This window comes from Pseudomonas sp. P5_B3, assembly GCF_056400405.1.
On sequence record NZ_JBFULI010000002.1, the window covers coordinates 229,257 to 286,927 of the forward strand.

A 57,671-nucleotide genomic window follows, 5' to 3' on the forward strand; every position below is an offset into this window, starting at 1 on the left:
GACATCTGCGTATTCACCAATCACACTCAGACCATTGAGGAGCAGGACTGCGCCGAGTAAGCCCGTGTTGGCCATCGCGCCACGGCTCATTCTTGCTTGAGGTCCGCTAAATACTATGTCCATGACTCCCCGTGAAATCGTCCACGAACTCAACCGCCACATCATCGGCCAGGACGATGCCAAGCGCGCCGTCGCCATTGCCCTGCGCAACCGCTGGCGCCGCATGCAGCTGCCTGAAGAGCTGCGTGTTGAAGTAACGCCAAAGAACATCCTGATGATCGGCCCGACCGGTGTCGGCAAAACCGAGATCGCCCGTCGCCTGGCAAAACTGGCCAATGCGCCGTTCATCAAGGTCGAAGCGACAAAATTCACCGAAGTCGGCTATGTCGGCCGTGACGTCGAATCGATCATTCGTGACCTGGCCGACGCCGCGATCAAGCTGCTGCGCGAACAGGAAATCGTCAAGGTTCGCCACCGCGCCGAAGACGCCGCAGAAGAGCGTATCCTCGACGCACTGCTGCCACCAGCACGCATGGGCTTCAGTAGTGACGACGCCCCGACTGCCGACTCCAACACCCGTCAGTTGTTCCGCAAGCGCCTGCGCGAAGGTCAGCTGGACGACAAGGAGATCGAAATCGAAGTCGCCGAAATGGCCGGCGTCGACATCTCCGCGCCACCGGGCATGGAAGAAATGACCAACCAGTTGCAGAGCCTGTTTGCCAACATGGGCAAGGCCAAGAAGAAAGCCCGCAAGCTCAAGGTCAAAGAAGCGCTCAAGCTGGTGCGCGACGAAGAAGCCAGCCGCCTGGTCAACGATGAAGAGTTGAAGGCCAAGGCCCTGGAAGCGGTCGAGCAGCACGGCATCGTGTTCATCGACGAAATCGACAAGGTCGCCAAGCGTGGCAATTCCGGTGGCGTCGATGTGTCCCGCGAAGGCGTGCAGCGTGACCTGCTGCCACTGATCGAAGGCTGCACCGTCAACACCAAGCTGGGCATGGTCAAGACCGACCACATCCTGTTCATTGCTTCCGGTGCGTTCCACCTGAGCAAGCCAAGCGACCTGGTGCCCGAGCTGCAAGGCCGCCTGCCGATTCGTGTCGAACTCAAGGCCCTGACCCCGGAAGACTTCGAACGCATCCTCAGCGAACCGCACGCCTCGCTCACCGAGCAATACTGCGCGCTGCTGAAAACCGAAGGCCTGGGCATCGAGTTCCTGCCGAGCGGCATCAAGCGCATCGCGGAGATCGCCTGGCAGGTCAACGAGAAAACCGAAAACATCGGTGCCCGTCGCCTGCACACCCTGCTCGAGCGCCTGCTCGAAGAGGTGTCGTTCAGCGCCGGCGACCTGGCCAGCGTCCATGACGACAAGGTGATCCAGATCGACGCCGACTACGTCAACAGCCACCTGGGCGAATTGGCGCAGAACGAAGACCTGTCCCGTTATATCCTGTAAGCCATACTTGTAGGAGCGAGCCTGCTCGCGATGGTSKGTCAGTTGCATTGATGTCGACTGACACACCATCGCGAGCAGGCTCGCTCCTACAGGGTTCCATCCACAACGGAACGGCGCTCATGACCCAACTCCCCACCGACATCAAGCTGCACAAAGCCTCGAAAACCCTGACGCTCAAATACGCGTCCGGCGAGGAATACACCCTGCCCGCGGAGTTCCTGCGCGTGCACTCTCCTTCCGCCGAGGTCCAGGGCCACGGCAAACCCATCCTGCAATTCGGCAAGATCAACGTCGGCCTGACCAAGGTAGAACCGGCCGGTCAGTACGCACTGAAACTGACCTTCGATGACGGTCACGACAGTGGTCTGTTCACCTGGGAATATCTGTACGAGCTGGGGCGACGTTATGACGCACTCTGGGAAGATTATCTGGCCGAGCTCAAAGCCGCCGGAAAAACCCGCGACCCGAACGAATCCATCGTCAAGCTGATGCTCTAATCCGAGCCTCTCGCTCATTAGAGGGCATTTTCTAATTTCATCTGTTTGAATGCTCCGCTTCAGGGCCGCGGAATGGCCTGCTTGCGAAAAAAATTAAACTCGGGTAACCAATGGAACTGGCAAGTTCCCTGCAGTGCTCTCTGCATTAAAAAAGCAGCGATGCAGTATTAACGGTCACCCCGAGCAGTAGTACCTGGCATTGGCTGTGTGACTACACAGCAGGACCCGGTACTCGTCTCAGGACAATGGAGCGTCGTAGATGAGTAAACAGAATAACGATGACTTGAAGTATCAGGCCTCGGAAAACACCCTGGGTCTGAATCCTGTCGTTGGGCTGCGTGGAAAGGATCTACTGGCATCTGCTCGCATGGTACTCAGGCAGGCCATCAGGCAACCCGTGCACAGCGCGAAGCATGTTGCGCATTTCGGCCTCGAACTCAAGAACGTACTGTTCGGCAAATCCGAGCTGCAACCGACCAGCGATGACCGTCGCTTCGCGGATCCGGCCTGGAGCCAGAACCCGCTCTACAAACGTTATCTGCAAACCTACCTGGCGTGGCGCAAGGAACTCCACGCCTGGATCGACGACAGTAACCTGCCAGCCAAGGATGTCAGTCGCGGGCACTTCGTGATCAACCTCATGACCGAAGCTTTCGCGCCGACCAACACGGCGGCCAACCCCGCGGCGGTCAAGCGCTTCTTCGAAACCGGCGGTAAGAGCCTCCTCGATGGTCTCTCACACCTGGCCAAGGACCTGGTGCACAACGGCGGCATGCCGAGCCAGGTCAACATGGGCGCCTTCGAGGTCGGCAAGACCCTTGGCGTGACCGAGGGCGCGGTGGTCTTTCGCAACGACGTGCTGGAGCTGATCCAGTACAAGCCGATCACAGAGCAGGTGCATGAGCGCCCACTGCTGGTGGTGCCGCCGCAAATCAACAAGTTCTACGTTTTCGACCTGAGTCCGGAAAAAAGCCTGGCGCGGTTCTGCCTGCGCAACAACGTGCAGACCTTCATCGTCAGCTGGCGCAACCCGACCAAGGAGCAGCGCGAGTGGGGCCTGTCGACCTACATCGAAGCGCTCAAGGAAGCGGTTGATGTGGTCACCTCGATCACCGGCAGCAAAGACGTGAACATGCTCGGTGCCTGCTCCGGTGGCATCACCTGCACCGCGCTGCTGGGCCACTACGCGGCAATCGGCGAGAACAAGGTCAACGCCCTCACCCTGCTGGTCAGTGTGCTCGACACCACTCTGGACAGCGACGTGGCCCTGTTCGTCGACGAGCAAACCCTCGAAGCCGCCAAGCGTCACTCCTACCAGGCCGGCGTCCTCGAAGGCCGCGACATGGCGAAAGTCTTCGCCTGGATGCGCCCCAACGACCTGATCTGGAACTACTGGGTCAACAACTACCTGTTGGGCAATGAACCGCCGGTGTTCGACATTCTGTTCTGGAACAACGACACCACCCGATTGCCCGCCGCGTTCCACGGCGACCTGATCGAGATGTTCAAAAGTAATCCGTTGACCCGTGCCGATGCACTGGAAGTGTGCGGCACGCCGATCGACCTGAAAAAAGTCACCGCCGACATCTTCTCGCTGGCTGGCACGAACGACCACATCACCCCGTGGCGTTCCTGCTACAAATCGGCGCAACTGTTCGGCGGCAACGTTGAATTCGTGCTGTCCAGCAGCGGGCACATCCAGAGCATTCTGAACCCGCCGGGCAATCCGAAATCGCGTTACATGACCAGCACCGAAATGCCCGCCAATGCCGATGACTGGCAGGAAGAGTCGACCAAACATGCCGACTCCTGGTGGCTGCACTGGCAGGCATGGCAGGCACAGCGTTCGGGCAACCTGAAAAAAGCTCCGCTGAAATTGGGCAACAAGGCCTATCCAGCGGGTGAAGCGGCGCCAGGCACCTATGTGCATGAGCGGTAACTGACACACCCGCCCCACCCCTGTGGGAGCGAGCTTGCTCGCGATGACGGTGGCAGGTTTGGCATTTGCGCTGACTGACACTCCGCTATCGCGAGCAAGCTCGCTCCCACAGGGGGCGGGGATGAATTTGAGAAAGCGACCCACAGGGCCTGAAGCATGCCGCAACCCTTCATATTCCGTACCGTCGATCTGGATGGCCAGACGCTCCGCACGGCGGTACGCCCCGGCAAGCCTCACTTGACGCCCCTGCTGATTTTCAACGGCATTGGCGCCAACCTGGAGCTGGTGTTCCCGTTCATCGCGGCTCTGGATCCGGACCTGGAAGTCATCGCCTTCGACGTACCCGGTGTCGGTGGTTCGTCGACACCGAACCGGCCGTACCGTTTTCCGAGCCTGGCGAAACTCACGGCGCGGATGCTCGACTATCTCGACTACGGGCAGGTCAACGTCATCGGCGTGTCCTGGGGTGGCGCCCTGGCCCAACAGTTCGCCTACGACTATCCGGAGCGCTGCAAGAAACTCGTGCTGGCCGCAACGGCGGCGGGTGCGGTGATGGTGCCGGGCAAACCGAAAGTGCTGTGGATGATGGCCAGCCCGCGACGTTACATCCAGCCATCCCACGTGATCCGCATTGCACCGATGATCTACGGTGGTGCGTTCCGTCGCGACCCGACGCTGGCCGCCAGCCATGCAGCCAAGGTTCGTTCAGCGGGCAAGCTCGGTTACTACTGGCAGCTGTTCGCCGGCCTCGGCTGGACCAGCATTCACTGGCTGCACAAGATCCGCCAGCCGACCCTGGTACTGGCCGGCGACGATGACCCACTGATCCCGCTAGTCAACATGCGCTTGCTGGCCTGGCGGATTCCCAACGCCCAGTTGCACATCATCGATGACGGGCATTTGTTCCTGATTACCCGGGCCGAAGCGGTGGCCCCGATCATCATGAAATTCCTGGAAGAGGAGCGCCAGCGCGCGGTGATGCATCCGCGTCCGGCGCCATTGGGCGGCTAAACCGCTGCATCAACGGTCGGCAGGACGCCGCGCCGCGCAACAACCCGTTACAGCGTCTATGGTGTTCTGGTTCGATGTATTTGTTTTTAGCCTGAAGACGAAGGAGTGTTGACTCATGCGCGAGAAACCAGCGAGGGATTCCTTACCGAATCCCGCCGCGTTCATCAATGCACAGAGTGCGATTACCGGCCTGCGCGGCCGGGATCTGTTGTCGACCCTGCGCAGCGTGGCCGCCCATGGCTTGCGCAATCCGGTACACAGTGCCCGACATGCCCTCAAACTTGGCGGTCAGCTTGGCCGTGTGCTGCTGGGTGAAACCCTGCACCCGACCAACCCGCAAGACGCTCGCTTCGCCGACCCGGCGTGGAGCCTCAACCCATTTTATCGCCGTAGCCTGCAGGCCTATTTGAGTTGGCAGAAGCAGGTCAAAAGCTGGATCGACGAGAGCAACATGAGCCCGGACGACCGCGCCCGCGCCCACTTCGCTTTCGCCTTGCTCAACGACGCCGTATCGCCCTCCAACACCCTGCTCAATCCACTGGCGGTCAAGGAACTTTTCAATTCAGGCGGTAACAGTCTGGTGCGTGGCATCAGCCATTTGGTGGACGACCTGCTGCATAACGATGGCCTGCCCCGACAAGTCACCAAGCAAGCGTTCGAGATCGGCAAGACGGTCGCCACCACCACTGGTGCCGTGGTGTTTCGCAACGAACTGCTGGAGTTGATCCAGTACAAGCCGATGAGCGAAAAGCAGTATTCCAAGCCCCTGCTGGTGGTGCCGCCGCAAATCAACAAGTACTACATCTTCGACCTCAGCCCCCACAACAGCTTCGTCCAGTACGCCCTCAAAAACGGCCTGCAAACCTTCATGATCAGCTGGCGCAACCCGGATGTGCGTCACCGCGAATGGGGGCTCTCGACTTACGTGGAAGCCGTGGAAGAGGCCATGAATGTCTGCCGGGCGATCACCGGCGCACGCGAGGTCAACCTGATGGGCGCCTGCGCCGGCGGGCTGACCATTGCCGCGCTGCAGGGTCACTTGCAGGCCAAGCGGCAGTTGCGCAGGGTGTCCAGCGCGACTTATCTGGTGAGCCTGCTCGACAGCCAACTGGACAGCCCCGTTTCGCTGTTCGTCGACGAACAGACTCTGGAGGCAGCCAAGCGCCGCTCCTATCAAAAAGGTGTGCTGGACGGCCGCGACATGGCCAAGGTCTTCGCCTGGATGCGCCCCAATGACTTGATCTGGGGCTACTTCGTCAACAACTACCTGTTGGGCAAGGAGCCACCGGCGTTCGACATCCTCTACTGGAACAACGACAACACACGTCTGCCTGCGGCCCTGCATGGCGACCTGCTGGACTTCTTCAAGCACAACCCGCTGACTCACCCGGGCGGGCTGGAAGTGTGTGGCACGCCGATCGATTTACAGAAGGTCACCATCGACAGCTTCAGCGTCGCCGGCATCAACGATCACATCACGCCGTGGGATGCGGTGTATCGCTCGACGCTGTTGCTCGGTGGCGAGCGGCGCTTCGTGCTGTCCAACAGCGGTCATGTGCAGAGCATCCTCAACCCGCCGAGCAATCCGAAAGCCAACTTCGTCGAGAACGGCAAACTGAGCAGCGACCCACGGGCCTGGTACTACGACGCCAAGCGTGTCGACGGCAGTTGGTGGACCCAATGGCTGGGCTGGATTCAGGAACGCTCCGGCGCGCAGAAGGAAACCCACATGGCGCTCGGCAACCAGAACTACCCACCGATGGAGGCAGCACCCGGTACTTACGTGCGCGTGCGCTGACGTTCAACGCGCCGCGGCCTCCGCCGGCCGTGGCAAGACCCGATCATTAAGAAGACTGGATGAAAACCCGCGACCGGATCCTCGAATGTGCCCTGCAATTGTTCAATCAAAAGGGCGAACCGAATGTCTCCACCATGGAAGTTGCCAATGAAATGGGCATCAGCCCGGGCAACCTCTACTACCACTTCCACGGCAAAGAACCGCTGATTCTCGGGCTGTTCGAGCGCTTTCAGGGCGAACTGGCGCCCTTGCTCGATCCACCGGCCGATGTCGAACTGGCACCCGAAGATTACTGGCTGTTCCTGCACCTGATCGTCGAGCGCCTGTCCCACTACCGGTTCCTGTTCCAGGATCTGTCGAACCTCGCCGGACGCCTGCCGAAACTGGCCAAGGGCATTCGCAATCTGCTCAATGCACTCAAGCGCACACTAGCGTCGCTGCTGGCACGATTACAGGCGCAAGGGCTGCTGGTCAGCGATACCCAGGCATTGGGGCAACTGGTGGAGCAGATCACCCTGACCCTGCTGTTCTCACTGGATTACCAGCGGATTCTCGATCGCGAAGGCGAGGTGCGGCTGGTGGTTTACCAGATCATGATGCTGGTGGCGCCACACTTGCTGCCGTCGATGAAGGCTGCGACCGAACAGATGGCGCTGGAGTATCTGAAAGACCACGAATAACTCTGGCCACAACGAACCCTGTGGGAGCGAGCTTGCTCGCGATGAGGCCATCACATCCAACATTGATGTTGGTTGATCCACCGCCATCGCGAGCAAGCTCGCTCCCACAGTGGGCTTGTGTCGCTCAGAGATTCGCGCACAAACAAAAACGCCCGACCTTTACAGGCCGGGCGTTTTCTTGAGCCCTGAGAATCAGGACTGACTGGTTGGCGTCGATGGAGTTGGCGCGACAGTCGGGGTGACAGCAGGGGTCGGCGCGGCAGCGGAGTTCGATGCGCTGACCGGAGCTGCCGGGGTCGCCGGTTTGGCAGCTGCCACTGCTGGTTTTGGCGCGGCGGCTTTTGGAGCTGCCGGCTTTTTCACTGCAGGTTTTTTCGCCGCAGCGGGTTTGGCCGCTGGCTTGGCAACAGCTGGTTTTGCTGCAGCCGTTTTAGCCGCAGGCTTGGCAGCCGGTTTAGCGGCTGGCTTGGCTGCTGGCTTCGCCGCTGCAGGTTTTGCAGCAGCGGTTTTAGCAGCAGGCTTGGCCGCCGCTTTTGCCAGTGGCTTGGCTGCGGTTTTTGCGGCCGGCTTGGCAGCAGGTTTGGCTGCAGCGGTTTTCGCCGCAACAGGCGCAACCTTGGCACCGGTCAGTTTTTCGATCTGCTTGGTCAGGGTCTCGACCTTGCTGTGCAGTGCCTTCACTTCATTGCGGCTCGGTACGCCCAGACGAGAAATGGCACTGTTCAGACGCTTGTCGAAAGCGCCTTCCAGCTCATCCCACTTGCCCAGTGCGCGATCTTTCACGCCGCTGATGCGCGACTTGGCCGAGGAAGCAGAGTCCTTGGCGGCGTCGACTGTCTTGCCAACAGCGCTCTTGGTGAGCTTCTCGGCTTTCTCGCCGTCCTTAACCAATGTATCGAAGAGTTTGCTGCCGTCAGTGTCGATCTTCGAGTACACGCCTAAACCAGCCAGCCAGATTTTTCGAGAGTATTCTTCAACCTTCCCGATCCACGAGCTGCCTTCTTTTTCGGTTTTCTTTTTAACAGCCATCCCGTTCTCCTTAAGATTTACGCGCGACACGTTCGAGCAATGCCGTCAGCTCATCGAGCTTAGCAGAGAGTGTCTCAACGTCATGTTTAGACGGAATGCCGATACGATTCAAGGCACTTGCGACACGCGTATCGAACGCCTTCTCGACCTTGTCGAGTTGAACTTCGACGCGGCCTTTGAAAGTGCTGACTTCACTCTTGGCTTCATCGATTTCGGCATTGGCCGCTTCCAGTTTCTCGGCGACTACCTTTTTGCCTTTCTTTTCAACAACCTGACCAGCCTTGATCAGCTCTTGAAAGTATTCGCTACCCTCTTGACCGACCTTGGCGTAGGCACCCAGGCCTGCCAGCCAGATCTTGCGGGCATAGGATTTGACGTCGCTCAGCGTGCCGGTCGATGCGTCGGTTTTTTTCTTCAAAATGGCTTTGGCCATGGTGCACCTCACGCGCAGAAGGTTTGAGGAACCGCCCGGATAAGTGTCGGGCACTGGCACAAAGTAGGGAGAAAAATTAGAAACGGCACCCTAACAAATGACATAAACCGTCGGGCACGCCACATAAAAAATGTAGGAGTGAGCCTGCTCGCGATGGCGGCTAACCAGTCAACATTGATGTTGGCTGACATTCCGTCATCGCGAGCAGGCTCACTCCTACAAGGGATGCGATTTCAATCGGGAATCAGACCAGGACCTTATCCAGCGCCTTTTCGATTTCCGCTTTGATCATGCCGCTCATGGCCGACATCATCAGGCCCAGTTCCACTTCGACGCGAATCGAATCCTCGGCGACATGCACCGCGCCCTTCACACCCGAGCGCTTGAGGTTCAGGGTGTCGCCGGACCACTGCGGCTCCAGGCCATACTGATCGGAAAGTTTCTGCGCCAGCTTGTCGGCCTTCTCGCGAGCCGCTTCCTTACCCAGGCCATGGGCACGTTCAACACTAATACGGGCCATCAAATGACTCCTGCTTTATGGATGCTTTCCCGAGGCATCTTGACCTCTGCTGCGTCAAAACGTCCCGATGGTTGCCCATCTTACCTTCAGCCTTGCCAAGACAAAGCATGGCTTGGGGATTAGAATGTCGCGCATTCTCTTTTGGTGACAGCGATATGACTGATCAGCGCAAAGGCAGCGATGCCGAACCCACCACTCACTTCGGCTTCAAAAACGTTCCGGAAAGCCAGAAAGCGGAAAAAGTCGCTGAGGTTTTCCATTCGGTAGCCGCCAAGTACGACCTGATGAACGACCTTCTGTCGGGCGGCATGCACCGTTTGTGGAAGCGTTTCGCGATCGAACTGTCGGGCGTGCGCACCGGCAACCGCGTGCTGGATATCGCCGGCGGTACCGGCGACCTGACCCGCAAGTTCTCGCATCTGGTAGGCCCGACCGGCCAGGTCGTGTTGGCCGACATCAACGAGTCCATGCTCAAGGTCGGTCGTGACCGCCTGCTGGACCTCGGCGTGGCCGGCAACGTTGAATTCGTCCAGGCCGATGCGGAAAAACTGCCGTTCCCGGACAACCATTTCGACTGCGTGACCATCGCCTTCGGCCTGCGCAACGTGACCCACAAGGAAGATGCCCTGCGCTCGATGCTGCGCGTGCTCAAGCCTGGCGGCCGTTTGTTGGTTCTGGAGTTCTCCAAGCCGACCAACGCGTTGATGTCCAAGGCCTACGACGCCTACTCGTTCGCCTTCATGCCGCTGATGGGCAAGCTGATCACCAACGACTCGGAAAGCTATCGCTACCTGGCCGAATCGATCCGCATGCACCCGAATCAGGAAACCCTGAAGTCGATGATGGTCGAGGCCGGTTTCGACCGTGTGACCTATCACAACATGACCGCAGGCATCGTCGCCCTGCACCGCGGCATCAAGCCCTGATGCTGCTCGCCGGCCTGCTCGCCAGCGTTGAACTCGGCCTGAACCGGGTGCTGCGTCTCGACAGCACGGCGCTGCCGCGGCTGGCGCATTTGACCGGCAAAGTGATTGCCGTCGATTGCCGCAGCCCGGCGCTGCAACTGTTCATCCTGCCCAGCGACGAAGGCCTGATGCTCGCCTCCCAGTGGGAAACCGGCGCCGACTGTACCCTGCGTGCACCGGCTTCGAGCCTGCTGAAACTGGCCACGAGCAAGGACAAGACCTCGACCCTGCACAGCCCTGAAGTCGAACTCGACGGGGACAGCGGCGTGCTGCTGGAACTGGCGGCGATCCTCCAGGACCTGGAGCTGGACTGGGAGTACGAACTCGCACGCGTGCTGGGCCCTGTGGCCACGCAACTGGTCGGCGGTCACCTGCGCAGCCGCGCCCGCTGGTATCAGCAAGGCTTTGCCAGCCTGGGCCAGAACCTGGGCGAATACCTGGCCGAAGAGTCGCGCACCCTGGTCGGTCAGCGCGAAGCCGAAGCCCGATTCAGTGAACTGGACCAGATCAAGCTCGATCTGGAACGTCTCGAGGCGCGTTTCGAGCGCCTTTCCCGATCCCTCGACCCAAGCGATAACGCATGAAGCTGCTTGCCGTCCGCCGTTTGTTGCGCATCCAGCGCGTCGTGATCCGCTACCGCCTCGATGACCTGCTGTTCGCCCTGCCACTGCCCTGGTTCCTGCGGGCGCTGCGTTATGCCCTGCCGTGGCGCTGGTTCCCGCGCAAGACCCTGGACCTGAGCCGTGGCGCGCGCTTGCGCCTGGCATTGCAGGACCTGGGGCCGATTTTCATCAAGTTCGGGCAGATCCTGTCCACCCGCCGCGACCTGTTGCCCGAAGATATCGCCGACGAACTGATGAAGCTGCAGGACCGCGTTCCGCCGTTCGACTCGCAAGTGTCGGTCAAGCTGATCGAAGAACAACTCGGCAAGAAAATCAGCGAAGTCTTCAGCCGTTTCGACGTCGAGCCGCTGGCCTCGGCCTCAGTGGCGCAGGTGCATGCCGCGCAACTGAAAACCGGTGAAGAAGTGGTGGTCAAGGTGATCCGCCCCGGCCTCAAACCGGTGATCGCCCAGGACCTGGCGTGGCTGTTCATCCTCGCTCGCGCCGCCGAAAAACTCTCGGCCGATGCGCGCCTGCTACACCCGGTGGACGTGGTCAGCGATTACGAAAAAACCATCTACGACGAACTCGACCTGCTGCGCGAAGCGGCCAACGCCAGCCAGTTGAAGCGCAATTTCGACGGCTCGCCGCTGCTGTACGTGCCGCAAGTCCATTGGGACTGGTGTCGGCCGAAAGTGCTGGTAATGGAACGCATCTACGGCATTCAGGTTACCGATCTGGCGACCCTGGCCGACCAGCGTACCGACATGAAAATGCTCGCCGAGCGTGGCGTGGAGATTTTCTTCACCCAGGTGTTCCGCGACAGCTTTTTCCACGCCGACATGCACCCGGGCAATATTTTCGTCAGCACCGTGAATCCGTGGAGCCCGCAGTACATCGCCATCGACTGCGGCATCGTCGGCAGCCTGACCCCGGAAGACCAGGATTACCTGGCGCGCAACCTGTTCGCCTTCTTCAAGCGCGATTACCGTCGCGTGGCGCAGTTGCACATCGATTCGGGCTGGGTGCCGGCAGAAACCAAACTCAACGAATTCGAAGCAGCGATCCGCACGGTGTGCGAGCCGATCTTCGAAAAACCACTGAAGGATATTTCCTTCGGCCAGGTGCTGATGCGCCTGTTCCAGACCGCGCGACGCTTCAACATGGAAGTGCAGCCACAGCTCGTGCTGCTGCAGAAGACCCTGCTGAACATCGAAGGCCTGGGCCGCCAGCTGTACCCGGAGCTCGACCTGTGGAACACCGCGCAGCCGTTCCTCGAACGCTGGATGCGCGAGCGGGTCAGCCCCAAAGCCCTGCTCGGCAACGTGCACAGCCAGGTCGAACAGATCCCGCACCTGGCCAACATGGCCCGCGACCTGCTCGAACGCATGTCCCAACCCCATGCCCTCAACCCGCCGCCAGCGTGGCATCGACGCCGTGACGACTGGTTCCTGCGCCTGCTCGGTACGGCCCATCTGGCCGGTGGCGCGATCCTCGCTGCTGGCGGGCCGCTGAACCAGTTGGCTTACTGGCCGGCCGGCATCATGATGGCCGTCGGTTTGTATCTGGTCGTTCGCCGATAGCCAGTCGCGCAACACGCTGGCACACTGTTTGGACGCTGCATTGAACGTAGGCCCCCGATTACTGAAGTGCGGGCCCGTATCGGAGTCGTAGATGAAGAATTGGCTGGACGAGATCAAGTGGGACGCGGACGGCCTGGTGCCGGCGATTGCCCAGGATCACAAGACCGGGCGCGTCCTGATGATGGCCTGGATGAACCGCGAAGCACTGGAGCTGACCGCTGCCGAGAACCGCGCCATTTACTGGTCGCGCTCCCGTGGCAAGCTGTGGCGCAAGGGCGAAGAGTCCGGCCATGTGCAAACCCTGCACGAGATGCGCCTGGACTGCGACGCCGACGTCATCATCCTGATGGTCGAGCAGATCGGCGACATTGCCTGCCATACCGGCCGCCAGAGCTGCTTCTACCGCGTCTTTGAAAACGGAGACTGGACAACGGTCGACCCGGTGCTCAAAGATCCGCACGCAATCTACTCCGCAGGGCATACACATGAGTGACACACTGACCCGTCTGGCCGAAGTACTGGAAGAGCGCAAAGGCGCCGCCGCCGACAGCTCGTATGTCGCCAGCCTGTATCACAAGGGCTTGAACAAAATTCTGGAAAAAGTCGGCGAAGAGTCGGTCGAAACCATCATTGCCGCCAAGGATGCCGCCATCAGCGGCGACTGCAGCGATGTGATCTACGAAACCGCCGATTTGTGGTTCCACAGCATGGTCATGCTCGCCCAATTGGGGCAGCATCCACAGGCTGTACTCGATGAACTGGACCGTCGCTTCGGTCTCTCCGGACACGCCGAGAAAGCCTCGCGCCCGTCCGCCTGAATAACTATTAGAGAGGAGCAGCAGCATGGGCATTTTTGACTGGAAACACTGGATCGTCATCCTGGTTGTCGTGGTACTGGTGTTCGGCACCAAGAAACTGAAAAACCTCGGCACCGACGTCGGCGAATCGATCAAGGGTTTCAAGAAAGCCATGAACGACGACGAAAAACCGGCTGACCCGAATGCGAACCCGGCCCAACCAGTGCCACCGGTACAGCCACAGGCCTCGGTGAACCAGCCGCACACCATCGACGTGCAGGCACAGAAAGTCGAAGAGCCGATCCGCAAAGACGTGTGAGCACTGACTAATGTTTGGTATCAGCTTCTCTGAACTGCTGCTCGTCGGCCTCGTCGCCCTGCTGGTGCTGGGCCCCGAGCGCTTGCCGGGCGCTGCGCGCACCGCTGGCCTGTGGGTCGGGCGCCTGAAGCGCAGCTTCAACGCGATCAAACAGGAAGTTGAACGTGAAATCGGTGCCGACGAGATTCGTCGGCAACTGCACAACGAGCACATCCTGTCGCTTGAGCAGGAGGCGCGGAAAATCTTCACGCCGACCCAGCAGGAGCCGACGCCGGTGGAGCATGTGGGAGAGCAAACGATTCAGGCTCCCGCCGCTAGCGTCGCAGCACCTGCTGCAACGGCAGAACCTGCACCCGTTGTTGCAGCCACTCCGGTTGAACCCGTTACACCTGCGGCTGCGCCCGTTGCGCCGGCCCCTCATGACCCAACACTGCCGCCGCGAGCCCCATGAGCGACCTTCCCGAAAACGACCAGCACATGCCGCTGGTTTCGCACCTCACCGAGTTGCGTACCCGACTGCTGCGCTGCGTAGCGGCGATTTTCATCATCTTCGCCGGCCTGTTTGCTTTCACCCAGCAGATCTACACCTTCGTCTCCACACCGCTGCGCCAGTACTTGCCAGCCGGCGCGACGATGATTGCCACCGACGTGTCGTCGCCGTTCCTCACGCCACTGAAACTGACGATGATGGTCTCGCTGTTCCTGGCGATTCCGGTGATCCTGCATCAGATCTGGGGTTTCATCGCCCCCGGCCTGTACAAGCATGAAAAACGCATTGCCGTGCCCTTGCTGGTCTCCAGCATCTTTTTGTTCTACGCCGGCATGGCCTTCGCCTATTTCCTGGTGTTCCCGCTGATCTTCAAGTTCTTCGCCTCCGCCACTCCGGCCGGCGTGGAAATGATGACCGACATCACCAGCTACCTCGATTTCGTCATGACGCTGTTCTTTGCCTTTGGCGTGGCGTTCGAAATCCCGGTAGCCGTGGTGCTGCTGGTGTGGATCGGTGTGGTCGACGTCAAATACCTGAAGAAAATCCGCCCGTACGTGATCATCGGCTGCTTCGTGGTCGGCATGATCCTGACGCCGCCGGACATCTTCTCGCAGACCTTGCTGGCCGTGCCGATGTGGCTGTTGTTCGAGATCGGCATCCTGTTTGGCAGCCTGATCAGCAAGCGTGGCGAGCACCCGGACGACCAGCCGGCTGACGACAACAACGACCAGCCGCCAGCGACTCAACCGTGAACCTGCTGCTGCTCATCGAGGCCGACTTCATTGCGGCCGACCGGGTGATCCTGCGTGATCGCCGGTTGACGCACATGCAGGAAGTCCACCGCTGTGAAGTGGGCGACAGCATGCGCGTCGGGCGGATCGGCGGGCTGATGGGCTCGGCAGAAGTGCTGCGCCTGGACGCCGACGAGGCGGAATTGCGCGTCACCCTCGACCAGCCGCCACCGGCCAAGCTGCCATTGACCCTGGTATTGGCTCTGCCACGGCCCAAGATGCTGCGCAGGGTGTTTCAGACCGTGGCGGCCATGGGTGTGCCACGGATCGTGCTGGTCAACAGCTATCGCGTCGAGAAGAGCTTCTGGCAGACGCCGTTCCTGGAGCCCGAGGCGATTCGCGAGCAGTTGATCCTCGGCCTCGAACAGGCACGGGACAGCGTGCTGCCGGAAGTCGTCATCGAGAAGCGCTTCAAACCCTTCGTCGAAGACCGTTTACCGGCGATCACCGAAGGCACCCTCGGCCTGGTGGGGCATCCGGGCAATTACCCGCCCTGCCCTCGCGCACTCAGCGAACCGGTGACCCTGGCCATCGGCCCCGAGGGTGGCTGGATTCCCTACGAGATCGACCTGCTGGGCAAATCCGGCCTGCAACCGGTGCAACTGGGCGAGCGCATCCTGCGCGTCGAAACCGCCGTGACCGCGCTGCTGGCCCGACTCTTCTAAACCAGACACAATCCCCCTGTGGGAGCGAGCTTGCTCGCGATGGCGATTTACCAGCCGCCATTGCAGTGGCAGACACACCGTCATCGCGAGCAAGCTCGCTCCCACAAATTCATCATCTGCCCCGGAAACTCACTTGCCCATACATCGGGCAGCGCCTACAGAACCTCGCGCCCCTGCCGATACACCCCCCATAAAACCAAAATGTGGTCCGGGGAGTTCCAGCATGTACCAATGGCTAGCCGAGAATCTGGGAAACGTCAGCGTCAAACGCAAGCTGGGGATCGGCTTCGGCCTGGTGCTGTTACTGACCCTGCTGATCACCTTCACCGGCTGGAGCGGCCTGAGCGGCGTTACCAGCCGTGGCGATAAACTGGGGTTCATCGCCAGTCTCAACGACCTGACCAAGGACCTGCGCATCGCTCGCCTGGATTACGAGATGCGTCGCGGCGAACAAGGTCCCGGCGCCGTCAACGATCTGTTGGGCAAACTCGAAAGCGGCCTGCAGACCGCTCGCGGCCTGATCGAGCAACCGGCTGATACGGCCATGGTCGATCAACAACTGGCCGCTGTCGCCGAATACCGCCGTGCCTTCAGCGACATGACCCAGGCCGGCGCCCAGCGTGAAGACGCCCGCAGCAAACTCGGCGCCACCGCCGACAACGCCGTGGCCCGCGTCGCCGAAGTGGAAAAATCCGTGCTGCAAGGCGACAGCGTGGCGGCGTTCAACAGCGTGATCGACCTGAGCAAACTGATCCAGCAGGCGCGTTTCCAGGTGCGCGGCTACACCTACAGCGGCAAGAGCGAGGCCGAACAGCCAGCCCTCGACGCGATCGACAACGCCCTGAAGAACCTCGAGAGCCTGCCGGCCAAACTGCCTGAAGAACACATCGCCAACCTGAAACAGGCGACTGATTCGCTGAAGGCCTACCGCGCCGCGGTCAGCCAGTTCCGCGACTCCCAGGTGGCCAGTGCCAAGGCCCTGGTACGCATGTCCGCCCAAGGCGAGATCCTGCTGGACATGAGCCAGAAACTCACCGTCTCGCAAACCGTCGTGCGCGACACCGATGCCGCCCACGCCAAGAACATGCTGACCCTCGCCACTGTGCTGGCCATTGCTTTCGGGCTGCTGGCCGCCTGGGCGATCACCCGACAGATCATCATTCCGTTGAATCAGACCCTGGCTGTCGCCGAACGCGTCGCCAGTGGTGACCTGACCCACAACCTGACGTCGCAGCGCCGCGACGAACTCGGCCAGTTGCAGCGTGCCATGCAGAGCATGACCCAGGGTCTGCGCGAACTGATCGGCGGCATCAGCGATGGCGTCACGCAAATCGCCAGCGCCGCCGAAGAGCTGTCCGCCGTCACCGAGCAGACCAGCGCCGGGGTCAACAGCCAGAAAGTCGAGACCGATCAGGTCGCCACTGCCATGAACGAAATGACCGCCACCGTTCAGGAAGTCGCGCGCAACGCTGAAGAAGCATCCGAAGCAGCAGTCGCTGCTGACCAGCAGGCCCGCGAAGGCGACAAAGTGGTCGGCGAAGCCATCGCCCAGATCGAGCGCCTGGCCGTCGAAGTCGGCAACTCCACCGAAGCCATGGGTCATCTCAAGCGCGAAAGCGACAAGATCGGCAGCGTGCTCGACGTGATCAAATCCGTGGCCCAGCAAACCAACCTGCTGGCGCTCAACGCGGCGATTGAAGCCGCCCGCGCCGGTGAAGCCGGGCGTGGTTTTGCCGTGGTGGCAGACGAAGTCCGCAGCCTGGCCCAGCGCACCCAGAAGTCCACCGAAGAGATCGAAGAGCTGATCGTCGGCCTGCAAAGCGGCACGCAGCAAGTGGCGACCATCATGGACAACAGCCGCAACCTGACCGACAGCAGCGTCGAACTGACCCGCCGCGCCGGCGGCTCACTGGAAAGCATCACCCGCACCGTCTCGGCGATTCAGGCGATGAACCAGCAGATCGCCGCTGCCGCCGAGCAGCAGAGCGCCGTGGCCGAAGAGATCAACCGCAGCGTGCTGAACGTACGGGATGTGTCGGATCAGACGTCGGCAGCCAGTGAGGAGACCGCAGCCTCCAGTGTTGAACTGGCGCGACTGGGTACACATTTGCAGATGCTGGTGGGCAGATTCAAGATTTGAGGTGATGCCGTCGCGGGCAAGCCCGCTCCTACAGGGAATTGCGTTGTACACAACCTTGTGGGAGCGGGCTTGCCCGCGATGGCGGCCTACAGGTCGCCGCAATTAGGGAGCCTGACGCAAGAACGCCTGCGCCCGCTGTCTCACACTGGTCATCGCCGTCAAAAAAAAACCCGCTTTCGCGGGTTTTTTTATTATGCCAACTGAGGCTGTTCGCTCATCGGCTTGAGCGGCAGCAACGGCGCATGGGGATCGGCCTTGACCGACTTGCGCCAGGCGTCCAGCCACTCTGGGTGCCCTTCGCTCCAGACCTGCTCATGCAGGCGGGCCAAAGCCACCGGGTCGCTCAACAGCTGCACACGTTCGTTGTTGGTCAGACCTTCAGGTCCAACCTTCATCGCGTGCCGCACCCGCTCGATCCGCAGCCATTCGATCGGCTCGGCCTGACGGTGACGGGAAGTCGCCAGCGAGCACGCCAGGGCGTTCTGCTGTGGATCGACCACCGAACGGACGAAGCCGTCGTTCAGCGCATGCCAGCGGTTTTCGTGGGTGTACTGGTCGGTGGCCAGCAAGGCCTGCGGCGGATTGTATTCCTCAGGGATCAGGAACAGGCTCTCGTCGCGGGACTTGAGGCCCAAACCGACGCGGCTGGAAATCACCGACACCGGGATCGACAGCATCAAAGAACCGACAATCGGCACCAGCCACCACAGGAAGCTCGGGTTCAGCCAGATCACCAGCATGGCCCAGAAGAAGCCCAGAAGGGTTTGCGGGCCGTGGCGCTTGACCGCTTCGCTCCACGGCGTGGAGTCGTCGTCACGTTGCGGCGAGTTCCAGGTCGCGGCCCAGCCGAGGAACGCGGCGAGGACGAAGCGGGTGTGGAAGATCATCCGCACCGGCGCCAGCAGCATGGAGAACAGCATCTCCAGCAGCATCGACAGGGTCACCTTGAATTTGCCGCCAAACTCTTTCGCGCCCTTGGCCCAGATCAGGATGATGCTCAACAGCTTCGGCAGGAACAGCAGCACGATAGTGGTCGAGAACAGCGCAATCGCTTTGTCCGGGTGCCATTGTGGCCACAGCGGATAAAGCTGACGCGGTTCGAGGAAGTACTGCGGCTCCATCAGCGTGTTGACCGCCAGCAGCGCGGTCGACAGCACCAGGAAGAAGAACCACAACGGCGCCGACAGGTAAGACATCACACCGGTCAGGAACACCGCACGGTGCACCGGGTGCATGCCCTTGACCAGGAACAGGCGGAAGTTCATCAGGTTGCCGTGGCACCAGCGACGGTCTCGCTTGAGTTCGTCCAACAGGTTTGGCGGCAGTTCTTCGTAGCTGCCCGGCAAGTCGTAGGCAATCCACACACCCCAACCGGCACGGCGCATCAGCGCGGCCTCAACGAAGTCGTGGGACAGGATCGAGCCGGAGAACGCGCCTGTACCGGGCAACGGCGCCAGGGCGCAGTGGTCGATGAACGGCTTCATGCGGATGATCGCGTTGTGGCCCCAGTAGTGCGACTCGCCCAACTGCCAGAAGTGCAGACCGGCGGTGAACAGCGGGCCGTACACACGAGTGGCGAACTGCTGCATGCGCGCATACAGGGTATCCATGCCTGACGCACGTGGCGCGGTCTGGATAATCCCGGCGTCCGGCGTGGCTTCCATCAGGCGCACCAGACTGGTCAGGCACTCGCCGCTCATCACCGAGTCGGCGTCGAGTACGACCATGTACTTGTAGTCACCGCCCCAACGACGGCAGAAGTCATCGAGGTTGCCGCTTTTACGTTTTACGCGACGACGACGGCGGCGATAGAAGATCTTGCCGAAGCCCCCGGCTTCACGGCAGACATCCAGCCAGGCCTGTTGCTCGGCGACACAGATATCGGCGTCGTTACTGTCGCTGAGGACGAAGAAGTCGAAGCGGTCCAGGTCACCCGTGGCCGCGACCGACTCGAAAGTCGCGCGCAAACCGGCGAATACCCGTGGCACGTCTTCGTTGCAGATCGGCATCACCAGGGCGGTGCGCGCATCCTTGGGAATCGGCTCGTTGCCGGCACTTTTACCGGAGATACGGTATTTATCGTGGCCGGTCAGCAATTCGAGGAAGCCCATCAGTGCGGTCCAGAAACCGGCCGATACCCAGCAGAACAGAATCCCGAACAGGATCAGGATGCTGGTCTGCAACGCATACGGCAGCACTTGCGTGGCGGTTTGCAGCAGCGGTTGGTGCAGCACTTCGTTGAGGTCGACGAACGACCAGCCCTGGTACGGCATGATGCCTTTCATGTACCAGCCGGCAACGATGGTCTGGCCGAGCATCAGCAGCAACAGAATGTAGCGACGGATCGAACCCACGGTGCGCCAGCGCGCGGCAGGCAACACCCGTTCGTCCTTCGGCGGCTTCGGCGGGTTGGTTCGACCGGTCATCCGGCGCCAGCCACGCACCAGAATGTTGGTGCGCCACGGCTCCGGCACGACCTTGGTCCGCCGGATCGGCGGGGTCGCCTTGAGGCAGACCCGGCCGTTGGCGTCGAGCGCCAGCATTTCCGCGTCCTGCAGCTCCTCGGCGGTGCTCAGGGTCAGGCGTTTGCCGACCGAAGCCTGGGCGGCTTCGGTCGGGGCATCGAACGTCGATGACGACAGGCGTTCGTGCAATTCGCTGAAAGACTGGCAGCCCGCGAGTTCCGCGCGCTGCTCGTCGGTCATCGGCAGATGCGCCAGATACTCGGAGAGAGTTTCTGGCCGTACTTGAGAGTTACTCATCGGCAGGCAACTGATAGCTCCAGGTTTCGGTCAGGACTTCTTCAGTCGGGGCCGATTCCGGTGTGGCTGGGGCCGCGTCGGCAGCGGCAGGCTGCTTGGCGTCTTTATTGGCCTTGTCCTTGGCCTCTGCAGCAGGCTTCGCTTCAGACTGCTTGGCCTCCGCTTGCTTGGCTTCCTTGTCCGCTTTCTCTTGTTGCTTGGCGGCAACCTTGTCGGCCTTGGCAACCGACGAGTTCGACGACGGGATCGAAGTCTTGGCCAGGTCCGCCGGCACAATATTCTGCACCAGTGCAGCACGCATTTCAGTGGCCTTGCCCGGATCCTTGATCTTCATCCGCAGGGTCAGGCGCCAGCCCTTGGTTTCAGGGTTGTAGCGCACGCTGTTTTCCACCAGTTCGGCGTTGTCGCCGATGCTGACCTGGCTGCGAACTTCCGCATCTGCCGGCAATGCCGCCAGAGACGGGCCTTCGAAGTCCACCAGATAGGCAACGCTGCCGTCCGGCTGACGAATCAGGTTGGACTGTTTGACGTCACCGGTGGAACGCAGGGTCTGTTTGACCCAGGCGCTGTCCGGCGCGTGAATCGTCTCTTCGTCCATGGTCCAGTGCATACGATAAGCGACATCGAGCGGCTGGCCAGGTTCCGGCAATTTTTCCGGGTTCCAGAAGGCAACGATGTTGTCGTTGGTTTCGTCGGCGGTCGGAATCTCGACCAGGTCGACCGTGCCCTTGCCCCAGTCACCCTTCGGCTCGATCCAGGCGCTTGGGCGCTTGTCGTAGCGATCGTCGAGGTCTTCGTAGTGGCTGAAGTCACGGCCACGTTGCAGCAGACCGAATCCGCGCGGGTTTTCCACGCTGAAGTTGCTCACGGCCAGGTGTTTCGGGTTGTTCAGCGGACGCCAGATCCACTCGCCGTTGCCGGCATGGATCGCCAGACCGCTGGAGTCGTGCAGCTCGCGACGGTAGTTCAGTACTTTCGACGGCTGGTTGGCGCCGAACAGGTACATGCTGGTCAACGGGGCGATACCCAGCTTGCCGACCTTGTCACGCAGGAACATCTGCGCCTTGACGTCGACGATGGTATCGCTGCCCGGACGCAAAATAAGGCGATAGGCGCCGGTGGCACGTGGCGAATCCAGCAGGGCGAAGATCACCAGGTGCTTGTCGCCTGGCTTGGGCTGCTGAATCCAGAACTCGCGAAAGCGCGGGAATTCTTCGCCGGACGGCAACGCGGTATCAAGCGCCATGCCGCGAGCGGACAAGCCATAGACGTGACCCTTGCCGACGACGCGGAAGTAGCTCGCGCCGAGCATGGTCATGATTTCGTCTTGCTTGTCGGCCTTGTTGATCGGGTACAGCACACGGAAACCGGCATAACCCAGTTGTTCAGTGGCCTTGGGATCGAACTGCATGTCGCCGAAATCGAAACGACTCGGGTCGTATTTGATCTCTTCGACGGTGTTCGCAGTGATTTCGTTGATTTTCACCGGCGTATCGAAATGCATGCCCTGGTGATAGAAGGACAGCTTGAACGGCGTCTTCTGATCAGCCCATTCGGCTTTTTCCGTCAAAAAGCGAATTTTCTGATAGTCCGCGAATTTCATGTCGCGGAACTCGTTCGGCAGGTTACTGCGCGGCGCTTCGTATTTCTGCCCGGCCAGCTCTTTTGCCTTGGCCGATACATCATCCAGACTAAATGCCCAAAGCTGGCCGGCGCTGAGCAGGCAGAGCAATGCAGAGCCCGCTACCAGGGCGCTGCGTAACCGTTTGGCAGACAATTTTGGTGCGTTACAGGGACTAACAATCACGAGCAACCCTCGCCGAAAACAGATCAAAAAACCAACGGCCAGTTAAAGGGTCTGCACGGTGTACGGTATGAAAAAACCGCCCTTGCAAACCACTCTTGCCAAGTTGGCGAGCATTGTTCCGACTCCGCTGGGGCGAAATGATTCCCCAATCGGATCCGGACAAGTCTCTACCTAAGTCAAAATGGACCAACGAACGCTGATCCCCGTAGCGCGCGATTATCTAGTAGGCCGCGTTACAACGCATCAGGGGTAACAAAGTATTTATCGCGAAAAAGCCCTGCTTTCAGTCGAATTGAGCGTAAAAACTTGTTTCAAACGCTTTCAGGTCTGTAACAGGAAGGTTACCGGGCCATCATTGACCAGGTGCACCTGCATATCCGCGCCGAATCTACCTGATGCCACAGTGCCATGCACCTGTTTCGCTTTGTTTAATAAATAGTCGAATAGCTCCTCGCCCAGCGCCGGAGGGGCCGCAGTCGAAAAACTCGGACGCAGCCCGTTTTTAGTATCGGCAGCCAGAGTGAACTGAGAGACCAGCAGCAGCCCGCCGCCCACATCCGCCAAGGATAGATTCATCTTGCCCTCAGCGTCACTGAACACCCGATAGTTAAGCAGCTTATTGAGAAGTTTGTCGGCGCTGGCCCGCGTGTCGTCGGGCTCGACGGCTACCAGGACCAGCAATCCCTGATCGACGGCACCTACGACTTCGCCCGCGACCTCGACCCGCGCGCCGCGCACCCGTTGCAACAGGCCCTTCATGCTTCTTCAGGCGGCAGGTCAAGCAGTCGCCGGGCCATCAGATTGGCGGCGCGCACCAGCGCGTCGGTGATGCCCGGTTCGGAAGCGGCATGACCGGCATCGCGGATGACCTGCAGTTCGCTGTTCGGCCAGGCTTGATGCAATTCCCAGGCGTTATCCAGCGGGCAGATCACGTCATAGCGACCATGGATGATCACGCCGGGCAAATGGGCGATCTTGTCCATGTTGCGGATCAACTGGTTCGGCTCCAGGAAGGCGTGGTTGCTGAAGTAGTGGCATTCGATGCGGGCAATCGACAATGCACGCTGCGGCTCGGAGAAACGATCGACCACCAGCGGGTTAGGACGCAGGGTCGCGGTGCGGCCCTCCCAGGTGGACCAGGCCTTGGCCGCGTGCATCTGGGCAATCTGGTCGTTGCCGACCAGACGCTTGTGGAACGCGGTAAGCAAGTCATTGCGCTCGTCCAGCGGGATCGGCGCGATGTAGTCCTGCCAGTAATCGGGGAACAGGCGGCTGGCGCCGGACTGGTAGAACCATTCGATTTCCTGCGGACGGCAGAGAAAGATCCCGCGCAGGATCAGACCGTGTACACGTTCAGGATGGGTTTGTGCGTAGGCCAGCGCCAGGGTCGAACCCCATGAGCCGCCAAACAGCACCCATTTGTCGATTCCCAGGTGCTGGCGAATCCGCTCGAGGTCGGCGACCAGATCCCAGGTGGTGTTGTTTTCCAGGCTGGCGTGGGGCGTGGAGCGACCGCAACCGCGCTGATCGAACGTGACAATGCGATAGAGATTGGGATCGAAGAAGCAACGACTCTGGGCATCACATCCGGCACCGGGACCACCATGGATGAACACCACGGGCAAACCTTCCGGTGAACCGCTTTCGTCGACATACAGCGTGTGAGTCTCGTCGACGGCCAGATCGTGCCGGGCGTGGGGTTTGATCTGCGGGTACAAAGTCTGCATTGCGCACTCCGTAAGGGGTCAAGGTCATCCCTGGGGGGACTTCTATTATTCTGCCGTCCGGCATCATAAACCCGAATTACGTCAATGAGCATGCCCGTGCGAAGTCAGAGTTTCGCCGCCAGATATCCGAACAAGGTTTCGTACAGCGTATCGACCTCGGCCACCTGCCCGCGAGCCCGCAAACAGCCATGAACCAAACCCTCGCCGACATATAGCGTGGCAGCCACGCCCGCAGCCTTCAGTCGCTCGGCATACAGCACGCCGTCATCGCGCAACGGGTCGAATTGCGCCACCGCGATCCATGCCGTTGGCAGACCGCTGAAATCCGTGGCGAGCAATGGCATGGCGTAGGCGTTCGGATGACGGGTGCCTTGCAGGTAGAGCGCGTGATAGCAATCGACGTCACTGCTGCTGAGTAACGGCGCGTCGATGCACTCACTGCGCGATGGCAGCCGGTAATCGCCGCCCAATCCCGGATAGATCAGAATCTGCGCGCACGGCAGCGGCTCGCCGGTATCGCGCAGCGCCAGGCACAACGCCGCCGCGAGGTTGCCACCGGCACTGTCGCCGGCCACCAGCATGCGCGCAGGGTCGAGTTGAAACGGCCTGGTGAGCAGTGCTCGCCAGACCTTCAGGCAATCATCGAACCCGGCGGGAAACGGATGCTCCGGCGCCAGGCGGTAATCGACGGCGATCACCCGTACACCCAGTGTCGATGCCAATTCGGCGCAGATGAAATCGTGGGAGTCCAGGCCCCCCACCACCCAGCCACCGCCATGCAGGTAAACGATGCACGACGCACCGCTGGCCGGTGGTTGATAGGAACGAACCGCAACACCGGCCAACTCGAAATCAACCACAGACAACCCGGCAGGGCGCGCCGGGGTAAACGCCCGGCACATCTCGCTGTAAGCCTGGCGCAATCCGGCGATGCTGCTGTCGGTGCTGTTGAAACTGACGGTTTTCTCGACGAATGCCGTCATTTGCTCGGAAAGCGGGTAAGGAGTCATTAGCCTGGTGCCCGTTCAGGGAGATGTGTGGTGACCACCTGTGGGAGCGAGCTTGCTCGCGATAGCGGTAGGACATTCAAAATTGATGTCAACTGATACGCCGCCATCGCGAGCAAGCTCGCTCCCACAGGTCTTGCACAGAGCAGACAGGGGTCAGTTCTTCAGGCTGGCCTGAACCGTCGCCACGCTATCCTTGCCATCGAAGCTGCTGACACCCGCCAGCCAGCGCTGCAAGTCTTCGGGATGGTCACGCAGCCATTTTTTCGCGACATCCTGAGCTGTCTGGCGCTCCATGATCGGCACCATCAACTGGCTTTCCTGGGCGGCGCTGAACGTGAGGTTTTCCAGCAGGCGATTGACGTTCGGGCAACGCTGGGCGTAATCCGGCGCGGTTACGGTGGAAACGGTCGCGGCACCTTCATTCGGCCCATAGACATCTTCGCTGCCGGTCAGGTAGTTGATTTTCATGTTGATGTTCATCGGGTGCGGGGTCCAGCCGACGAACACCACGAATTCCTTGCGATTCACCGCCCGCTGCACGGCCGCCAGCATCCCGGCCTCACCGGACTCGATCAGTTTGAAATCCTTCAGGCCGAAGTGATTGGTCTCGATCATGGTCTTGATCGTGGTGTTGGCGCCGCTGCCCGGCTCGATGCCGTAGATCTTGCCACCTAGCTGATCCTTGAATCTGGCGATGTCGGCGAAGGTTTTCAGCCCGGCCGCCGCCACATAGTCCGGGACCGCGAGGGTGGCCTGGGCATCGGCCAGGCTCGGGTTGTCCATGACCTTGACCTGATTGGCAGCTACGAACGGTGCGATGTTTTTATCCATCGCCGGTTTCCAGTAACCAAGGAAGATGTCCAGGCGGTTGTCGCGGATGCCGGCGAAGATGATTTGCTGCACGGCGCTGGTTTGCTTGCTTTCATAGCCAAGACCGTTGAGCAGCACATCGGCCATGCCACTGGTGGCGATCACGTCGGTCCAGTTGACCACGCCCATGCGCACGGTTTTGCAGGAAGCGTCGTCCGCGGCCATGGCGCCGGCGCTCAACAGAGCGGTGCCGCAGAAGATTGAGAGACAGCGGGTGAACAGACCTTTGGGGCTTGTCATAGAGAGCATTCTCGTGCGGCAGCGGATTATTGTCGGGGCGGTGTCTTTGTGCACCGTGGCCAGAACATTACGCAGCAGACGAGCGGTAGAAGCGAACTGTGGCGACCGTGTTTTGCACGGTGGCGACTGTCATGAGCAGATATTGAGGCATATGAAAACCTGTGGGAGCGAGCTTGCTCGCGATGAGGCCATGACATTCAACATTGATGTTGCCTGCCAGGCCGCCATCGCGAGCAAGCTCGCTCCCACAAGTTATGCGGCAGGTTAGCGGTTGTAGTGCTTCTCGCCCCAGGCCAACAACCCTTGCAGCAACTCCTTCAACACCACCCGCGTCGGCTCCGCCAGGTCCGGGCGATAACGGAACGGCTCGAACTCCTCCATATACGTGCACTGCCCCAGCTCCAGCTGCACGGCGTGGATGTTCTCGGCCGGATTGCCGTAATGACGGGTGATGTGCCCGCCCTTGAAGCGCCCGTTGAGCACGTGGGTGTAATTGTCGTGAAGCGCGCAGATCGCTTCCAGTTGGGTCGCAAGCTGTGGATCGCAACTGGCGCCATTGAAGGTACCAAGGTTGAAGTCCGGCAGTTTACCGTCGAACAGGTGCGGGATCAGCGAGCGGATCGAGTGCGCATCGAACAGCAGCGCATAGCCGAACTCGGCCTTCAATCGCGCCAGTTCCTGCTGCAGGGTGCTGTGGTAAGGCGTCCAGATCTGTTCCAGATAGGTCGCACGCTCTTCTTTCGAAGGCTCCAGCCCTTCGCGGAACAATGGCACGCCGTCGAACAGCGTCGCCGGGTACAGGCCCGTGGTTGCGCCCACGTACAGTGGCTTGTCGTCGGACGGCCGGTTAAGGTCGATGACGAACCGCGAGTACTCGGCGGCCAGGGTACTGGCGCCCAGTTCAGCGGCGAAATCGTACAACTGCGGGATATGCCAGTCGGTGTCCGGCAGGCTTTTTGCCTGCGGGATCAACCCGGCTTCGACCGCTGGCGTCAGGCGCACACCGGCGTGTGGCATGCTGATCAGCAGCGGCACGCGGCCTTGTTTGAAGTTCAGAACCTTATCCACAACAGATCTCCTACAGACTTGATTCGACGCCGTGGCGCACGACGCGTTTTTCCAGATCGCCGCCCAGCCAGTAACAGAGGTCGGCCGGACGATCGATTTGCCAGGCGACGAAATCCGCAACCTTGCCCGCCTCCAGCGAACCATGGGTGTCGGCCATGCCCAAGGCCGTGGCGGCGTGAATCGTCGCGCCGGCCAGGGCTTCTTCCGGGGTCATGCGAAAACAGGTGCAAGCCATGTTCAGCATCAGGCGCAACGACAGTGCCGGCGAGGTGCCCGGATTGAGGTCGCTGGCGATGGCGATTTTCACACCGTGCTTGCGCAAGGCATCCATCGGCGGCAATTGGGTTTCGCGCAGGAAGTAAAAGGCGCCGGGCAACAGCACGGCAACCGTACCGGACTTGGCCATGGCAATGGCGTCGTCCTCGGTCATGAACTCCAGGTGATCGGCGGACAGCGCGTGATAACGCGCCGCCAGGCTCGAGCCATGCAGCGACGACAACTGCTCGGCGTGCAGCTTCACTGGCAGGCCCAGTTTCTGGGCGGTAATGAACACCCGCTCGACCTGCGCCGGAGAGAACGCCAGGTACTCGCAGAACGCGTCCACCGCGTCCACCAATCCCTCGGCGGCCAAGGCCGGGAGCATGTCGGCGCAGATGTGATCGATATAGTCGTCAGCGCGGTCCTTGTACTCCGGCGGCAGGGCATGAGCCGCCAGGCAGGTGCTGCGCACGCTGACCGGCAGTTCGGTGCCGAGGCGACGGGCCACACGCAGCATCTTGCGCTCGTTGGCCAGGTCCAGGCCGTAGCCGGACTTGATTTCGATGCTGGTGACGCCGTCGCGCATCAGGCTTTTCAGACGCTTGGCGGCACTGGCGAACAGTTCGTCTTCGCTGGCCGCGCGGGTGGCGCGCACGGTGCTGGCGATACCGCCGCCGCTGGCGGCGATTTGCGCGTAGCTGACGCCTTGCAGGCGCTGTTCGAATTCACCGCTGCGGTTACCGCCGAACACCGTATGAGTGTGGCAGTCGATCAGGCCCGGTGTGACCCAGGCCCCGCTCAAGTCGTTGACGGCCGGGTACTCGCCCGCCGGTAACTCACCGCGCGGGCCGATCCACTCAATGTGCGCTCCTGACGTCACGATGGCCGCGTCCTCGATGATCGAGTAGACGCCTTGTACCATGGTTGCGACGTGGCAGTGTTGCCAGAGAGTTTTCATCCTTGGCCTCCATTAGGTTATCGATGAGAAAAAACAGGGTCCTGTGTCACCAGGGCTGCCTGGCCCGCCGCCGGTTTCACCCACGTCAGGTAAGCCAGCACCAGCAGCACGATCCAGACCACGCCGACGATCAGCGCTGCCTGGGTGTCCGGGAAATAGCCCAGCACGCCGAAAATGAACAGCATGAAGGCAATCGCCGCCGCCGGCGCATAGGGCCAGAGCGGTACCGGGAATTTCAATTGTGCAACCTGCTCGGCGCTCATGGACCGGCGCATGGCCACTTGGGTCACCAGAATCATCAGCCAGACCCACACCGTGGCAAAGGTCGCGATGGAAGCGATCAACAGGAACACGTTTTCCGGGATCAAAAAGTTCAGCAACACGCCCAGCAGCAGCGCGGCGCTCATCACCACCACGGTCATCCATGGCACGCCATTGCGCGACAGGCGCGCGAAGCCCTTGGGTGCATGCCCTTGCTGGGCCAGACCGAACATCATGCGGCCAGCGCCGAAGATGTCACTGTTGATCGCCGAAATCGCCGCCGTGATCACCACGATATTGAGGATGGTGGCCGCCGAGCTGATGCCCAGCTTGTCGAAAATCTGCACGAACGGGCTGCCCTGGCTGCCGATCTGCTGCCATGGAAAGATCGACATCAGCACCAGCATCGTCAGCACGTAAAACAGCAGGATCCGCAACGGTACGGCATTGATCGCCCGGGGCAGCACGTGTTGCGGGTCTTTGGCCTCACCTGCCGTTACGCCGATGATTTCAATACCGCCAAACGCAAACATCACCACCGCGAACGAAGCAATCAGACCGCCCATGCCATTGGGCATGAAGCCACCCTGGGTCCAGAGGTTGCTGATGTCGGTCGCCTGGCCAGGGGCCGAGCTGATGCCGAACAGCATGATGCCGAAACCGCCCAGGATCATCGCGACGATGGCCGCGACCTTGAGCAGCGACAGCCAGAACTCCATTTCACCGAAGACTTTGACGTTGCACAGGTTCAAGCCGCCGACGATGGAAACGACACCCAGCACCCAGATCCAGCGGGAGACCTCCGGAAACCAGAAGCCCATGTAAATACCAAATGCCGTGACGTCGGCCATGCCGACGATGACCATTTCGAATGCGTAGGTCCAACCGAGGATGAAGCCCGCCATCGGCCCAAGATAGGTACTGGCGTATTGGCCAAAGGAACCGGCCACCGGGTTGTGCACCGCCATCTCACCGAGGGCGCGCATGACCATGAACACGGCCGCACCACCTATCAGGTAAGCGAGCAGTACTGCAGGCCCGGCCATTTGAATGGCCGAGGCAGATCCATAAAACAGCCCGGTGCCGATCGCCGACCCCAGCGCCATGAAGCGAATATGTCGGGCAGAGAGCCCGCGTTTCAAACCTTTTTCTGGCTGTTGCATTTCTCGTCCCTAATTATTGTTATTCGACGCAAAATCGAATCGCGAGCAAGCTCGCTCCCACATAGGATTGCATGAAACCTGTGGGAGCGAGCCTGCTCGCGAAGGGGCTATTACAGGCTCGGCAGCAACTTCGTCGTCACCAGTTCGTTCAGGCAACGCGAGGCCAACAATTCAGACGCCGCATTGATGTCCGGCGCGAAGAAGCGGTCTTTCTCATAGAAAGGCACTTCGTTACGCAAAATGCCCCGAGCCTTTTCCAGTTTCGGCGAAGTCTTCAGGCCGTTGCGCAGGTCCAGGCCCTGGACTGCCGCCAGCCATTCCACGGCGAGAATCCCACGGGTGTTCTCGGCCATTTCCCACAGACGCTTGCCAGCCGCCGGAGCCATCGATACGTGGTCTTCCTGGTTGGCGGAAGTCGGCAGGCTGTCCACCGAATGCGGATGGGACAGCGCCTTGTTCTCGCTGGCCAGTGCCGCCGCGGTCACTTGGGCGATCATGAAGCCGGAGTTCACGCCACCGTTGGCCACCAGGAACGGCGGCAGTTGCGACATGTGCTTGTCCATCATCAGTGAGATACGGCGTTCGCTCAGGGAGCCGATTTCAGCGATGGCCAATGCCATGTTGTCAGCGGCCATGGCCACCGGCTCGGCGTGGAAGTTGCCACCGGAGATCACGTCGCCTTCAGCGGCGAACACCAACGGGTTGTCCGACACGGCGTTGGCTTCGATCGCCAGCACTTCAGCCGCTTGACGGAACTGGGTCAGGCACGCGCCCATGACTTGTGGCTGGCAACGCAGGGAGTACGGGTCTTGTACTTTCTCGCAGTTTTCATGGGAGTCGGAGACTTCGCTGCGCTCGCCCAGCAGATCGCGGTACGCGGCGGCGGCGTCGATCTGGCCTTTCTGGCCACGGGCAGCGTGGATGCGTGCGTCGAACGGTGAGCGCGAACCCAGCACCGCTTCAACAGTCAGGCCACCCAGGGCCAAGGCACCAGCGAACAGATCTTCACCTTCGAAAAGGCCACGCAGGGCAAACGCGGTGGAGACTTGAGTGCCGTTGAGCAGCGCCAAACCTTCTTTGGCGGCCAGGGTCAGCGGGGTCAGACCGGCGACTTTCAACGCTTCGGTGGCTTCCATCCACTCGCCTTTGTAGCGCGCCTTGCCTTCGCCCAGCAGCACCAGCGACATGTGCGCCAGAGGCGCCAGGTCACCGGACGCACCGACCGAACCTTTCAGAGGAATGTGCGGGTACACCTCGGCGTTGATCAGGGCGATCAGTGCATCGATCACCACACGACGGATGCCGGAGAAACCACGGCTCAGGCTGTTGACCTTGAGCACCATGATCAGACGCACCAGCTCATCGCTGATCGGCTGGCCGACACCGGCGGCGTGGGACAGTACCAGCGAGCGCTGCAGGTTTTCCAGATCTTCGCTGGCGATGCGGGTCGAGGCCAGCAGGCCGAAACCGGTGTTGATGCCGTAGGCGGTGCGGTTCTCGGCGAGGATCTGTTCCACGCAGGCAACGCTGGCTTCGATCTGGGCCGAGGCGCTGTGGTCGAGGGTCAGTTTCACCGGCTGCTGATAGACGTCACGCAGTTGGGCGAGGGCCAGTTGGCCGGGAATCAGGTTTAGCGCAGTCATTTTGTGCTCCTTTTGAGAGTTGTTGTTAACTCACCAGACGCTCCGGAGATGTCCGTTGTCCGTCGCGTCTGCCTTTTGGGGAGACGCGCCTTGGCACGCTGGTGTTGTTGAAATCAGTTCAGGTTAGGAAAAGCGTTGTGCAGCAAAATCGGGTCTTTCAATACCGCGGCAGCGGCGGCGATGTCCGGTGCCAACCAGCGATCCTGGTCGTAGGGGGCAACGTGCTCACGCAGCAGACGCCAGGCAGCATCGGTGCCTGCGCCAAAGCGTTGTTCTTTGAGGAACTCGAACGCCTGGGCCGCCAGCAAATACTCAATGGCGAGGATCTGCGTGCAGTTTTCCAGCGCGCGGTGCAGCTTCAGCGCGGCGTTGGTGCCCAGGCTCAGGTGATCTTCCTGCAGGCCCGAGGTCACGTAGTTATCCAGCACCGCCGGTTGCGCCAGTTGACGATTCTCCGCGCACAGTGAAGCGGCCACGTATTGCACGATCATCATCCCGGAGTTCACCCCCGGATTGGCCACCAGGAAGGCCGGCAGGCCACTGACATGCGGGTTGATCAAGCGGTCCAGGCGACGCTCGGCGATGGAGCCGATTTCCGCCATGGCAATCGCCAGCAGGTCCGCCGCCATTGCCACGGACTGGCCGTGGGGGTTGGCCTGGGACACCACGCGGTAATTGTCTGCGGTGCCCAGCACCAGCGGGTTGTCGGTGGCGCCGTTGAGTTCGGTTTCGATCTGTTTGGTCGCATGCACCAGTTGATCGCGTGCGGCGCCGTGCACCTGCGGGATCGAGCGGATGCTCAGGGCATCTTGCGTACGAATGCCTTTGCTCTGGGCGATCACTTCGCTGCCGTCGAGCAAGGCTCGCAAGTTGATCCCGACCTTTTGCATGCCCGGGTGCGGCTTGAGCGCGATGATCTCGGCATCGAACGCGTCGATCTGCCCACGCTGGGCTTCGAAGCTCATGGCACCAATCACGTCGGCCCATTCCAGCAGGCGCGTAGCATCGRCAATGGCCAGGCAGCTCAGGCCGGTCATGCACGGTGTGCCGTTGACCAGGCACAAACCGTCCTTGGCGCCGAGCTTGACTGGTTGCAGGCCCTCTTCGGCCAGCGCTTGCTGCGCGGAAACGATCTGACCGCGATAGCTGACATTGCCGACGCCCAGCAGGGCGATGCCGATGTGGGCCATGTGGGTCAGATAGCCCACGGAACCCTGGGACGGCACTTGCGGGGTGATGCCACGGTTGAGCAGCGCCAGCAGTGCTTCGACGACCTGACGGTGCAGACCGGATTTGCCGTGGCTGTAGTTGACGATGGCGGCGCACATGATCGAGCGGGTCTGCTCGTTGCTCAGCGCTGCACCCACGCCGCAAGCGTGGCTGAGCAAGGTGTTGCGCGACAACTGGCTGAGTTGTTCGTCCTGCAGCGAGACGTTGCACAGCGCACCCAAGCCGGTGTTGATGCCGTAGGCACGTTCGCCGCTGGTGACGATGCGCTGGACGATGGCCTGCGCGTTTTCGATGCGCGCCCAGATCGGCGCCGACAGTTCAAGCTGTGCGCCATGACGGGCAACGGCGACCACATCCTGCCAGCTTACCTGCGCTTCGGTGATAACGATTTTTTCAGCCTGGGACATCTTCAACCTCTGCGTACAAACCTGAATATTGATGCAGCTTTTCCGGCCTCATCGCGAGCAAGCTCGCTCCCACAGGTTTTGTGAACACCGGGGACCCACTGTGGGAGCGAGTTTGCTCCGGGCGGCGTTCCGACGATGAGGCCGGCACAGCCGGCACAAACCTTTTAAACCACCGCCGCCCGACGCTGCACAAAGCGGTCGACATATTCATCCGCCGGCGAGTGCAGGATCTCTCTCGGCGTGCCGACCTGGATCAGGCGGCCGTCCTTGAGGATCGCGATGCGGTTGCCGATGCGCACGGCCTCGTCGAGGTCGTGGGTGATGAAAACGATGGTCTTGTGCAGGGTCTTTTGCAGCTCCAGCAACTGGTCTTGCATCTCGGCGCGGATCAGCGGGTCGAGGGCGCTGAACGCTTCGTCCATCAGGATGATGTCGGTGTCTGCCGCCAGGGCACGGGCCAGGCCCACACGCTGACGCATGCCGCCGGAAAGCTGGTGCGGGTATTTGTTTTCGTAGCCCTTGAGGCCCACGGTGTTGATCCAGTGCAGCGCGCGCTCGGCGCACATGGCTTTGCTTTCGCCACGGATTTTCAGGCCGTAGGCGACGTTGTCCAGCACGCTCTTGTGCGGCAACAGACCGAAGCTCTGGAACACCATGCTGATCTTGCGCCGACGAAACTCGCGCAGGGCTTCCATGTCGTATTGCAGGATGTCCACGCCGTCCACCAGGATCGCGCCGCTGGTCGGGTCGATCAGGCGGTTGAAGTGGCGGACCAGGGTCGACTTGCCGGAACCCGACAGGCCCATGATCACGAAGATCTCGCCGCTGCCGATGCTCAGCGACAGGTCGTTCACGCCCACCACGCAGCCGGTTTCGGCCAGCACCTGGTCCTTGGTCTTGCCCTGGCCGACCATGGCCAGCGCGTCCTTGGCACGGTTGCCGAAAATCTTGAAGACGTTTTTGACTTCGATCTTGCTCACGGTTGCGTTGTTCATTTGCTCACCTCATGCCGTGCGCGACCGTACGCCTGTGTAATGCGGTCGATCACCACAGCCAGAATCACGATCGCCAGACCGGCTTCAAGGCCGCGTCCGACGTTGAGGGTCTGAATCCCCACCAGCACGTCTTCACCCAGACCACGGGCACCGATCATCGAGGCGATCACCACCATCGACAGGGCCATCATGGTGGTCTGGTTGATCCCGGCCATGATGCTCGGCAGGGCCAGCGGCAGTTGCACGCCGAACAGTTGCTGCCAGCGGTTGGCACCGAAGGCGTTGATCGCTTCCATCACTTCGCCGTCGACCTGGCGAATGCCCAGATCGGTCAGGCGGATCAGCGGCGGCGCGGCGTAGATCACGGTAGCGAAAATCGCCGGGACCTTGCCCAGGCCGAACAGCATCAGCACCGGAATCAGGTACACGAAGCTCGGCATGGTCTGCATGATGTCCAGCAACGGCATCAGCACCGAACGCAGGCGGTTGCTGCGCGCCGAGAGAATGCCCAGCGGAATGCCGATCAACACCGAAATGATCGTCGCCACCATCATTAGCGCCAGAGTCTGCATCAGCTTGTCCCAGAGGCCGACCGCACCCACCAGGAACAGCAAGCCGACAATGACGGCGGTGGTCACGACCTTGCGGGTCGCGTGCCAGGCCACACCGGCCACGATCGCCAGCATCAGCCACCAGGGCGCCGCACGCAGCAGGCTTTCGAGATTGACGATGGCCCACAACAGGGTGTCGGAGATGTGCCGGAACACGTCGCCGTAGTTGGTGACCAGCGAATCGACCCAACCGTTGACCCAGTCGGCGATGGAAAAGGTAAAGCTTTCGGGAAACATAAGAGACTCTCAATCAAGGGGTTGCGATCAAGCTTCCGGCTGCCGCTTTTGGCAGCCGGAGAGGCCCAACCTACAAGGCCGCGTCGATTTTCTTGGCTGCGTCTTCGCTCACCCATGCGTGCCAGACTTCAGGATGTTCCTTCAGGAAGATCTTGGCCAGTTTTGGTGATTCGATCCGCTCTTTGGTCATGCGCCCCAGGTTCTGGTTCAGCAGGTCGATTGGCACGTTGACCTTTTCCAGCACGGCTACCAGTTCTGGTGCTTCGTCGTGGAAAGTCTTGGACAGACCGACCTTGATATCCACGGTCTTGTTCACGCCTGGCTTCTCTTCGAGTTTCACCACATCAACCTGACCCATCAGCGGCGTTGGCGACCAGTAGTAGAACAGGATCGGCTCGCCACGCTTGTAGCTCGACAGCACGGCGGCATCCAGCGCCGGGCCGGTGCCTGGGCGGAAGTTGGTGTAGGTGCTTTCCAGGCCGTAGCTTTTCAGCATTTCGCTGTTGTCCAGCTCACAGGTCCAGCCGGCCGGGCAGTTGTAGAAACGGCCCTTGGATGGCTCTTCGGCGTCCTTGAAGATCGCCGAGTATTTGCCCAGGTCAGCAATGTGTTTCAAGTCCGGGGCCTTGGCTTCCAGCTTGCGCTTGGCGTCGCCTTCGATCACGTAGCGCGGTACGTACCAGCCTTCGACGGCACCCACCACTGGCGCGCCGACACCGACGACCTTGCCGGCCTTCTCAGCCTTGTTCCAGACTTCGCTGCGGCCGACCCACTCTTCGGCAAACACCTGGATGTCGTTGCTGCTCAGGGCGTTTTCCATGGTGATGGAGTTGCCCGGCAGGCTGTCGGTCTTGCAGTCGTAGCCTTTCTCCAGCACGACCTGCAGCACGTCGGTCAGGAGCATGGCGCTTTCCCAGTTCAGGCCGGCGAATTTCACAGGTTTCCCCGACTCGCACCAACCCGCCGCCTGAGTGGCGCCGGCGCTGGCCAGCAGGCCCATGGAAAGCAATGTGGTCAGCAGGGTCTTGTTCGATTTCATTGTTGTGACGCTCCTAATCATGAGTTGGCTTACGGCAGTCAAGAGGCATCCAGCCCTGTCCACGTCCAATCAGGCCTGCGCCGCAGCGCGACCCACATTCAGCTTTTGTTCGGTGATCGCGCCCTGCTCGACCGGCAGGATCAAACGATCAGGCACTGTGCCGTGCCATTTTTTTGCACACAGGTAATACAGGGCTGCGGGAAGCAGCAGACCGATGATCCAGGAAATATCCACATCACCCAGGGCCGCCACCAGCGGACCGGTATAGAACTTGGTGGAGATGAACGGCAGTTGCACCAGCACACCGAACACATAGACGCTGATACCGAGAAGGTTCCAACGACCGTAGCGACCATTCGGATCGGCCAGCGCCGGTACGTCATAGCGCTCGCGAGTGATGCAGTAGTAGTCCACCAGGTTGATCGCGCTCCAAGGTGTAAAGAACGCCAGCAGGAAAAGGATGAAGGACTTGAACGCACCGAGGAACGAGTGCTGACCGAGCAACGCCATGAGGGTCGCAGCCCCGACGATGACCAGCACGAACACCAGACGCTGCAAGCGCGTTACCTTCAGGTCACCCCGGAAACCGCTGATGATGGTCGCAATGCACATGAAGCTGCCGTAGGAGTTCAGCGTGGAGATGGTGACCTTGCCGAACGCGATGCTGAAGTACAGCAGCGCAGCGGTGGCACCGGTACCACCCAGACCAACGATGTAGGCCACTTCGTGGCCGGCGTATTGCCCGTTGGCCGAAGCGGCAGCGAACACGCCGAGGACCATCGCCACCTGTGCACCAATGACCGAACCTGCGCCAGCGGCGAAAAAGGTTTTTACCGAAGAAATCTTGCTCGGCAGGTAGCGAGAATAGTCAGCCACATAAGGGCCGAAGGCGATCTGCCAGGACGCTGCGAGCGACACCGCGAGCAAGAAACTGCTCCAGCTGAAGTGGCGGATTTGCAACAGTGCGCCAATGTCAACCTGGCTCATCAGACGACTGAACAGATAAACAAAGGCAATCACGCCAATGACACTGGCAACACGGCCGATCCAATGGATCACCCGATAGCCGAGCACCGTAACCAACACGATGACACTGGCGAAAAGGAGGATACCGACGGTGTCGCTGACGCCAAACAACTGGCCCAGCGCCTGGCCGGATAACACGGTTCCCGTTGCGGTGAAACCCAGGTACATCAAGCAGACCAGCACGATCGGGATGGCCGCGCCGTACACGCCGAACTGTACCCGACTGGAAATCATCTGTGGAAGGCCAAGCTTGGGGCCTTGCGCCGCATGCAGCGCCATCACGCCGCCACCCAGTAATTGACCGATCAACAGACCGATCAATGACCAGAACACATCACCGCCAAGCACCACCGCCAAGGCACCGGTGACAATCGCGGTGATTTGCAGGTTGGCACCCATCCACAGGGTGAACTGGCTCAACAGACGACCGTGTCTTTCCGCTTCCGGGATGTAGTCGATCGAGCGCTTCTCGATCAACGGTTTACTGCCTGCACGTTCGCTGTTAACAGCCATGGTTCAACCTCTGTGGATTGTTCTGGGAATTCACGGTGAAACTGCTTGTGGGCTTTGCTTTCTGTGGGAGCGAGCTTGCTCGCGATTGAGATCTGCCAGTCAGCACAGATGTTGAATGTGCCGGCCTCATCGCGAGCAAGCTCGCTCCCACAGGTAAAGCGGTACCACAGGTTCTGTGTTACTTGCCGGTAATCATCGGCAGGTTCAGCCCTTGTTCCTTGGCGCAGTCGATGGCGATCTGGTAACCGGCATCGGCGTGACGCATGACGCCGGTCGCCGGGTCGTTGTGCAGCACGCGAGCGATACGCTCGGCCGCTTCGTCAGTACCGTCGCAGACAATCACCATGCCCGAGTGCTGGGAGAAGCCCATGCCGACGCCGCCGCCGTGGTGCAGGGACACCCAGGTCGCGCCGCTCGCGGTGTTGAGCAAGGCGTTGAGCAGTGGCCAGTCGGACACGGCGTCGGAACCATCCTGCATCGATTCGGTTTCGCGGTTCGGGCTCGATACCGAACCGGAGTCCAGGTGGTCGCGACCGATCACGATCGGCGCGGACAACTCGCCGCTGCGGACCATTTCGTTGAACGCCAGACCCAGCTTGGCGCGCAGGCCCAGGCCAACCCAGCAGATACGTGCCGGCAGACCCTGGAAGCTGATGCGCTCGCGAGCCATGTCCAGCCAGTTATGCAGGTGGGCGTCGTCCGGGATCAGTTCTTTGACCTTGGCGTCGGTCTTGTAGATGTCTTCGGCGTTGCCCGACAGCGCAGCCCAGCGGAACGGGCCGATACCGCGGCAGAACAGCGGACGGATGTAGGCCGGTACGAAGCCAGGGAAGTCGAATGCGTTTTCCACGCCTTCTTCTTGTGCCATCTGGCGGATGTTGTTGCCGTAGTCGAAGGTCGGCACGCCCATTTTCTGGAAGTCCAGCATCGCTTTAACGTGAACGGCCATCGATTGCTTGGCGGCCTTGATCACAGCGGCAGGCTCGGTCTTGGCGCGAGCGCGGTACTGGTCCCAGGTCCAGCCGGCCGGCAGGTAGCCGTTGAGCGGATCGTGGGCGCTGGTCTGGTCGGTGACCATGTCCGGTCGCACGCCGCGCTTGACCAGTTCCGGCAGGATTTCTGCCGCGTTGCCCAGCAGGGCGATGGAGATCGCTTTGCCTTCGGCGGTGTATTTGGCGATGCGGGCCAGCGCGTCGTCGAGGTCAGTGGCTTGCTCGTCGACATAGCGGCTTTTCAGACGGAAATCGATGCTGACCTGCTGGCATTCGATGTTCAGCGAGCAAGCGCCAGCCAGGGTTGCGGCCAGAGGCTGAGCGCCGCCCATGCCACCGAGGCCAGCGGTCAGGACCCAACGACCTTTCAGGTCATCGTTGTAGTGCTGGCGACCGGCTTCGACGAAGGTTTCGTAGGTGCCCTGGACGATGCCCTGGCTGCCGATGTAGATCCAGCTGCCAGCGGTCATCTGGCCGTACATGGCCAGGCCTTTGGCGTCCAGTTCGTTGAAGTGTTCCCAGCTCGCCCAGTGTGGAACCAGGTTGGAGTTGGCAATCAGTACGCGCGGGGCGTTGGCGTGGGTCTTGAACACGCCGACCGGCTTGCCGGATTGCACCAGCAGGGTCTCGTCGTCGTTCAGGTTGGTCAGGCTTTCAACGATCTTGTCGTAGCATTCCCAGTTACGTGCAGCGCGACCGATACCACCGTAAACCACCAGTTCTTTAGGGTTCTCGGCGACTTCCGGGTCGAGGTTGTTCATCAGCATGCGCAGCGGCGCTTCCGTCAGCCAGCTCTTGGCGGTCAGCTTGTTACCGCGTGCAGCACGGATTTCAACGTCACGAAACTTAGTGGGTTTAATGTCAGTCACGAAAAAGACTCCTCAGCAATCAATCCAAACCAACCCAGGCAGTGGGCGAGCAAGCCAATGGGCATCAATGCACACCGGCGAATCAGTGGACGATGGTTGAGTCCTCGTGACTCATACACATACGTCTTTACTTGTACATACAAGCATATGCAATCAAGCGGCCAACTTGTTGGATGAGCATTCAAGAAAAATCCTGAAACGGCTGGAGAGCGCCTGGGACAAGGGTTCTGGCGTAGATGAAATTTTTTCGGGAGGATTTTTGTGGCGATGGGATTTTGTTACTTGAGCGTGGTTTTGCGCCACGCTGGGGCGTTCGGTAACAAAGTGGTGCGCGATGGGGAACGGATTTGAAGTGGCAAAAAGCATCGCGGGCAAGCCCGCTCCYACAGGATCTTCGCAGGACCTGTRGGAGCGGGCTTGCCCGCGATTGTGTCGCTTGAGTTTTGGGTCAGTGCGCGGACAGCTCAATCACACAGCATGGCCCGTTGACGGAGACTTCCAGCAGGCCAGTGTTACCGTCCAGTTGCAGGCAATCATGCCGGCCCAGTTGCGAAGTGTTGTTACCGACCTTCACTTCCAGTGCTTCGCTGATGCTGAACACCAACACCGTGCCCGCCGAACTGAAGAACCGCTGCTCGCCACTCAACCACTGCAACCGCGCAGCGTAACGCTGCGGTGCGTAAATCAGGTTGAAATCGCGAATCGGACCGCCGAGCAATGTGCAGGACACCTTGCTTTCACCGCTGAAGGCAAACGGATCCAGCGGTAACAGTGGCCGAGCGTCCTGACCATCCACCGTCAGGGTCATACCGTCGCCCTGTAAAACGGTGATCACCCGCTCATAACCGGCGAAGGTGGAAAAACCACCCGACTCGCCAATGTCGGCAATCGACAGGCGCCAACCAAAGCCATCCAGGCCAGTGCCGGCATCACGGGTGATTTCTTCAGTGCTGCCGCCGCCGTTTTTCCACGGCATGCGCGGGTAATCCTTGGCGCGTAAAACCTTCAACTGATTCATTTATGGCTCTCTATTTATGGAACCGACCTTCCAGACGATGACGGGAACCGGGGTGGATCAAGCGAGCGGCGGTCACTGGCTGACGACCGGACCAGGTGCGGCGACGAATCAGCAGGCACGGCTCGCCCTTTTCAATCTGCAGCAATTTGCATTCGGACGGCTCGGCCAGGATCGCCTCGACCACGTGCTCGCCCTCGGTCAGCGGCGCGACCTGGTTCAGATAGGCATAGGGCGTTTGCAGGGTGAAGTCCTGCTTGAGGTAGTCCGGTGCCACCAGCGCATTGACGAAACGGTCTTCGATTTGCACCGGAATATCGTTTTCGAAATGCACGATCAGCGAGTGGAACACCTTCTGTCCTTCGCGCATGTCCAGGGCCAGGGCGCGCTCGGAGCCGGCGGCCTCTTCTTCAAGGGTGATGACCTTGCAGGTGTGGCGATGACCGCGGGAGGCAATTTCATCGGCGATGTTGTGCACTTCGAACAGTGCGGACTGGCTTTTCGGCTCGGCGACGAACGTACCGACGCCTTGCATGCGCACCAGCAGGCCATCGGCGGTCATCTCGCGCAGGGCGCGGTTGATGGTCATGCGGCTGAAGCCCAACTGGCTGACCAGTTCACTTTCCGACGGCACGCGGTAGTGCGGCGGCCAGTTTCCACTGTCAATTTGCTGGGTGATCATTTGTTTGACGCGGGCGTACAAGGGCGCCGGACTGTCGCCCATGTTCGCGGCCAACGGAGAGACTGGAGGCGGAGTCGGCACGGTTAATCCTTGGTTATTTGAATGATGTCGCTAGCTTGCCGGAGTTTACCGGGCAGGCAAACGTCTGTATATGTATATACAAATAACACACGATAGGGTGATGAACCATGTCCGCCTTCTTTGCCGAACGCGCGCTGCTGCCTAGTGGATGGGCCAACAATGTACGTCTTGAGGTCAGCGCCGACGGCGTATTGACCCATATCCAGGCCGATTCCAAGGCAGATGGCGCCGAGCGGCTGAGCGGTCCGCTGCTGCCTGGCATGCCGAACCTGCACTCCCACGCCTTCCAGCGGGCCATGGCCGGGTTGGCGGAAGTGGCGGGCAATCCGAACGACAGTTTCTGGACCTGGCGCGATCTGATGTATCGCCTCGTCGGAAAAATCAGCCCGGAACAACTCGGCGTCATCGCCCGCCAGCTGTATATCGAAATGCTCAAGGCCGGTTACACCTCGGTCGCGGAATTTCACTACGTGCATCACGACATCAATGGTCAGCCTTATGCGGACCCGGCCGAACTGGCCCTGCGCATCAGCCAGGCCGCCAGCTCCGCCGGTATCGGCTTGACCCTGCTGCCGGTGCTCTACAGCCATTCAGGCTTCGGTGGCCAAGCGCCGAACGACGGTCAGCGTCGCTTTATCAACAGCACTGAAAACTACCTCAAGCTGCAATCGCGCCTGCAACCGGTGCTGGCGCAGCAACCGGCGCAGTCGCTCGGCTTGTGTTTCCACTCGCTGCGCGCGGTCACGCCGCAGCAGATCAGCGAAGTACTGGCGGCCAGCGACAAGCAATGCCCGGTACACATCCACATCGCCGAGCAGCAGAAAGAAGTCGACGACTGCCTGACCTGGAGCGGTCGTCGCCCGCTGCAATGGCTGTACGAAAACATCGACGTCGATCAGCGCTGGTGCCTGGTTCATGCGACCCACGCCAACCCGGAAGAAGTCACGTCGATGGCCAGGAGTCGCGCTATCGCCGGCCTGTGYCTGACCACCGAAGCCAACCTCGGCGACGGGATTTTCCCGGCGGTGGATTTCCTCGCCCAAGGCGGGCGCATGGGCATCGGTTCCGACAGTCATGTGTCATTGAGCGTGGTGGAAGAATTGCGCTGGCTGGAATACGGCCAGCGTCTGCGCGACCAGCGGCGTAATCGTCTGTATGGCGCGGATCAGCCAATGGTCGGCCGCACGTTGTTCGATGCCGCGCTGGATGGCGGCGCCCAGGCGCTGGGCCAGCCGATTGGCGCGCTGGAGGTCGGCAAGCGTGCCGACTGGCTGGTGCTCGATGGCAACGATCCGTATCTGGCGACAGCCAATGGTGACGGAATTCTCAACCGCTGGCTGTTTGCCGGCGGTGATCGCCAGGTGCGGGATGTGCTGGTGAACGGCCAGTGGGTGGTGCGTGACGGGCGGCATGCCGGGGAAGAAGAAAGCAGCCGTGCCTTCACTCAGGTACTGCGCGATCTTCTGAACTAATGCAAAAAAACCTGTAGGAGCGAGCCTGCTCGCGATGGWGTRTCAGTCGACATCATTGTGTCTGAYACWCCATCGCGAGCAGGCTCGCTCCTACAGGGTCATGCGTTGTTAGTTCGAGGTCTCGGCCATCTGCTCTTCCGACGCCCGCCAGATCAGCCGCGTGGTGTCGTAACCCTGCTGACGCGCCTTGCTCAGCAGCTCCTCACGCACCACACCGTTCACGGTCGGCGAGCGCGACAACAGCCACAAATACTTCCGGCTCGGATCACCGACAATGGCGGTCTTGTAGTCATCGCTGACGTACAGCACCCAGTATTCGCCCTTCGCCGTACCCGGGATCAGCCTGGAGAACCAGGTATCGAACTCGATCCACAGCTTGTCGCCCTTGCCGGGCTCCTGTGGATAAGCCGTGCCCTTGACCTCTTCCCATTGCCACTGTGCCGTCAGGCAGCGATTCAACACCGCGACGTTGCCGTCGGGTTTGAGCGTGTAATGGGCTTCGGATTGCGCGCAGTCGCGCTGGAAGTACATCGGCATACGAGCCAGCTCGTACCAGGTGCCCTGGTAGCGCTTGAGGTTGACGCTTTTGACCGTCTTGGGAGCCAATGGATCCTGGACAGACGTGGCACAGCCGGCCAATACCAGGCCGGCAAAAAGGATGATCAATAACCGCTTCATTATTTTTCTCCCGCGGGCAAACGCCCCGGTTTACTTCAGGCCTTGGCCGGAAAACATCAGCACTTTGTCACCGGCGAACTGCACGCTGATAAAGCTGTTCTTGTCGCCCCAGGTGCAACTGGACATGCCGAGCGCGCCTGAACAATCGGCGGGCTTGCCCAACAGGGTCTCCACATCGGCTTTCGCCATGCCGGACGAGAGCTTAGAGTAGTTTTCCTGATTGACTTTGCTGCAGGCAGCCAGCAACACGCAAAACGAAAGCAGGGCGATGGAACGCAGCGACATGGTGAAACTCCGGGGGGCGTAGGGATTGGCATGGCTGCCAAGCTGAAGCTTAGAAGAGAAAACCCCTGTGAGGTTCCGTACCCGGCAGGCTATTTATCGGGCCACTCGTCTACCTTTTGCCGAAAATCAATCACTTTCCTTGTTCATCGAGCATTTCGTCGTTTTTCAGCAAATCCGCCTAATCTTTGGCGCCGATCAGTCGACATACATGCAACGCAAAGCCAAGTCGGTGGTATTTGCACCCCCCTTTTGTAGACCTGACCCTCTGCGGTAGCTCATCCATGACCAGAAACATGAAGTTCAGCCACAAGATCTTGTTGGCTGCCGCCCTCGTGGTGGCCGTCGCATTCGCTTGTTTCATCCTGTTCAACGACTATCGCCAGCGCGAAACCTTGCGCAACAGTACCGAAGCCTCGATGCAGGAACTCGGCAGCCTGACCACCAGCAACATCCAGACCTGGCTGGAAAGCCGCATGCAATTGCTGCTGTCGATGGCCCAACAGATCACCGCCGATGGCAATGCTCCCGCCAGCCTGAAACGGATCATCGACCTGCCCGCCTACACCGGCAACTTCCAGCTGAGTTACTTCGGTGGCGCCGACGGGGTGATGTTCTCGGTCCCGGCGGGCAACCGCGCGGCGGACTACGACCCACGTGTCCGTGGCTGGTACAAGGCGGCCAATAGCGCACAACAGACCATTGTCACCGAACCGTACATTGCCGCGTCTTCCGGCAAACTGGTGATCACCGTGGCCACCCCGGTGCAGCACCAAGGCCAGATGATCGGCGTCGCCGGCGCCGACATCGACCTGTCCAGCGTCAGCGCAATCATCAATTCGCTGAACTTCGGCGGTCACGGTCATGCGTTCATCGTCGGTGCCGATGGCAAGATCCTGGTTCACCCGGACAGCAAGCTGGTGCTCAAGAACCTGACCGAGGCCTATCCGAGCGACACCCCCAAAGTCAGCCCGGGCATGAAAGAAGTCGAGATCGACGGCAAGCGCCAGTTCATCTCCTTCACCCACGTCAACGGCGTGCCATCGGCGAACTGGTACGTGGCACTGGTGCTTGACCAGGAAACGGCGTTCTCGATGCTCAGCGAATTCCGCACCTCGGCGATCATCGCCATGGTGATTGCCGTGGTGATCATCATTGTGCTGCTGGGCATGCTGATCAGCCTGCTGATGCAGCCGCTGTTGACCATGGGCCGCGCCATGCACGACATCGCCGAAGGTGAAGGTGACCTGACCAAACGCCTGACCATTCACGGCCACGACGAATTCGGCGCGCTGGGACTGTCGTTCAACCGCTTCGTCGAACGCATTCATACCTCGATCATCGAAGTGTCCTCGGCCACCGGCCAGGTCAACGAAGTGGCGCTGCGTGTAGTGGCCGCGTCGAATTCGTCGATGTTCAACTCCGACCAGCAAGCCTCGCGCACCAGCAGCGTGGCCGCGGCGATCAACCAGCTCGGTGCCGCCGCCCAGGAAATCGCCCAGAACGCCGCCCTCGCCTCGCAACATTCCAGCGATGCCCGCAGCCTGGCCGAAGACGGCCAGCAGGTGGTGGATAAAACCATCGCAGCGATGCAGCAGCTGTCGGCCAAGATCAGCGACTCTTGCGGCAACATCGAAACCCTCAACAGCAACACGGTCAACATCGGGCAGATTCTGGAAGTGATCACCAGCATCTCCCAGCAGACCAACTTGCTGGCACTGAACGCAGCCATTGAAGCAGCACGTGCCGGTGAGGCCGGGCGTGGTTTCGCGGTGGTGGCCGATGAGGTGCGCAACCTCGCTCACCGCACCCAGGACTCGGCGCAGCAGGTGCAGACGATGATCGAAGAGCTGCAGGTCGGCGCCCGGGCAGCGGTGGGCATCATGACCGACAGCCAGCGCCAGAGCGAAAGCAGCGTCGGCATCGCCAATCAGGCAGGCGAACGCCTGGGCAGCGTGACCCAGCGCATCGGCGAGATCGATGGCATGAACCAGTCGGTCGCCGCCGCCACTGAAGAACAGACGGCTGTGGTGGAGTCGATCAACGTCGACATCACCGAGATCAACACGCTGAACCAGGAAGGTGTGGAGAACCTGCAGTCGACCTTGCGTGCGTGTGCCGATCTTGAGCAGCAGGCGGCGCGGTTGAAGCAGTTGGTGGGTAGCTTCAGGATCTAAGACCTTCACCGGCCTCATCGCGAGCAAGCTCGCTCCCACAGGGATCTTTGTCGCACCGGAGATCTACTGTGGGAGCGAGCTTGCTCGCGATGACGGATTCAGCAACAGCGCAAAATTAGAACCTTGACCCAGGCTTTGAGAGAAACGCCAACTCCTCAGCCGTAGACTCCCTTCCCAACACCGCATTGCGATGCGGAAACCGCCCAAAATGCGCAATCACCCTCTGATGCCGCTCGGCGTAATCCAGGTAATCGGCAAACAACGCTCGGTCACCTTCAGGCTGCTGCGCCACCAATTCGATATAGCGCGAGACGCCTTCGTTCTGCACCGCGAGGTCTTCGCTGTGCTCGAACACCAGGTAGATGAACACCCGCTGAATCGGCCGCAACTGCCGATCGAAATCCGCGGCAATGCCTTGGGCTACCAGCATCTGCGCCCGGAGATCGCCTGCAAAGGCTTTGGGAATATCGCGAAAGATCATTCGCGGGATTTGATCGAGCAACAGCACCAGGGCCAGCCAACCTTCGGGATGTTGCATCCACTCGGTCAATCCGCCGGCCAGTGCCTGCTCGGTCCAGTCCCCGAAACGCTCGCGCGCTTCGAGGTCCTGGCTGTCGCGCTTGCCGAACCACAACTTGCCCTTCTGCGCCGCCACTTCCCTCGCTGATTCGGAGCTTCCGAACCACCAGTCAAGCAACGGCTGCCAGGGCGCGGTCATGATTTATTCCTTGTGGTAAGCCGTGACGCGGGCAACTTCTTCTTTCGAACCGAGGAACACCGCAACACGCTGGTGCAGGCCTTCCGGCTGGATGTCGAGGATGCGCTGGTGGCCGTCGGTGGACGCACCGCCCGCCTGTTCCACCAGGAACGACATCGGGTTGGCTTCGTACATCAGGCGCAGTTTGCCCGGCTTGGAAGGCTCGCGGCTGTCGCGTGGGTACATGAACAAACCGCCGCGGGTCAGGATGCGGTGCACGTCGGCCACCATCGCAGCGACCCAGCGCATGTTGTAGTTCTTTTTCAACGGACCGGTCTCACCTGCCAGCAATTCGCCGACGTAGCGCTGTACCGGAGCTTCCCAGTGACGCTGGTTGGACGCGTTGATGGCGAATTCCTGGGTGGTTTCAGGAATGGTGATGTCTTCGTGGGTCAGCACGAAGCTGCCCATTTCACGGTCCAGGGTGAAACCCTTCACACCGTGGCCCAAGGTCAGGATCAGCATGGTCTGTGGGCCGTAGATCGCGTAACCGGCGGCTACCTGCTGGGTGCCTGGCTGCAGGAAGGCCTTTTCATTCAAAGGTTCGTTCTGGCTCAGGTATTCGTTCGGGCAACGCAGTACCGAGAAGATGGTTCCGACTGGCGCGTTGATGTCGATGTTCGACGAACCGTCCAGCGGGTCGAATACCAGCAGGTACGCACCTTTCGGGTATTTGCCCGGGATCTGGTAGGCGTTGTCCATTTCTTCGGACGCCATGCCGGCCAGGTGACCGCCCCATTCGTTGGCTTCGAGCAGGATTTCGTTGGAGATCACGTCGAGCTTCTTCTGCACTTCGCCCTGGACGTTTTCAGTGCCCATGCTGCCCAGTACGCCACCCAGGGCGCCTTTGGACACGGCGTGGCTGATCTCCTTGCAGGCACGCGCCACCACTTCGATCAGGAAGCGCAGATCGGCAGGAGTGTTGTTGCTGCGGGTCTGCTCAATCAAATAGCGACTCAAGGTAACGCGGGACATGGAAGGCTCCGGAGGAATGGGGGGGCTAAAAACCCGCGCAGTTTAGCGCGAGTCGGGGCGCATTTCCTCCTATCAGACGTGATCGGCCGAAGAGAGTTCATGCGCGGGGATGAGCGTAGTTGGAAAAGGGCTGGATGTGAGCCGTGAATGGGGGGCGAATTCGATATTTTTGGTGTCAGTTCCGACTTGCCCGCGATCTGGCGCGAAGCGCCAGCCTAGGGTCTTGCCGATGGCTTACGCAGCAAACTGAACGCCATCGCCGCCAGGAACAAGACACTGAGCAACAACACCGCCCACAAGCCGAACTTCTTCCACTGGGTGTCCGTCGTCGCCAGCGTTTTCTCTGTCGATGCATTCGAGACCACCGCCCCGACATCCACCATGGCCCGGCCCAGGGTCGCGAGCTTCGCCGGGCTGTAATCCGGAATCAGCGTCGACAGCGGCAAGTTCGCCGCCTTCGCCGTCGCATTCCCCACGACCAGCGTGTAAGGCCCAGGCCCGCGCGCCAGGAACACCAGTTGCGTGGCGCGCACGGCAAACTTCAGCGTCGGTGCCTGATCACCCAGGCCGCCGCCGCGCTCGTCCACGGTCAGTTTCAATTGCTGGACGATTTGCCCTGACAGCTGCAATTCGTTTTGCACCACGTCCTCACCGTTCTGGGTCAAACGATAGAGCAAACCGCTGCTCAACGGCTGCCATGGCAGGCTGCTGTCGCGCCGACCGGCCAGGCTCACCGGCGCCAGACTGTTGGGCTGGCTCAGCTCGACCTGCACTCGCTCGACATTCAGCCCCATCGGCAACTGCCAGGTGTATTCACCCGCCTTCGTGCTGCTGCCGGTCAACGCCTGGGACCAGACCAACGGCAGCGGCAGGCTGCGGGTACTGGCGCTTTGCAGTTGCGCCGAAGTCAGGGTCGGTGCCGAATGCGGAGTGATCCACAGCAACCGCAAGTAGCGCGCCGACTGGCCCGGCAGGCCGATTTCATGCTGCTCGACCCGCTCGTCGGAAAAGGTCAGGCGCGCCACCTGCCCTTCGCCCCAGAACTGCCAATGCTGTAAATCGTCACTGGCTTCGACGGTGAAACGCTGGAAGCCGTCGCGCTCGCTGGTCCAGTCGAGAATCAACTGCTGCAACGGCGCCTTGATCGCGGAAGCGTCGAGCAACCAGCCGCGCAACTCCTCCTCACCCGCCTCCAGCTGACTGGAGGGCTGCACCTCGACCAAGGTGCCGTTGGCGCTCGATTGCACCCGCACGCCCGGCGCGGCTTCAGTGGTGTCCACCGAGCTGTACAACGGAAACCATTTCACCTCGCTCAAGGTGCGCGCTTCACTGCTCTGCGCCGACTGCCGGGCCAGGGCATAAGCCTGAACATCACCGACAGCGTTGAACACCCGCAGATCCCTCAGGTCGGCCTGGCGTGCATTCAGTTGTACGTTCAGGGGCAGTTCAAGGCGGTACCAAGGGCCTTCGCCCGTCACCGACAGGGGTACTTGGGTGGTGAAGTCCGCCGGTTTTTCCAGGGCAACCGCCGACAACACCACGCCCATGGCAACAGCGCCCAGCCAACCCAGGTTCAGCTTCTGACTCAAGATGACACTCCTTCGGATTCCGCGAGCGGTTTCCCGGTATCCGACACAGCGTCGGCGCGCTTGGGCGGCAACGGGGCGAAATAGCCCACCACCAGCAGCAACACGCCGACACCGATAAACGACACGATCCGCGCCAGCCCGCCGCGATTGCTCAATTCGACAAAAAACAGCTTGGCCACGACCACCCCGATCAAGGCGGCGCCAATCAGCCAGATTTCGCGGCGGCGACGCAAATGGCCGCCGATCATCAGGCTCAGGGCCATCAGGGTCCAGACGATGGACAGGCCGGCTTGCACCCGCATCGACGCCAGCAACAGATCCAGCTCGAACGGTACCCCGCTCCAATGGTGCGCGGTGCGCATCACCAATGCAGTAAAGAACACGAACAGCGAGGCGCCGGCGACCCCTTGCGTGGCGTTCGCGGCGTAATCCTTGCGGACCGCCAGTTGTGTCATGGCGCTGCGGGACCAGACATAGACGCCGAACAACGCAAACAACAGGCCCAGCTCCAGCGGGTTGATCAATGGCACGTAGGGCAGTGGCTCAGCGTTGCCGTCACTGGCGACATTCGCCAGCCAGAACCAGCCGAGCATCAGCAACGCCAGCGGCGCGGCGGCGTATACACGGTATTCCCTCGAATACGCCGACACCGGCCAAGGCCACGCACGAGGTGCCGCCATCGACACCAGATACAGACTTGGCAGAATCGCCCAACCCAACCAGCGCCAGGCGTTGTATTGCTCGGACAACACCAGCAAGCCGTAACGCAGTTGCAAAGCCAGCACCCCCATCAACAGCCAACAGCCGAGCACATGGGCGACACTCAGCACGCGCGCCGGCAGCATGGGTGCCAGGCGTCGCAGGGACATGAAATGCACGACGAACACGGCAGCCCATGCCAGCCAGCCGAAGTTGGCCGCCGGGTGATAACGCGAGTGCCAGGCCGCTAGCAGCACCAGCGCTGCAGCAGGTACCAACACCGTGCAGAGCACGCCCAGTGACGGCCAACTCAGGCGCAGCGCCAACGCTGCCCACAGCGCGACACTCACGGCAGCGATGCTCAACAATAAAGACGCCTGCATCGGCAGCGACGCGAAATGCAGCACCTCGATGACCCAGGCCAGCGCCCACCAGCCTGCGCCCCACACCAGCAACGCCTGGGACAACCGCAACAAACTCAACCCTTTCAACGCTCCACGCACATGACCCTTTTGCAAACGCCAGGCCCCGACCAACGCGGCCAGCCCCAGCACCAGCGGTGCCCAGAACCCGCCATGGGCCAGGGGTCGCAGACCGTCACTGAACAGCGGTCCTGTCACCAGGAACAGCGCGCCACCCAACAGTTGCACAGCAAGCGCGGTGAACACGAACGTGCGCGATGGCAGGCGCAAGCCAACCGACAATGTCAGCACCCCGGCCAAGGCCCAACCGATCACCGTGCCGTGGCTGAAGAAAAACAGCGGTGCCAGCAAATAGAGAAACGCCAGGCCGAGGCACGCCAGGACTGGCAGGCCTATCAGCTCCCAAGGCCTGATCTGTTCCGGCAAGGCTTTGCGTAACTGGTAGAAGCTGAACAGCAATGCGACGCCCAGTAACAGCGCGCCTAGCGGTACACCGCCGAGCAGGCTGCTCTCGCTGCTGTGCAACTCGCTGAGAAACACCAGCGCCGCCCCCAGTTGCAGGAGCAAGGCAAAGGCCCGGGCCACGGGCCTTTGCTGACGCAAACCGAGCCAGAAGATCCCTGCGCCTTCCACCGCCCACGCCGCCGTCGTCCAGCGCGCATCGAGCCCCAGCGGAATCGCCAGGCTGGCGAAGATCACGCCCAGGGCCAGGCAGGTTTCCCCCAGCAACAGCGGGCGCCCGGCCATCAGCCAACGGGCGAGCCCCATGTAAATCATGCCCAGCATCAACGCACTGAACGCCGCCGCGAATTCAAGATGCTGCACCAGTGCGAACTGCAAGCCGAAACCCACCAGCGGCGGGCCGAACAGCAGCGTGCCGTCGACATAGTCACCCTTGCGCGCCGACCACTGCAGCAGCGCTTCGCGATTGCCCTCTGCCGGTGCATCGCTCATCTGCATCAGCTTGCGCCGGGCGTACAACAGACCGATGGCCAGGTACATCAGGAAAAACACAATCAGGAACGGCTCGGTGCTCCACAGCAACTCCGGAGAGTAGGAGCGCAGGCCCCAGGCGAAACCGATGCCGAAGGTGCCGGTGAATCCGATGACATTCAACAGCCGCCAGGCCTTGAACCAGGCGATGGCGAGGATGCCGGCGTTGAGCAGGGAAAAGTAACTGAACAGCGCGACGTGGCTGCCGGCGCCGGTGGAGGCCAGGATGGGCGCGGCGAAGCCACCCAGTGCGGCAGCGGCAGCCAGCCCCAGGGAGTCCTGGGTAATGGCGAGAATCGCCGAACAGATCGTCACCGCCACCAGCAGGCCAAACGCCGCCGAGGGATCGAGCAACGGATGCAGGCGCATCGCGGCAAATACTGTCAGGTACAACACGGCGATCCCGGTGCCCTGCAAGATCAACGCGTAACTGCTGTTGCGGGCTCTCAACCACCAACCCAATCCAAGCAACCCCAAGGCTGCCGCCGCAACGCCTGCGTAGCGCAACTCAAGCGGCACCACCACGCCTTCGGTGGCATAGCGCAGCAGAAAGGCCAAGCCGAGGAACAGCAGCACCACGCCGACCCGCAATACGGTATTGCCGCCGAACAACCAGGCGCGGGCGCGACTGATGGCGCGGACGATGAGATTCGGGCCACGCGGGGAGACCGGTGGTTGTGCTTCGCGAGCAGTCGGCCCGGGTTTCCAGGCATCGGCGATTTCGCTGGCCGCTGCGGGGATTGGCTCGAGTTCGGGCGGCAGTTCCCAGATCAACTCCGGGGCGTTAGCGGGTAYTTCATCAAGGCGGGTTTCAGGTGAGACAAGCGGTTCACGGGTTTGCGGCGCCTTGACGCCCGATGCTTCAAGCAGTGCCAGCCGTTGCTCGACCGCTTGCAGCGCTACTTGCGCCTGTTCCAGCAGTCGCTGCTGCTCGACTGCCCGAAGGTCCAAGCGAGCCATGCGAACGGCCTGGCCGATACCCAATCCGAGTAATCCGCCCAGCAGTGCATCACTGAATGACTCGTCGAGTATCCAGCCGAGCACCAGTCCGATCAGCATGAACATCCATTGCATGGTCGATATCCCTAAGCAGCCCCGTCGTGGGGCAAGTCCAAGCGGTACAGCGTCTGATCAGTCTAGTGTGAAAACACCACAAACCCTGGGGGAGCAGCCGGTCGACGCTCGATTGCTCGCGATGAGGCCATAGCATTCAGCACTGATGTTGAATGTAAGTCCGCTATCGCGAGCAAGCTCGCTCCCACAAAGGATTGTGGCGCGTTCCAAATCTGGCTGATCCCTGCCGCCCGGTAATCCGTCACCTAGTATATCGATCCAGCCCGGCGACAACCGGGCCTTGCTCGCAGTTCTGGCTGAAAACTACTCCAGCGCCTTCCAGATCTCCGTGGCGTATTCGCGAATGGTTCGGTCCGACGAGAACCAGCCCATCCGCGCCGTGTTCAACACCGCCGAACGCCACCACTGGTTCGAATCGTGCCAATGGGCTTCGACGCGCATCTGTGCGTTCCAGTACGAGTCGAAGTCGGCGCAGACCAGGAAGCGGTCGTAATCCACCAACGAGTCGATCAGACTGGTGTAACGGGACGGATCATCCGGCGAGAACACGCCGCTGCGAATAGCTTGCAGCACATCGTTGAGACGATGGGAGGCGGCGATATCCGGCGTCGCATTGAACTCATGGTTCTGTTTGCGCGCCTCGACCTGCTGTGCGCTGAGACCAAAGATGAACATGTGCTCGGTGCCGATGCGTTCGCTCATTTCCACGTTGGCGCCGTCCAGGGTGCCAATGGTCAGCGCGCCGTTCAGGCCGAATTTCATGTTGCTGGTGCCCGAAGCTTCGAAACCGGCGGTGGAGATCTGCTCGGACAAATCCGCCGCCGGGATGATGCTCTCCGCCAGGCTGACGTTGTAGTTGGGCAGGAACACCACTTTGAGCAAACCACGCACGGTGGGATCGTTGTTCACCACCCGGGCGATATCGTTGGTCAGTTTGATGATCAGTTTGGCCTGGTGATAACTCGCGGCGGCCTTGCCGGCGAAGATTTTCACCCGTGGTACCCAGTCGATTTCCGGTTCCGCGCGGATCGCCTGGTACAACGCCACGGTGTGCATCAGGTTGAGCAACTGGCGTTTGTATTCGTGGATTCGCTTGACCTGCACGTCGAACATCGCCGCCGGGTTGACCGCGACGCCCAGCCGCTCATGAATCAGGTACGCCAGGGCTTTCTTGCTGTGCAGGCGTTGCTCGGCAAACGCCTTGCGGAATGCATTTCTCTCGGCGAACGGTTCGAGGGCGAGCAAACGCTCTTCCGGGTTATCCAGCACTTTAGGCCCGAGGGCATCGACCAGCATCGAGGTCAGCTCGGGGTTGGCTTGATACAACCAGCGGCGGAAGGTAATGCCATTGGTCTTGTTGTTGATTCGCTCCGGGTACAGTTTGTGCAGTTCAGAGAACACCGTTTGTCGCATCAGTTGCGTGTGCAAACCGGACACACCGTTGATGCTGTGGGAACCGAGAAACGCCAGGTTGCCCATGCGCACCCGACGACCGTTGTCCTCCTCGATCAGCGACACCGCACGCAGCACATCGAAATCGTGGATGCCCTTGGCTCGCAGGGAGTCGATGTGCTGGGCGTTGATCAGGTAGATGATCTGCATGTGCCGCGGCAACATGCGTTCCATCAGGCCGACCGGCCAGGTTTCCAGCGCTTCGGGCAGCAATGTGTGATTGGTGTAGGAGAGCGTATCGACGGTGACCTGCCACGCCGCATCCCATGCCACGTCATACACGTCGACCAGTTGTCGCATCAGTTCAGCTACGGCAATCGAGGGGTGAGTGTCGTTGAGCTGGATCGAAGCGTGATCGCCCAGGGTAAGCACCGAGGTGTGCATGTTGCGATGGCGGCGCAGCAAGTCCTGCAGGGACGCCGCGACGAAGAAGTATTCCTGGCGCAGGCGCAGTTCCTGGCCGGCCTCGGTGCTGTCCGCCGGGTACAACACGCGGGAGATACTTTCGGCCCGGGCCACTTCGGCCACGGCGCCCAGGTGGTCACCGGCGTTGAAACGCTCCAGGTGCAGATCTTCCATGGCCCGGGCGCGCCACAGGCGCAGCGTGTTGACGCTCGCCCCACGCCAGCCGACCACCGGCGTGTCGTAGGCAATGGCCCGCACGGTTTCCGCCGGGTGCCAGACTTGCCTGGACTTGCCGTTTTCATCGGCCACGGTTTCGACGCTGCCGCCAAAGCCGATCGGGTACACCACCTCCGGCCGCTCGAACTCCCACGGGTTACCGAAATCCAGCCAGTGTTCGGTCTGCTCCTGCTGCCAGCCATCGACAATCGCCTGGCGGAACAACCCGTGCTCATAGCGGATGCCGTAGCCATGACCAGCGATGCCGAGGGTCGACATGCTTTCCAGGAAACACGCCGCCAGACGCCCGAGGCCGCCGTTGCCCAGGGCCGCATCGGGTTCCAGCAGACGGATGCGCTCAAGGTCGACGCCGAGTTCGGTCAGGGCTTCGCGGGCCACGTCGAGCAGGCCGAGGTTGCTCAGGCTGTCGAACAGCAGCCGACCGATGAGAAATTCCAGGGAGAGGTAATAAACACGCTTCTGACCTTTGCGGTAGATCTGCCGCGTATGGTCCATCCAGTGCTCGACCATGTGGTCCCGCGCGGCCAGGGCAATGGCTTCGAACCAGTCATGGTCGAAGGCGTGATCCGGGTCTTTACCCACTGCATAAGTGAGTTTGGTCAAGACGGCGTCGCGGAATGCGGCCACCTCTGCTTCGCGAACAAGTGGTTCTTGAGTCATCGATAGGACCTCGAGCGAGCTTGAAGTTGTCTGAGCCTAGACGGTCTGACAGGCAGTAGAGGCTCTGGTTCGGCAGTTTTTCCTGTGAGTGCGAATCGGGTCGGCAATACATTGTCGTGTACCTGATTCAATGCAGGGGGCGTGCCGGATTAGCGGTTTATTGGCCGGCAGTGAAAAAATCTGGCGAAAGGTTGTTCAAAAATCCACCAGTCCCGGTATTATCGCGCGCCCTGATGCACACGCTGGTAACAAACGATGATGAAGCCGAACCTGATCGCTGCCGCAGAGATCGACCGCCTCGATACCTGGGCCAAGTACTCTGCCCCGATGTGCGGCTCGTGCATGTCCAGCTGCTGCACCCTGCCCGTCGAGGTCAAGATCAAGGATCTGATCCGCATCGGCGTGGTCGATGAGTTCGAGCTGGGCGATCCGCCGAAGAACATCGCCAAACGCCTGCAAAAGGAAGGCTTGGTCGAGCGCTTCAACCAGAAGTCAGGAATCTTCACCCTCCAGCGCATGAGCAACAACGATTGCCTGTACCTGGATCGTAAGAGCCGTCTGTGCACTATTTATGAAAAGCGCCCGGATACCTGCCGCAACCACCCGAAAATCGGCCCGCGGCCGGGGTATTGTGCGTACAAGCCCAAGGAAGTGGAGCGCGAGCGGAGTTCGCGGAGTATCGAGCGGTTCTGACACCCCTGGAATTTGCGGCGCTGGTACTGGCCTCATCGCGAGCAAGCTCGCTCCCACAGGGGTTCTGTGGTGTTCACACAATTTGTGGTTCACCTCGAACACTGTGGGAGCGAGCTTGCTCGCGATGAGGCCAGCACAAACACCGCACAAACACCGCACAAACCCCAGACAAACAAAAACGCCCCCGGCCTTTCGACCGGGGGCGTTTTCGTTAAGCAAGGCTAAATCTTATGCCTTGGCTTTCTTGGCAGCGCGGGTACGCTCGCTTTCGTCCAGGATCTTCTTGCGAAGACGGATGGACTTAGGAGTCACTTCACACAGCTCGTCATCCTGGATGAATTCCAGAGCCTGTTCCAGGGTGAAGCGAACAGGTGGAACCAGGGCGATGGTTTCGTCTTTACCCGAAGCACGCATGTTGTCGAGCTTCTTGCCCTTGGTAGGGTTAACGCCCAGGTCGTTGTCACGGCTGTTCAGACCAACGATCTGACCGTTGTAGATTTCCTGACCGTGTTCTACGAACAGCTTGCCACGTGCCTGGAGGGTTTCCAGGGAGTAGGTCAGCGCCTTGCCGGTTTCAACCGAAACCAGAACGCCATTCTGACGGCCGGACATGTCGCCGGACTTCATCACGTCGTAACGGTCGAAGATCGAGGTCAGGATGCCAGCACCGTTGGTCAGGGTCAGGAACTGGTTACGGAAACCGATCAGACCACGAGCAGGGATGTTGTATTCCAGACGTACACGGCCCTTGCCATCCGGCACCATGTTGGTCAGGTCGCCCTTACGCAGGCCCATCTCTTCCATCACCTTGCCCTGGGATTCTTCAGGGGTGTCGATGGTGACGTTTTCGAATGGTTCGTGCTTCACGCCGTCAACCAGACGGATGATCACTTCCGGACGGCCTACAGCCATTTCGAAGCCTTCGCGACGCATGGTTTCGATCAGTACCGAGAGGTGCAGCTCACCACGGCCGGAAACCTTGAACTTGTCAGCCGAGTCGCCTTCTTCAACGCGCAGTGCAACGTTGTACAGCAGCTCTTTGTCCAGACGTTCCTTGATGTTACGGGAAGTCACGAACTTGCCTTCTTTACCGCAGAAAGGCGAGTCGTTTACCTGGAAGGTCATGGAAACGGTTGGCTCGTCGACGGTCAACGGCTTCATCGGTTCAACGGTGTCCGGGTGGCACAGGGTGTCGGAGATGAACAGCGAGTCCATACCGCTGATGCACACGATGTCGCCTGCAGCAGCTTCTTCAACGTCTACACGGTGCAGACCGTGGTGACCCATCAGCTTCAGGATACGACCGTTACGCTTCTTGCCGTCGGCGCCGATAGCCACAACCGGGGTGTTCGGCTTGACGCGACCACGAGCGATACGGCCAACACCGATAACACCCAGGAAGCTGTTGTAGTCCAGTGCGGAGATCTGCATCTGGAACGGACCGTCACGGTCGACTTTCGGCGCTGGTACGTTGTCGACGATCGACTGGTACAGCGGGGTCATGTCTTCAGCCATTTCGGTGTGGTCCAGACCGGCAATACCGTTCAGGGCCGAGGCGTAGACGACTTTGAAGTCCAGCTGTTCTTCGGTGGCGCCCAGGTTGTCGAACAGGTCGAAGATCTGGTCCAGAACCCAGTCCGGACGCGCGCCTGGACGGTCAACCTTGTTGATGCACACGATCGGACGCAGGCCGGCTTCGAAAGCCTTCTTGGTCACGAAACGGGTTTGCGGCATAGGGCCGTCTTGAGCGTCAACCAGCAGCAGAACGGAGTCGACCATCGACATTACGCGTTCAACTTCGCCGCCGAAGTCGGCGTGGCCCGGGGTGTCCACGATGTTGATGTGGTAGCCGTTCCAGTTGATGGCGGTGTTTTTCGCCAGAATGGTAATACCGCGCTCTTTTTCCTGGTCGTTGGAGTCCATCACGCGC

Annotated in this window: 49 protein-coding genes and 2 pseudogenes (2 of these 51 cut by a window edge); 22 read left to right on the forward strand and 29 right to left on the reverse strand. The window is 60.7% G+C overall.

Annotated elements, in window-relative coordinates:
• The 7 genes from hslV to AC1DRN_RS02270 all read left to right on the forward strand — a co-directional run.
• A protein-coding gene (gene hslV / locus AC1DRN_RS02240; protein WP_046031180.1) for an ATP-dependent protease subunit HslV crosses the window boundary here: on the forward strand, positions 1–60 show its final stretch. The gene continues 471 nt to the left of window position 1, outside the view; the window shows 60 of its 531 coding nt (coding positions 472–531); its start codon lies off the left edge, out of view; it ends in the stop codon at positions 58–60.
• 55 nt (positions 61–115) lie between these two features.
• A complete protein-coding gene (gene hslU, locus AC1DRN_RS02245; protein ID WP_223457777.1) occupies positions 116–1,453 on the forward strand; it encodes an HslU--HslV peptidase ATPase subunit in 1,338 nt (445 codons plus the stop codon).
• A 119-nt stretch (positions 1,454–1,572) separates the two neighbouring features.
• Positions 1,573–1,950: a gamma-butyrobetaine hydroxylase family protein gene (locus tag AC1DRN_RS02250; RefSeq protein WP_096513806.1), complete on the forward strand. Its 378-nt coding sequence runs from the start codon at positions 1,573–1,575 to the stop codon at positions 1,948–1,950.
• 259 nt (positions 1,951–2,209) lie between these two features.
• Positions 2,210–3,889, forward strand: coding sequence for a class II poly(R)-hydroxyalkanoic acid synthase (gene phaC / locus AC1DRN_RS02255; RefSeq protein ID WP_223457778.1), 1,680 nt, complete (start codon positions 2,210–2,212; stop codon positions 3,887–3,889).
• 156 nt (positions 3,890–4,045) lie between these two features.
• A complete protein-coding gene (phaZ, locus tag AC1DRN_RS02260) occupies positions 4,046–4,900 on the forward strand; it encodes a poly(3-hydroxyalkanoate) depolymerase (RefSeq protein ID WP_008047834.1) in 855 nt (284 codons plus the stop codon).
• 115 nt (positions 4,901–5,015) lie between these two features.
• Positions 5,016–6,698: a class II poly(R)-hydroxyalkanoic acid synthase gene (phaC, locus tag AC1DRN_RS02265; protein WP_223457779.1), complete on the forward strand. Its 1,683-nt coding sequence runs from the start codon at positions 5,016–5,018 to the stop codon at positions 6,696–6,698.
• 59 nt (positions 6,699–6,757) lie between these two features.
• A complete protein-coding gene (locus AC1DRN_RS02270; protein ID WP_223457781.1) occupies positions 6,758–7,378 on the forward strand; it encodes a TetR/AcrR family transcriptional regulator in 621 nt (206 codons plus the stop codon).
• Positions 7,379–7,570: 192 nt separating this feature from the next.
• Here the strand turns inward: AC1DRN_RS02270 and AC1DRN_RS02275 are convergent, their stop codons facing one another.
• The 3 genes from AC1DRN_RS02275 to AC1DRN_RS02285 form a co-directional block, all read right to left on the reverse strand.
• Positions 7,571–8,407: a phasin family protein gene (locus tag AC1DRN_RS02275; RefSeq protein WP_223457783.1), complete on the reverse strand. Its 837-nt coding sequence runs from the start codon at positions 8,405–8,407 to the stop codon at positions 7,571–7,573.
• 10 nt (positions 8,408–8,417) lie between these two features.
• Positions 8,418–8,840, reverse strand: a complete 423-nt coding sequence (locus tag AC1DRN_RS02280) for a phasin family protein (RefSeq protein ID WP_223457784.1) — start codon at positions 8,838–8,840, stop codon at positions 8,418–8,420.
• Between the two features lie 244 nt (positions 8,841–9,084).
• Positions 9,085–9,360, reverse strand: coding sequence for a polyhydroxyalkanoic acid system family protein (locus tag AC1DRN_RS02285; RefSeq protein WP_108216228.1), 276 nt, complete (start codon positions 9,358–9,360; stop codon positions 9,085–9,087).
• A 155-nt stretch (positions 9,361–9,515) separates the two neighbouring features.
• On the opposite strand from AC1DRN_RS02285, the gene ubiE reads away from it, so the two are divergent.
• From ubiE to AC1DRN_RS02340, 11 genes and pseudogenes are all read left to right on the forward strand, one after another.
• A complete protein-coding gene (gene ubiE, locus AC1DRN_RS02290; RefSeq protein WP_007989286.1) occupies positions 9,516–10,286 on the forward strand; it encodes a bifunctional demethylmenaquinone methyltransferase/2-methoxy-6-polyprenyl-1,4-benzoquinol methylase UbiE in 771 nt (256 codons plus the stop codon).
• A complete protein-coding gene (locus AC1DRN_RS02295; RefSeq protein ID WP_223457786.1) occupies positions 10,286–10,909 on the forward strand; it encodes a ubiquinone biosynthesis accessory factor UbiJ in 624 nt (207 codons plus the stop codon). The genes ubiE and AC1DRN_RS02295 overlap by 1 nt, the downstream gene beginning before the upstream one ends.
• Entirely contained in the window at positions 10,906–12,510 is a 1,605-nt protein-coding gene (ubiB, locus tag AC1DRN_RS02300) for a ubiquinone biosynthesis regulatory protein kinase UbiB (RefSeq protein WP_223457788.1), read from the forward strand. The genes AC1DRN_RS02295 and ubiB overlap by 4 nt, the downstream gene beginning before the upstream one ends.
• Positions 12,511–12,601: 91 nt before the next feature.
• A complete protein-coding gene (gene hisI / locus AC1DRN_RS02305; RefSeq protein WP_150796910.1) occupies positions 12,602–13,003 on the forward strand; it encodes a phosphoribosyl-AMP cyclohydrolase in 402 nt (133 codons plus the stop codon).
• Positions 12,996–13,328: a phosphoribosyl-ATP diphosphatase gene (locus tag AC1DRN_RS02310; protein WP_008047820.1), complete on the forward strand. Its 333-nt coding sequence runs from the start codon at positions 12,996–12,998 to the stop codon at positions 13,326–13,328. The genes hisI and AC1DRN_RS02310 overlap by 8 nt, the downstream gene beginning before the upstream one ends.
• Positions 13,329–13,353: 25 nt before the next feature.
• The gene (locus AC1DRN_RS02315; protein WP_108216223.1) at positions 13,354–13,626 is read left to right on the forward strand and encodes a twin-arginine translocase TatA/TatE family subunit; all 273 of its coding nucleotides are present in this window, start codon (positions 13,354–13,356) and stop codon (positions 13,624–13,626) included.
• Positions 13,627–13,636: 10 nt separating this feature from the next.
• Positions 13,637–14,077: a Sec-independent protein translocase protein TatB gene (gene tatB, locus AC1DRN_RS02320; protein WP_223457790.1), complete on the forward strand. Its 441-nt coding sequence runs from the start codon at positions 13,637–13,639 to the stop codon at positions 14,075–14,077.
• Positions 14,074–14,868, forward strand: a complete 795-nt coding sequence (gene tatC / locus AC1DRN_RS02325) for a twin-arginine translocase subunit TatC (protein WP_223457793.1) — start codon at positions 14,074–14,076, stop codon at positions 14,866–14,868. The genes tatB and tatC overlap by 4 nt, the downstream gene beginning before the upstream one ends.
• Positions 14,865–15,572, forward strand: a complete 708-nt coding sequence (locus AC1DRN_RS02330) for a 16S rRNA (uracil(1498)-N(3))-methyltransferase (RefSeq protein ID WP_223457795.1) — start codon at positions 14,865–14,867, stop codon at positions 15,570–15,572. The genes tatC and AC1DRN_RS02330 overlap by 4 nt, the downstream gene beginning before the upstream one ends.
• 223 nt (positions 15,573–15,795) lie before the next feature.
• Positions 15,796–16,857, forward strand: a pseudogene (locus AC1DRN_RS02335) (methyl-accepting chemotaxis protein); the annotation flags it as partial.
• Between the two features lie 141 nt (positions 16,858–16,998).
• Complete coding sequence (locus AC1DRN_RS02340) at positions 16,999–17,712, forward strand: methyl-accepting chemotaxis protein (RefSeq protein ID WP_411740692.1); 714 nt, start codon at positions 16,999–17,001, stop codon at positions 17,710–17,712.
• Positions 17,713–17,903: 191 nt separating this feature from the next.
• On the opposite strand, the gene mdoH is transcribed toward AC1DRN_RS02340, so the two are convergent.
• The 18 genes from mdoH to hutC all read right to left on the reverse strand — a co-directional run bounded on the left by mdoH (position 17,904) and on the right by hutC (position 41,137).
• Positions 17,904–20,474, reverse strand: coding sequence for a glucans biosynthesis glucosyltransferase MdoH (gene mdoH, locus AC1DRN_RS02345; protein WP_223457799.1), 2,571 nt, complete (start codon positions 20,472–20,474; stop codon positions 17,904–17,906).
• Positions 20,467–22,281, reverse strand: coding sequence for a glucan biosynthesis protein G (locus tag AC1DRN_RS02350; RefSeq protein WP_317851110.1), 1,815 nt, complete (start codon positions 22,279–22,281; stop codon positions 20,467–20,469). The genes mdoH and AC1DRN_RS02350 overlap by 8 nt, the downstream gene beginning before the upstream one ends.
• A 321-nt stretch (positions 22,282–22,602) precedes the next feature.
• The gene (gene dtd, locus AC1DRN_RS02355) at positions 22,603–23,040 is read right to left on the reverse strand and encodes a D-aminoacyl-tRNA deacylase (RefSeq protein ID WP_223457803.1); all 438 of its coding nucleotides are present in this window, start codon (positions 23,038–23,040) and stop codon (positions 22,603–22,605) included.
• A complete protein-coding gene (pip, locus tag AC1DRN_RS02360) occupies positions 23,037–24,008 on the reverse strand; it encodes a prolyl aminopeptidase (protein WP_223457804.1) in 972 nt (323 codons plus the stop codon). Before pip ends, dtd begins: the two co-directional genes overlap by 4 nt.
• A 104-nt stretch (positions 24,009–24,112) precedes the next feature.
• Positions 24,113–25,018 carry an alpha/beta hydrolase gene (locus tag AC1DRN_RS02365; protein ID WP_223457805.1) on the reverse strand — a complete coding sequence of 302 codons (906 nt, stop codon included), beginning with the start codon at positions 25,016–25,018 and terminating at the stop codon, positions 24,113–24,115.
• A gap of 153 nt (positions 25,019–25,171) precedes the next feature.
• Complete coding sequence (gene choX, locus AC1DRN_RS02370) at positions 25,172–26,128, reverse strand: choline ABC transporter substrate-binding protein (RefSeq protein WP_223457806.1); 957 nt, start codon at positions 26,126–26,128, stop codon at positions 25,172–25,174.
• Positions 26,129–26,392: 264 nt separating this feature from the next.
• The gene (gene hutG / locus AC1DRN_RS02375; protein WP_223457807.1) at positions 26,393–27,196 is read right to left on the reverse strand and encodes an N-formylglutamate deformylase; all 804 of its coding nucleotides are present in this window, start codon (positions 27,194–27,196) and stop codon (positions 26,393–26,395) included.
• A 10-nt stretch (positions 27,197–27,206) separates the two neighbouring features.
• On the reverse strand, positions 27,207–28,412 hold the full coding sequence (hutI, locus tag AC1DRN_RS02380; protein ID WP_223457808.1) for an imidazolonepropionase: 1,206 nt from the start codon (positions 28,410–28,412) through the stop codon (positions 27,207–27,209).
• A 17-nt stretch (positions 28,413–28,429) separates the two neighbouring features.
• Positions 28,430–29,836, reverse strand: coding sequence for an amino acid permease (locus AC1DRN_RS02385; RefSeq protein ID WP_223457809.1), 1,407 nt, complete (start codon positions 29,834–29,836; stop codon positions 28,430–28,432).
• A 110-nt stretch (positions 29,837–29,946) separates the two neighbouring features.
• Entirely contained in the window at positions 29,947–31,479 is a 1,533-nt protein-coding gene (gene hutH, locus AC1DRN_RS02390; protein ID WP_223457810.1) for a histidine ammonia-lyase, read from the reverse strand.
• A gap of 113 nt (positions 31,480–31,592) precedes the next feature.
• Positions 31,593–33,116, reverse strand: a complete 1,524-nt coding sequence (gene hutH, locus AC1DRN_RS02395; protein WP_477786616.1) for a histidine ammonia-lyase — start codon at positions 33,114–33,116, stop codon at positions 31,593–31,595.
• Between the two features lie 164 nt (positions 33,117–33,280).
• Entirely contained in the window at positions 33,281–34,111 is an 831-nt protein-coding gene (locus AC1DRN_RS02400; RefSeq protein ID WP_007975542.1) for a quaternary amine ABC transporter ATP-binding protein, read from the reverse strand.
• Positions 34,108–34,959 (reverse strand): ABC transporter permease, encoded by an 852-nt coding sequence (locus tag AC1DRN_RS02405; RefSeq protein WP_103396924.1) that lies wholly within the window; start codon positions 34,957–34,959, stop codon positions 34,108–34,110. The genes AC1DRN_RS02400 and AC1DRN_RS02405 overlap by 4 nt, the downstream gene beginning before the upstream one ends.
• Positions 34,960–35,029: 70 nt before the next feature.
• Positions 35,030–35,998, reverse strand: coding sequence for an ABC transporter substrate-binding protein (locus tag AC1DRN_RS02410; protein WP_223457813.1), 969 nt, complete (start codon positions 35,996–35,998; stop codon positions 35,030–35,032).
• 69 nt (positions 35,999–36,067) lie between these two features.
• Entirely contained in the window at positions 36,068–37,537 is a 1,470-nt protein-coding gene (locus AC1DRN_RS02415) for a purine-cytosine permease family protein (protein WP_223457815.1), read from the reverse strand.
• Positions 37,538–37,715: 178 nt separating this feature from the next.
• Positions 37,716–39,398 (reverse strand): urocanate hydratase, encoded by a 1,683-nt coding sequence (hutU, locus tag AC1DRN_RS02420; RefSeq protein WP_223457817.1) that lies wholly within the window; start codon positions 39,396–39,398, stop codon positions 37,716–37,718.
• Positions 39,399–39,846: 448 nt separating this feature from the next.
• Positions 39,847–40,416, reverse strand: a complete 570-nt coding sequence (locus tag AC1DRN_RS02425; protein ID WP_223457819.1) for a HutD/Ves family protein — start codon at positions 40,414–40,416, stop codon at positions 39,847–39,849.
• Between the two features lie 10 nt (positions 40,417–40,426).
• Positions 40,427–41,137, reverse strand: a complete 711-nt coding sequence (hutC, locus tag AC1DRN_RS02430) for a histidine utilization repressor (RefSeq protein ID WP_162135916.1) — start codon at positions 41,135–41,137, stop codon at positions 40,427–40,429.
• A gap of 146 nt (positions 41,138–41,283) precedes the next feature.
• On the opposite strand from hutC, the gene AC1DRN_RS02435 reads away from it, so the two are divergent.
• Entirely contained in the window at positions 41,284–42,648 is a 1,365-nt protein-coding gene (locus AC1DRN_RS02435) for a formimidoylglutamate deiminase (RefSeq protein WP_223457821.1), read from the forward strand.
• Between the two features lie 108 nt (positions 42,649–42,756).
• On the opposite strand, the gene AC1DRN_RS02440 is transcribed toward AC1DRN_RS02435, so the two are convergent.
• Both AC1DRN_RS02440 and AC1DRN_RS02445 read right to left on the reverse strand, forming a co-directional pair.
• Positions 42,757–43,326, reverse strand: a complete 570-nt coding sequence (locus tag AC1DRN_RS02440) for a lipocalin family protein (protein ID WP_223457823.1) — start codon at positions 43,324–43,326, stop codon at positions 42,757–42,759.
• 30 nt (positions 43,327–43,356) lie between these two features.
• Positions 43,357–43,611: a hypothetical protein gene (locus AC1DRN_RS02445; protein WP_008018937.1), complete on the reverse strand. Its 255-nt coding sequence runs from the start codon at positions 43,609–43,611 to the stop codon at positions 43,357–43,359.
• A gap of 293 nt (positions 43,612–43,904) precedes the next feature.
• On the opposite strand from AC1DRN_RS02445, the pseudogene AC1DRN_RS02450 reads away from it, so the two are divergent.
• Positions 43,905–44,927 (forward strand): annotated as a pseudogene (locus AC1DRN_RS02450) (HAMP domain-containing protein); the annotation flags it as partial.
• Positions 44,928–45,020: 93 nt separating this feature from the next.
• Positions 45,021–45,785: a methyl-accepting chemotaxis protein gene (locus AC1DRN_RS02455; RefSeq protein WP_411740693.1), complete on the forward strand. Its 765-nt coding sequence runs from the start codon at positions 45,021–45,023 to the stop codon at positions 45,783–45,785.
• 115 nt (positions 45,786–45,900) lie between these two features.
• Here the strand turns inward: AC1DRN_RS02455 and AC1DRN_RS02460 are convergent, their stop codons facing one another.
• From AC1DRN_RS02460 to AC1DRN_RS02480, 5 genes are all read right to left on the reverse strand, one after another.
• Entirely contained in the window at positions 45,901–46,503 is a 603-nt protein-coding gene (locus tag AC1DRN_RS02460; RefSeq protein ID WP_223457827.1) for a DUF924 family protein, read from the reverse strand.
• A gap of 3 nt (positions 46,504–46,506) precedes the next feature.
• Positions 46,507–47,517, reverse strand: a complete 1,011-nt coding sequence (locus tag AC1DRN_RS02465) for a class 1 fructose-bisphosphatase (protein WP_108216199.1) — start codon at positions 47,515–47,517, stop codon at positions 46,507–46,509.
• A 215-nt stretch (positions 47,518–47,732) separates the two neighbouring features.
• Positions 47,733–49,106 (reverse strand): DUF3999 domain-containing protein, encoded by a 1,374-nt coding sequence (locus AC1DRN_RS02470; protein ID WP_223457829.1) that lies wholly within the window; start codon positions 49,104–49,106, stop codon positions 47,733–47,735.
• Positions 49,103–52,294 (reverse strand): DUF2339 domain-containing protein, encoded by a 3,192-nt coding sequence (locus tag AC1DRN_RS02475; RefSeq protein WP_477786617.1) that lies wholly within the window; start codon positions 52,292–52,294, stop codon positions 49,103–49,105. Before AC1DRN_RS02475 ends, AC1DRN_RS02470 begins: the two co-directional genes overlap by 4 nt.
• Before the next feature lie 303 nt (positions 52,295–52,597).
• Positions 52,598–55,048 (reverse strand): glycogen/starch/alpha-glucan phosphorylase, encoded by a 2,451-nt coding sequence (locus tag AC1DRN_RS02480; RefSeq protein ID WP_223457834.1) that lies wholly within the window; start codon positions 55,046–55,048, stop codon positions 52,598–52,600.
• 255 nt (positions 55,049–55,303) lie between these two features.
• On the opposite strand from AC1DRN_RS02480, the gene AC1DRN_RS02485 reads away from it, so the two are divergent.
• Positions 55,304–55,741, forward strand: coding sequence for a YkgJ family cysteine cluster protein (locus AC1DRN_RS02485; protein ID WP_108216195.1), 438 nt, complete (start codon positions 55,304–55,306; stop codon positions 55,739–55,741).
• Between the two features lie 228 nt (positions 55,742–55,969).
• Here AC1DRN_RS02485 and typA read toward each other — a convergent pair whose 3' ends face one another.
• A protein-coding gene (typA, locus tag AC1DRN_RS02490; RefSeq protein ID WP_116264161.1) for a translational GTPase TypA crosses the window boundary here: on the reverse strand, positions 55,970–57,671 show its 3' portion. Its footprint extends 119 nt past the window's final position; 1,702 of the gene's 1,821 nt are visible here — the last part of the coding sequence; its start codon lies beyond the right edge, outside the window — the gene reads right to left on this strand; it ends in the stop codon at positions 55,970–55,972.

Bases quoted from the DNA above. Each gene is read 5' to 3' on its own strand.
- hslU (WP_223457777.1), top strand. From the start codon at position 116: ATGTCCATGACTCCCCGTGAAATCGTCCACGAACTCAACCGCCACATC.
- AC1DRN_RS02250 (WP_096513806.1), top strand. From the start codon at position 1,573: ATGACCCAACTCCCCACCGACATCAAGCTGCACAAAGCCTCGAAAACC.
- phaC (WP_223457778.1), top strand. From the start codon at position 2,210: ATGAGTAAACAGAATAACGATGACTTGAAGTATCAGGCCTCGGAAAAC.
- phaZ (WP_008047834.1), top strand. From the start codon at position 4,046: ATGCCGCAACCCTTCATATTCCGTACCGTCGATCTGGATGGCCAGACG.
- phaC (WP_223457779.1), top strand. From the start codon at position 5,016: ATGCGCGAGAAACCAGCGAGGGATTCCTTACCGAATCCCGCCGCGTTC.
- AC1DRN_RS02270 (WP_223457781.1), top strand. From the start codon at position 6,758: ATGAAAACCCGCGACCGGATCCTCGAATGTGCCCTGCAATTGTTCAAT.
- AC1DRN_RS02275 (WP_223457783.1), bottom strand. From the start codon at position 8,407: ATGGCTGTTAAAAAGAAAACCGAAAAAGAAGGCAGCTCGTGGATCGGG.
- AC1DRN_RS02280 (WP_223457784.1), bottom strand. From the start codon at position 8,840: ATGGCCAAAGCCATTTTGAAGAAAAAAACCGACGCATCGACCGGCACG.
- AC1DRN_RS02285 (WP_108216228.1), bottom strand. From the start codon at position 9,360: ATGGCCCGTATTAGTGTTGAACGTGCCCATGGCCTGGGTAAGGAAGCG.
- ubiE (WP_007989286.1), top strand. From the start codon at position 9,516: ATGACTGATCAGCGCAAAGGCAGCGATGCCGAACCCACCACTCACTTC.
- AC1DRN_RS02295 (WP_223457786.1), top strand. From the start codon at position 10,286: ATGCTGCTCGCCGGCCTGCTCGCCAGCGTTGAACTCGGCCTGAACCGG.
- ubiB (WP_223457788.1), top strand. From the start codon at position 10,906: ATGAAGCTGCTTGCCGTCCGCCGTTTGTTGCGCATCCAGCGCGTCGTG.
- hisI (WP_150796910.1), top strand. From the start codon at position 12,602: ATGAAGAATTGGCTGGACGAGATCAAGTGGGACGCGGACGGCCTGGTG.
- AC1DRN_RS02310 (WP_008047820.1), top strand. From the start codon at position 12,996: ATGAGTGACACACTGACCCGTCTGGCCGAAGTACTGGAAGAGCGCAAA.
- AC1DRN_RS02315 (WP_108216223.1), top strand. From the start codon at position 13,354: ATGGGCATTTTTGACTGGAAACACTGGATCGTCATCCTGGTTGTCGTG.
- tatB (WP_223457790.1), top strand. From the start codon at position 13,637: ATGTTTGGTATCAGCTTCTCTGAACTGCTGCTCGTCGGCCTCGTCGCC.
- tatC (WP_223457793.1), top strand. From the start codon at position 14,074: ATGAGCGACCTTCCCGAAAACGACCAGCACATGCCGCTGGTTTCGCAC.
- AC1DRN_RS02340 (WP_411740692.1), top strand. From the start codon at position 16,999: ATGAACGAAATGACCGCCACCGTTCAGGAAGTCGCGCGCAACGCTGAA.
- mdoH (WP_223457799.1), bottom strand. From the start codon at position 20,474: ATGAGTAACTCTCAAGTACGGCCAGAAACTCTCTCCGAGTATCTGGCG.
- dtd (WP_223457803.1), bottom strand. From the start codon at position 23,040: ATGAAGGGCCTGTTGCAACGGGTGCGCGGCGCGCGGGTCGAGGTCGCG.
- pip (WP_223457804.1), bottom strand. From the start codon at position 24,008: ATGCAGACTTTGTACCCGCAGATCAAACCCCACGCCCGGCACGATCTG.
- AC1DRN_RS02365 (WP_223457805.1), bottom strand. From the start codon at position 25,018: ATGACTCCTTACCCGCTTTCCGAGCAAATGACGGCATTCGTCGAGAAA.
- choX (WP_223457806.1), bottom strand. From the start codon at position 26,128: ATGACAAGCCCCAAAGGTCTGTTCACCCGCTGTCTCTCAATCTTCTGC.
- hutI (WP_223457808.1), bottom strand. From the start codon at position 28,412: ATGAAAACTCTCTGGCAACACTGCCACGTCGCAACCATGGTACAAGGC.
- AC1DRN_RS02385 (WP_223457809.1), bottom strand. From the start codon at position 29,836: ATGCAACAGCCAGAAAAAGGTTTGAAACGCGGGCTCTCTGCCCGACAT.
- hutH (WP_223457810.1), bottom strand. From the start codon at position 31,479: ATGACTGCGCTAAACCTGATTCCCGGCCAACTGGCCCTCGCCCAACTG.
- AC1DRN_RS02400 (WP_007975542.1), bottom strand. From the start codon at position 34,111: ATGAACAACGCAACCGTGAGCAAGATCGAAGTCAAAAACGTCTTCAAG.
- AC1DRN_RS02405 (WP_103396924.1), bottom strand. From the start codon at position 34,959: ATGTTTCCCGAAAGCTTTACCTTTTCCATCGCCGACTGGGTCAACGGT.
- AC1DRN_RS02410 (WP_223457813.1), bottom strand. From the start codon at position 35,998: ATGAAATCGAACAAGACCCTGCTGACCACATTGCTTTCCATGGGCCTG.
- AC1DRN_RS02415 (WP_223457815.1), bottom strand. From the start codon at position 37,537: ATGGCTGTTAACAGCGAACGTGCAGGCAGTAAACCGTTGATCGAGAAG.
- AC1DRN_RS02425 (WP_223457819.1), bottom strand. From the start codon at position 40,416: ATGAATCAGTTGAAGGTTTTACGCGCCAAGGATTACCCGCGCATGCCG.
- hutC (WP_162135916.1), bottom strand. From the start codon at position 41,137: ATGGGCGACAGTCCGGCGCCCTTGTACGCCCGCGTCAAACAAATGATC.
- AC1DRN_RS02440 (WP_223457823.1), bottom strand. From the start codon at position 43,326: ATGAAGCGGTTATTGATCATCCTTTTTGCCGGCCTGGTATTGGCCGGC.
- AC1DRN_RS02445 (WP_008018937.1), bottom strand. From the start codon at position 43,611: ATGTCGCTGCGTTCCATCGCCCTGCTTTCGTTTTGCGTGTTGCTGGCT.
- AC1DRN_RS02455 (WP_411740693.1), top strand. From the start codon at position 45,021: ATGTTCAACTCCGACCAGCAAGCCTCGCGCACCAGCAGCGTGGCCGCG.
- AC1DRN_RS02460 (WP_223457827.1), bottom strand. From the start codon at position 46,503: ATGACCGCGCCCTGGCAGCCGTTGCTTGACTGGTGGTTCGGAAGCTCC.
- AC1DRN_RS02465 (WP_108216199.1), bottom strand. From the start codon at position 47,517: ATGTCCCGCGTTACCTTGAGTCGCTATTTGATTGAGCAGACCCGCAGC.
- AC1DRN_RS02480 (WP_223457834.1), bottom strand. From the start codon at position 55,048: ATGACTCAAGAACCACTTGTTCGCGAAGCAGAGGTGGCCGCATTCCGC.
- AC1DRN_RS02485 (WP_108216195.1), top strand. From the start codon at position 55,304: ATGATGAAGCCGAACCTGATCGCTGCCGCAGAGATCGACCGCCTCGAT.